Here is a 57,671-nt window from a genome sequence, read left to right on the forward strand (position 1 = left end):
GCGTAACTTCGGAAGAAGCGTGACCCCATTTTACGCAAGTGAGATGGGGTGGCACAGACCAGGGGTAGCGACTGTTTATCAAAAACACAGGGCTCTGCGAAGTCGCAAGACGACGTATAGGGTCTGACGCCTGCCCGGTGCTGGAAGGTTAAGAGGAGAGGTGCAAGCTTTGAATCGAAGCCCCAGTAAACGGCGGCCGTAACTATAACGGTCCTAAGGTAGCGAAATTCCTTGTCGGGTAAGTTCCGACCTGCACGAATGGCGTAACGACTTCCCCGCTGTCTCCAACATAGACTCAGTGAAATTGAATTCCCCGTGAAGATGCGGGGTTCCTGCGGTCAGACGGAAAGACCCCGTGCACCTTTACTATAGCTTTACACTGGCATTCGTGTCGGCATGTGTAGGATAGGTGGTAGGCTTTGAAGCGGGGACGCCAGTTTCCGTGGAGCCATCCTTGAAATACCACCCTTATCGTCATGGATGTCTAACCGCGGTCCGTTATCCGGATCCGGGACAGTGTATGGTGGGTAGTTTGACTGGGGCGGTCGCCTCCGAAAGAGTAACGGAGGCGCGCGATGGTGGGCTCAGACCGGTCGGAAATCGGTCGTCGAGTGCAATGGCATAAGCCCGCCTGACTGCGAGACTGACAAGTCGAGCAGAGACGAAAGTCGGTCATAGTGATCCGGTGGTCCCGCGTGGAAGGGCCATCGCTCAACGGATAAAAGGTACGCCGGGGATAACAGGCTGATGACCCCCAAGAGTCCATATCGACGGGGTTGTTTGGCACCTCGATGTCGGCTCATCGCATCCTGGGGCTGGAGCAGGTCCCAAGGGTTTGGCTGTTCGCCAATTAAAGCGGTACGTGAGCTGGGTTCAGAACGTCGTGAGACAGTTCGGTCCCTATCTGCCGTGGGTGTAGGAATATTGACAGGATCTGTCCCTAGTACGAGAGGACCGGGATGGACATATCTCTGGTGGACCTGTTGTCCTGCCAAGGGCATAGCAGGGTAGCTATATATGGACGGGATAACCGCTGAAGGCATCTAAGCGGGAAACCCACCTGAAAACGAGTGTTCCCTATCAGAGCCGTGGAAGACGACCACGTTGATAGGCCGGGTGTGGAAGTGCGGCAACGCATGAAGCTTACCGGTACTAATAGCTCGATTGGCTTGATCGTTCTCATTGATCAATGCTCATCAGGCGCCAAAGGCGCCTCATGATGCAAGACGTGTTCAAAACCAGCGAATAAAATGGCGAAGCGAAACTATTCGCTACTCACTAATCCCTATTCGCTCAAAATCCAGCTTCTCAATTGTTGCGCTTCGCTGACCTGGTGGTCATGGCGGGGTGGCTGCACCCGTTCCCATTCCGAACACGGCCGTGAAACGCCCCAGCGCCTATGGTACTTCGTCTTAAGACGCGGGAGAGTCGGTCGCTGCCAGGTCTGCTAAACGCAACATAAATCTTCTCATCACATTCTACGGCCCAAAGCCGATCAAAGGGCCGCTCGCAAAGCGGCCTTTTTGCTTTCGAGCCCTATATGTAGACTGAAATAGCGATGCACCGGATCTATAATGGTGCGTCCCTTACAGGAGACAACTCCTTCGGAGTTGCTCCGGCAGTAAGCGTAAATCGCCAAAGGCGTTTTACGCTATCGCGACAAAACCCAAAGGGTTTTGCGCTGGACGCGGGGTGGAGCAGCCCGGTAGCTCGTCAGGCTCATAACCTGAAGGCCGCAGGTTCAAATCCTGCCCCCGCAACCAAACTTCCCGGAATCCTATCGACCTATCGATGGCGCAAAAGCTTCGCTTTCCCCGGCGATCGTAGATCATCGTCCTACGGACCATAACCTCAACGCAGAAGGTTCAAAGCCTCACCCCGAAACCAACGATCCAGACACACATCACAGCCCGCCATCACGCGGGTTTTGCGTTTATGGGCTGGAGATAAACCGCAGCCTCACTCCTCCCGAAACGCACGGCTCAACTGATCCGTCAGCGGCTTTGTGAAAAACGACATCGCCGTCCGCTCCTGTGTCGAGATGAAGACTTCGACCGGCATGCCGGGCAGGAGTTTGTGGTTACCGAGCCTGGCGAGTTCGGTGGGGGAGACGGCGATGTCGGCTAAGTAGAAGATCTGGCCGGTTGACGGGTCGGTGCTGGTGGCGGCGGAGACGTAGGCGATGCTTCCGGAGAGCTCCGGCGTCGAGCGCTGGTTGAAGGCCGAGAAGCGCATGCGGGTGTCCTGGCCGATCGAGACCTGGTCGATATCGGTCGGCGCCAGACGGGCCTCGATCTTCAGCGCGGCATCGGCGGGGACGAGGGTGAGCAGCTTTTCGGCCGGCGTGATGACGCCGCCGATCGTGTGGACGAAGAGTTCGTTGACGGTGCCCGAAAGAGGGGCACGGATGTCGGTGCGGGCGAGGCGGTCCTCAACGGCGATGCGGCGTTCCCTCAGTTCCGAAATCTTCGGCTCGACGATGCCGAGTTCGCGCTGGGCCTCGGTGCGGGCGGCCTCGTCGATGGCGATGATCTGGACCTGGATTTCGCTCATGCGGGCGCGGGAGCGGGCGATATTGGCCTGGATCTCGCCGCTCTCGCCGGTCAGCTTGGCGATCTCGCGGTCGATGAAATATTTGCGCGACGTGTCGATCAGCTTCCTGTCGGCCAGTCCCTTGATCTTGTCGTGCTCGGTCTGGACCAGTTCGAGCTCGCCAGCCTTGGCGTCGCGCTGGGCGATCAGGCCCTTCAATTCCTCCTCGAGCTGCGAGATACCATATTGCAGCTGCTGCTTCTGGTTCTGCCGGTTGCGGCGGTTGCCGTCGAACATCTTCTGTTCGCCGGTGGCGACCAGCGGGAATTCGCCGAGGATGGCCTCGAGTTCCGCCGGGTAGGCGATCGCCTCCACATTGTCGCGCTCGGCGATCAGCCGCGCCTGACGGGCGGTGAGTTCGACGAGCTGGGTGCGGACGATCGAGAGCTCGGCGCGGGTCTGCGCGTCGTCGAGGCGCAGCATGATCTGCCCCTTGCCGACCTGATCGCCTTCCTTGACGGCGATTTCGCTGACGATGCCGCCGTCGCGATGCTGGATCGATTTCAGGTTCCGGTCGACCTTCATCACCCCCGAGGCGATGATCGCGCCCCTGAGCTGCGTGGTCGCCGCCCAGCCGCCGGCGCCGGCAAAGAGCAGCAGGCCGAGGGCAATACCGGCGGTGATGCGGGTCGCCACCGGGAACATGTTGTTGGTTTCGGCCGACGGCCGCTGCTGGTCCTGGTTCATCGCCTGTCCCCCCGTCTCTACACATTCTCGACAATGACAAGCAGATGGTGACCCGTGAGATTGATGGTCATCTCGTAATGCTCGTCTTTGTCCATATCGACTTCGATCAGCGTCTGGCTGAGCTCGTCCGTTCCCTCGTGCCGGACGCGGATCGGCAGCGGCGTGGCATCAGCCTTGTCGCCGTAGATGTCCTCGAAGCGCTCCTCGATGCCGTCGAGCACCTCCTCGAAGATCTTGTATTTGGAGATGTCGATGCGATCGCCGACCATGAAATCGAGGATCTGGTGGACGACATCGGCGCTGCTTTCGCCGGCGGGGACGGTGAACTCGAACGTATCGTTTCCATCGCCGCCCGAGATGATGGCGGCGGTCAGTCCTGCCCGGATGACATCGTCGCCGGAGCCGGCAACGGCCTTTTCGAAACCCTCGATAATGTCCTGGCCGACTTCGAAACCGGTCGCCTTGCCGCTTTCGAGATCGATCAGCACGCCATGGGCGGTCTGCGAATAATCGATCGTGTCGTCGCCATCGCCGCCGTCGAAGACGTCGTCGGCTTCATCGGCCCGCGCTTCGACCGTGTCATCGCCATCGCCTGCGAAGAGAAATTCCTCGCCGTCACCATCGCGCAGGATGTCGTCGCCGTCGCCGGTCTTGATCACCTCGAAGTTGCTGATGCTGTCCGTGCCGATTTCGGCGCCGCTGGCATTGGCGGCGACGAGGTCGACGACGACGGAGAGGACGGCTGCGGAATAGTCGAGCGTGTCGACGCCTTCGCCGCCGTCATAGCTGTCGGCAGCCCAGTCGAAATCGCCGGTGACGGTGTCGTTTCCTTCGCCGCCCTTGACGAGATCGGTACCGGCGCCGCCGCTGATTTCGTCATCGCCGGCATTGCCATGCAGCTCGTCGGCGCCATCGCCGCCGGTGAGCGTATCGTCTCCTGATCCGGCGCGGACGATCTCGAAATCGGTGACGGTGTCGCAGCCGATCTCGCTGCTCTCGGCCTCGCCGGAGACGAGGTCGATCTCGACGGCCTCGGCAAGGGCGGAATAGTCGAGCGTATCGGTGCCGGCGCCGCCATCATAGATATCGTCGGCCTGGTCGGCATCGCCGGTGACGGTATCATCGCCATCCTCGGCCTTGACCGTATCCGCGCCGCGGCCGCCGCTCAGCACATCGCGGCCGGTCCCGCCTGCGAGGTGATCGTCGCCGGCGCTGCCGAGGACAACGTCGTCGCCGTCGCCGCCATCGAGGCGGTCGTTGCCGTCTTCGCCGTCGATGATGTCGTTTCCGGCATCGCCATAGAGCTGATCGGCGCCATCGCCGCCGCGCAGCAGATCGGCATCGGCACCGCCGCTGAGGAGGTCGTCGCCGGCCTCGCCGAACAGGCTGTCCCGGCCGTCCTCGCCATAGAGCCGGTCGTTTCCGGCGCCGCCCCAGATATGGTCGTCGCCGAGGCCGCCGAGCACGATGTCGTCGCCATTGCCGGCAAAGATCGTGTCATTGCCGCTGCCGCCGAGGATATGGTCGTTGCCGTCTCCGGCGCTGATCACGTCATTGCCGCTGCGGGCATCGATATTGTCATTGCCGGCGAGGCCTTCGATATCGTCGGCGCAGGCGGTTCCGGCGATCAGGTCGTCGCCCGATGTGCCGGTGATCGGCGGCGCCTTGACGACGGAGAAATGCGCCGTCTGCGAGACCAGGGCCTGGCCGTCGCTGATCATGTAGGTGATGGTGACCGGGCCGAGACCGGCGGCGTCGAAGCTCCAGCCGCTGGCGGTCTGGACGAGTTTTCCCGAGGACACGGCGATATCCTTGGTCGACAGCAGGTCGCCATCGGGATCAATGCTGCCGCGCAGCAGATCGGCAAGGCCGATCAGCGCCAGGCCGCAGCCGGAGATATCGGCGAGTGTCACCGGGCCGTTGGTCCGCGGAGCGCGGTTGACCGGTTTTGCCGCGGACTCTGTGTTCGAAGAGCGCGCCGCGCCGCCTGCGCGCGGGCCGGAATCCGGCTGGACCTGGCGCGGCCCGGTCCAGGCATTGTCGTTGGAGGCGTGGAAGGAGGCGGAGACGCCGCCGAAACTCTTCAGCAGGGACAGGCTCGGCAGGTTCAGCCGGTTGAACTCGATGGCGTCGGAATCGGTGAGCGCATAGCTGACCCGGTTCTTGTGGCCGGAGAGCACGACGCCACCCGGTTTGCCGCCGGAGTAGGAGCCGCCGATCTCTTCGTCGGGCATGCGGACCACGGCGCCGGCGGTCTCGACGTCGATCGGCGGCAGATCGTCTTCATCGCTGGTGGGGCGGCGGGGATCGGGCTCGCCGCCGCGTGGGGCTTCCTGCGGGTTCCCGAGTGCGCTTTTCAGATAGAGCGCAAAGCCCGTCAGCAGCAGGGAAAGGAAGACCGGCACCCGGGACAGCTTGTCGTCGCTTTTCAGCACATAGCGGTCGTGCGGGTCTTCTTCGGTCTTTGCGGTTTTGGTGCCTTTGACCTCGATCATTCTGACATCCTCGCGGTGATGCGTGATCCAAGCTGCGTCATGGCGGCCGGGCGACTGCCGGTTTCGGCGGCTGCGGGCTTGAGGATCTCGTCCTTGGGTCCGAAGGCCACCATCTTTCCGCTCTGGATGACGGCGACCATATCGACGGCGGCCAATGCGCTTGGCCGGTGAGCGATGACGATGGCAATACCGCCGCGGGCGCGCACGGCCTTGATCGTCTGGGTCAGTGCCGCTTCGCCCTCGCCATCGAGATTGGAATTCGGCTCGTCCATGACGACGATGAAGGGGTTGCGGTAGAGCGCCCGGGCAAGGCCGATGCGCTGCCGTTGCCCGGCCGAGAGCGAGACCCCCTGCGGCCCGAGCGCGGTGCGATAGCCATCCGGCATCCGCACGATCATCTCGTGGATGCCGGTGGTCTGTGCCGCATCGACGATCCCCCGGGATCGACCTGGGGCTCCAGACGACAGATGTTTTCCTCGATCGAGGCATCCAGCAGCGCCACATCCTGCGGCAGGTAGCCGACATGCTGGCCGAGGTCGTCATCCGACCATTGAGTGAGCTCGGCGTCATCGAGACGGACGCTGCCGCGAAGGGTCGGCCAGACGCCGGTCAGTGCCCTGGCCAGCGTGGTCTTGCCGCCGCCGCTCGGGCCGATGATGCCGAGTGCCTGCCCGGCGGCGATCTCGAAGCTGACTTCGCTGAGCAGCACGCGGCCGGAGCCGGGGGCGGCAACGGTGATCTTCTCGACCTTCAGCGAGCGGCTAGGTGCGGGAAGCGGCATCGGCGGCACGGCGCCGGCAAGCGCGATCACGGTTTCCTTCAGTCGCAGGAAGGCAGTGCGGGCGGCGACGAAGCCTTTCCAGTTGCCGATCGCCAGATCGACAGGGGCGAGCGCCCGGGCGGAGGCAACGGAGGCGGCGATGATGGCGCCTGCCGAAAGCTCGCCCTTGATCGTCAGCCAGGCGCCGAGACCGAGCACGGCCGATTGAAGGATCATGCGCAGCACGCGGGAGATCGCCCCGAAGGTGCCGCTGATGTCGTTGGTGCGGGTCTGCAGTTCGAGATGATCCTGGTTGGCGCGGTTGAAGCGTTCGACGGCCCGCCCGGCAAAGCCCATTGCCTTGAGGATATCGGCATTGCGGGCGTTGGAATCGGCAATGGCGTTGCGCTCGATGCCGGATTTGTGGGTGGCGCTCGCCAGCCGCCGGGTCATCAGCTCGGTGATGATCGTCAGCATCGACAGCACGAAGGCGCCGGCGAAGGTCAGCGCACCCAGATAGGGATGCAGCATATAGACGAAGATGAGATAGAGCGGCATCCAGGGCAGATCGAAGAGGGCCACGGGCCCCTGACTGCCGAGGAAGGAGCGGACCGTATCGACATCCCGGCCGCGCTCCAGCGCTTCTGCTGTCGAGAAGCCGAAACGCGGCATGTCGATTGCCACCTGATGGGCGAGCGGGGCAAGACGGCTGTCGAGCCGCGCGCCCATGCGCACCAGGATCTGCGAGCGGATGATGTCGAAGAGGCCCTGGAAGAGGTAGAGGCCGATGGCGAGTGCCGAGAGGCCGAGCAGCGTTGGGACGCTGCCGCTCGTCAATGCGCGGTCATAGATTTGCAGCATGTAGAAAGAGCCGGTCAGCGCGAGAATATTGATGGCGCCGGAGGTGAAGAAGAGGAACACGAAAATCCCTCTCAATCCGGATGTCAGCTTCTCGACCTGTTTGCGCTTGGCTCCGGTCAGCGGGTTCTTGGGGCGCATGTCGTTCACCACTTCTTTGATGACGGGAATTCAGGTGCGCCGGGTTTTCCGGCGCACCTGACGTTTCGGATCAGAGATTGAAATCCGAAGTGGTGAGGTTGTGGTTCCCCTTGATGCTGAGGCGCAGCTCGGCGCTGCTGTCGCCATCGACGCTGCCCTGGACGACCGTGTAGTCGCCGTCGGCCCGGACTTCATGCGTGACGATCAGCTGCGCGGCGCCCGTCAGCGTCGAACCGTTGACCAGCGTGAAGGCCTGGTTGCCGGCAAGGCCGCCATTGGCGTCGGTGCCACTGAGGTCGATCTTGTCGCCGGGCTGGAAGCCGAGGATGGTATCGCCATCGGCATCCTTTTCGGAGAGGAAGACGAACTTGTCGTTTCCGGCGCCGCCATCGAGGATGTTGGCGGAGGCATTGGCGGTGATCGTGTCATTGCCTGAACCGGTCACGACATTTTCCATGCCCCAGAGCGTATCGGTGCCCGACTGTGTGCTCGAGGCGCTGCCCCGGCCCATGAAGCCGCTGCCGAGATCGACATTCAGATTGGCGGTGATCGCCGCCAGATCCAGCGTGTCGCTGCCGGCGTCACCGTAATAGGTGTCGTCGCCGTCACCCGCTTCGGCCACGAAGAGATCGTTGCCGTCCCCGCCATGGGCGGTATCGTTGCCCGTACCGGTCTGGATCATGTCGTCGCCGGCATCGCCGAAGACGCGGTCGGATCCGGCATCGCCATAGAGCATGTCGTTACCATCGCCGCCGATGAGATCGTCGTTTCCGGCGCCGCCGAAGACCATGTCGTTGCCGCCTTCGGCATTGAGGAAGTCGTCGCCGTCATCGCCGCGGATGATATCGGCACCGGCGCCGCCGGTTGCCACATCATTGCCCGCGAAGCCGACGATCGTCTCGCCACTCGCCGCACCGAGGAGAACGTCGCCTGCTGCCGTGCCGGCGATCATCGCTCCTGTCGTTGCTGCCGGCGGCGTTGGGGTGGTCGGCGGTGTCGGCACCGGCGGCGTGCCGGCATCGTCTTCTTCCTCTTCGGCCGTCGTGCCTTCACCATTGAACTGCGGCAGCCCGCCTTCGCTGGTGAACTGGATGCTGTGCTCGCCATTGGTCATCGTCGTCACGCCGTTTGCCCCGGTCGTGATCTCGTAATCGGCCGCGGTGGTGCCGGCGGCGAGCTCGATGACATCTTGAGGACGCAGCGTGCCGATGATCGTGTCGTTGCCGCCGTTGGAGCGGAAGACGATGCGGTGGGCGGAACCAAGCGCCGAGATATCGATCGTGTCATCCCCTGCGTCGCCATCGATGGTGATGGTGTTGAGACGCAGGCTGGTCGTCGAGAAGTCGCCGACGATGTTGAAGCTGTCGGCTCCTGCGCTGCCGGATGTGCCGGAGGGATCGACACCATTGATGCGGATTTCCTCGATCTCGCTGAGTTCGGCGATGACGGAGGCATTGTTGCTGCCGTTGCGGGTGACGACGATTTCCGTCGTGGCGTTGAGGTTTGCCGCGACATTGCCGGCGATCGCCAGCCAGGCTGCCCTGGTGTAGATCGTGTAGGCCTCGGCCGTGGCATTGCCGTTGATAACGAAGGTGTCGCCCGCGGCTCCTTCCGTTCCGCCATTGACGATATCGCGGCCATCGGTGGCGCCGGAAGCATTGGCATTCCAGATAACGGTGTCGTCGCCGGCGTCGCCGTTGATGGTGTCGACGCCAAGGCTTCCGGTGGCGGTGACGATGAAGTTGTCGACGAAGAAATCGTCGCCATTGTCCCAGTCGCCATTTGCCAGGAAGCGGATGGCAGACTGCGGTCCGATCTGTGCGGCCGACAGGGTGGTGTTGAACGTGCCGCTTGCCGTGCTCAGCACGCCGCCGGTCAAAGTCTCCCAGCTGCTGGTCGTGTGGTTCCAGGCCTGGACGGTGACATTCTCGCCGCCCGTCAGCGTGGCGTCGCCGACATAGGCGAACTGGATGGTCGCCCCGGTGGCTCCGGTCAGGTCGAACGAGCGCTGGATGAATTCACCACCGTCGATCGCTTGCGTGAACTGCAGGCGGCTGCCGGTGGCGGTATTGATCAGGATGTCGCCGCCGTTGGCGGCCGTCGTCTCACCGCCGCCTTCGGTCCACTCTCCGGCGAAGGCGAGCGTGCCGTTGTTGTCGGCATAGGAAACCGCGCCGTCGAAGTTGTCCGCGAAGGTGCCGCCATTGGCTCCGATGCCGCCAGAGAGCGTATCGTTGCCGTCGCCGCCATTCAGCGTATCGACGCCTTCATCGCCGTTGATGACGTCGTCTCCGCCTGCGCCGCTGAGGACGTCGTTGCCGCCCAGACCGTTGATGGTATTGGCTGCGGCATTGCCGGTGATGGTATTGGCCCCAGCAGTCGGGGCGCCGAAGTTCGGCGGCGGCGCTGCGGCAAGCGTGAAGTCGGAAATGTCGATAGCAGCGTTGTTGGCTCCGTTAATCTGGATCGTGCCCTGAATGGCCGATGCCGCGCCGTTCTCACGGATGGTAATGATCGTGCTGCCGCCGGGGCCGGCGGATTCAAACACACGGTTGTTGAAGTTCGCTGCCGTCACGCCGAGGCCGGTGAGATCGATACGGTCCTGAGTGGCCGGGGTGCCGCCAGCAGCGTCGAAGCTGTTGATGACGTCGTTACCGAAGTTGGTGGCGTTGTAGATGATCGTGTTGAAACCACCGCCGACGTCGATCGTGTCGTTCCCGGCACCGCCGATGATGGTGTCGTTGTCGTCACCGCCATTCAGCGCGTCATTGCCGTTGCCGCCATCGAGGACGTCGTTGCCGTCATTGCCCGTCAGTGTGTCGTTGTCGCCGCCGCCGAAGAGCTGGTTGGCAGCGTCATTGCCGATGATCGTGTTGATCCCGGCATTGCCGGTTCCGTTGATGGCGTCGGCGCCCGTCAGCGTCAGGTTTTCGAGCCCGGTCGCCAGCGTGAAGCTGACCGAAGCCTGTACGGTATCGACATCGGTCGCGAGGCCGGTGCTTTCGTTGATGACGTCGCCGACATCATCGACGACATAGGTATCGTTGCCTTCGCCACCGATCATGGTGTCGGCGCCGAGGCCACCGTTGAGGGTGTCGTTACCGGCGAGGCCGCTCAGCGTGTCGGCGAGGTCGCCGCCGGTGATGGCGTTGTTGCCCGCGTTGCCGGTGCCGACGAACTGGCTGGCATCGGCGCCGAGGAAGGCGAGGTTCTCGACATTGGCCATGGCCGCAATCGACAGTTCGGCGAGGAAGGTCTCGACCGTATCCGTGCCTTCACCTGTGGCTTCGACAACGACGTCGAGCAAGTCGTCGACGCCGTAGGTATCGTCGCCCGCGCCGCCGACCATCGTGTCGGCGCCGATCGCGCCTTCGAAATCGTCGAGGGCGGCATTCAGACGGTTGTCGAGATCATCGTTGCCGGTGCCGCCGACCAGAAGATCGTCGCCGAGACCGCCGACAAGATCGTCATTGTCGCCGCCGCCGAAGATCAGGTCGTTACCGCTGCCGCCGGTGATGGCGTCATTATCGGCGTTTTCACCGGCAATGAGGTTGTTGATCGTCGAGGCAGACAGATTGACGGTGCGCGTGCCGCCCGTCGGGTCTGCCCGGCTGATGGCATAGTCTCCCACCAGCTGGTAGCCATTGAAGAAGGCACCGTTGAAGTTGATGAGTTCGACGCCGGTTTCAGCATTGGCGCCATCGAAGTGGTTGGCGACGGTGACTCTCTGGGCTACCGAGCTAGCGCCATTCGGCAGACTGTAGTCGATGACGAGATCGCCATCGTTGTTGGTGCCGTTATTGTCCACCACATTTAGTGCGGAGATCGTGTAGATCGGCAAACCATCGACATCGGTTCCGGTGACCGGCGCCAGGATCGAGATCTTGTCCGCCACGCCGCCGCTTGTGGCCGAGAGGCCTTCATTGATGACGTCGGTGCCGTCGCCGAGCGAGAAGGAATAGGTGTCGTTGCCGAGGCCGCCGTTGAGGGTGTCGCCGGCAGCCGTGGAGGTGACGGTGGTGAAGTTGACGACGAGATTGTCGATGGTGACGGTGTCGCCGCCTTCGAGGCTCGACGCAACGAAGCGTATCGCGGCGTTGCTGGTAAACGCTCCCGTGCCGAAGGTGCTGAGGTCGATGTTGCGGGGAGCGCCGGGGGTGTTGGTCGTGCTGGTGATCTGATCGACCTGAACAAAGGTGATGCCATCCCGCGAGAAGAACACCGTTACGTTGTCATTGTCGCCGCCTGCATCCAGTCCGGTTTCGATAATCGAGTAGCTGAGGTTGGCGGTTGCCGCGCCGGCAAGATTGAGTGTGCGCTGAATCTGCGCACCGTCGCCGGTGCCGAAGTAAAGAACGTTATTGACCTCGTCATCGATCTGGATTTGCCCATTGCTGGGACTGTTATTGTCGCCGCTCTCTACCCAATCCGGCCCCCAATTGGCGGTTCCGGTGCTATTGCCGAAGGCGTTGTCGTTGAAGTTATCGGCATACGACGAGGCCGTCGAGGTCGTCGTCACCCCATCGGCTCCACCCACGAGGATATCATCTCCGGCAAGCCCATTGAGTGTATCTGCCCCGGCAAGGCCGAGGATCAGATCGTCGGTCGCGGTTCCGTTCAGCGGCACGTCGCTATTCGCTGTCCCGACAATGATGTTGAGCGCATTGCCCGTGGCAAACTCCACCTTTTCGATGTTGCGCAGGCGGTCGCTGCCGTCGATCGCGTCTTCGACCGCATGGGTGACGATGACCTGCCCGTCGGTGGTGGCGGAGAAGGCATACTCGCCGCGGTCGCCGCGGAAGATGGCGGTGTCGCTGTCGGCGACATTGTCCGCGCCGGCCGTGGTGATTTCGCGGATGATCTGCAGCTGGCCGGGGTTGATTCTGCCTTCGAACATCCAGGCAGCGAGCGTCTTGGTAACAGACGCACCGTTGACGACAAGCGTGACGAGGCTCGTCATGCTCTTGATGTTCGGATTACCAGCAATTTCCGTTCCGGTCGGGCCGTTGTCATTGAAGCCACTCATGATGCCGATGCGGACGTTCAGCCACTTGTCGCCATCGATGATGTCGTCGCCGCCATTGCCCTGGATCCTGTCGCTACCGTCACCGCCGAGGATGATGTCTCCACCGGCAAAGGAGGTGACGCCCGCCCCGAGGACGGCCTGCAGGCCTGAGATCAGGGCGATGCCCTGGGCATCGAGCACGCTGCCGAGATAGCCGCTGGCGCCGCCGTTGTTGAGGCTCGCGCGGTCGGCCGCCACGTCTTCGGTGCCGCCGAGCTCGTCGGCGAACCTGGTGCCTGACAGGCCTTCCATCGACTCGTATTCGTCGAGGGCGGCGTTCTGCGGCAGGGTCGGAGCCTCGTCGAAGACGATCGGGCGCGACAGGTCGGCATTCACGCCGAGCGTATTGTCCTTGTAGGTCGCCCAGTCGAAGCCGGACATACCGGCCATCTTGCCGCGGCCGGCGCTGCCGACCATGATGTCGTCGCCGCCTTCGCCGATGAACTCGTCGAAGCCGCCGTCGCCGAGGAATACATCGTTTCCGTCGATGCCGTCATGGGCAAAGATTTCGTCGAAGTTGTCGCCGGGGGCGCCGTCGAAGGTCCCGGTTTCGATCCAGTCGTCGCCCTCGTTGCCGAGGATGCGTTCGGCATTCTTGTTGCCGTAGATGAAGTCGTTGCCGGTGCCGGCGAAGACTTCCGAGCCCATGTCGGTGCCGAGGAAGATGAAGTCCTGGCCGTCATTGCCCATCACAAGGTCGAGGCCCGGGCCGGCATGCACGACGTCATGGCCCTTGCCGGCCTTGATATTGTCGTCGCCGCCGCTGTCGACGATGATGTCGTGGCCATCGCCACCGTTGATGATGTCGTTGCCGAAACCGCCTTCCAGCCGGTCGTTGCCGGCGTCGCCGAAGAGCGTGTCGTCGCCGATGCCGGCGATAAGCGTGTCGTCACCGTTGGTGCCGCCGAGGACGACGTGGTCGCCGCCGGTGTAGCGGAGGTAGTTGGCGTCGGCGCCGGCGGTGGCCGGATTGTCGCGAATGACGAGGGGCGTCAGCAGGCTGGTGCCGAGAGGATCGATGCCGCGGTTGTCGGCGCTTTCATTGACCACCGTATTCGGATCGTCCTCCAGGATGCCGTCAGCGCCGGCATCTTCGCCAAGGCCGGGATTGTATTGCTTGGTACGGTCGACTTCGAGAATGAGGCCGGGCGTCGAGAAGACATCCGACGGCAGATGCGTCGCGTCGGTGTTGCGCATGATCATCGCAGCGAAGGAGTTGTTCTCCATCTCGCCGAACAGATGCAGCCCGTCGAGGCGCTGCAGATAGTAGAAGCGGTCGCCGTTCTGCAGCTTTTCCATCTGCACTTCGAAGACGAAGTTGAAGGTCGAGCCGAGCATGCCGCCGAAGGGCATGATCTGTTCGGCAAGGCCGCCGATCCAGAGATCGACGTTTTCAAGGCCGCCGAGCGAGCCGCCGGCATAGGCGCCGGTGGCATTCAGGAATTCCAAGCGGTCGTCTGGTACTGCGAAGCCGCCTGTCGAGACGCCGGTGATGATGGTCAGCGCGGCATCGCGCTTCTCCTGAAGCGTCGTAGCTCCGGTGATCAGCGTATGCGTGCCGTAGGATGCGATAAAGTTGATGATCGATGCTTCATGCTTGAGGTGACCAGCGAAGTCGACCCAGCTCTCATAGGGCTTGAGCAGCGAGTCCTCGTTTGTGGCCTCATAGAAGGTGCGCCGCGCCTCGTTCAATGAGGGCACCCCAGTGTCGCGTCCGCGGGCGAGGTTGATCGTTGCAAGATCGAGCGGCAGGCCGAGCAGGTTGTTGCGCAGCGCCGTCGTGACGAACTCGTCGATCTCGTTGCCGACCTGCCGGGTCATGCCGCGGACAATGGCACCAGCGGCAATGTCGTCAGTGATCGAGTGAGCAACGCCGGTGTCGCCGCCGTCGAAGGCGAGCGGATTGAGGAAGCCTTCGATCAGGCCGATATGATCTTCGTTGAACGACGGATCGAAGCGGTCGATCGACTCGGTCAGCATCGAGTGGCCGAAGCGATAGACGACATGAGCGAACTCGGCGACGATCGACGGGTCGATGGTGGTGTCGAAGCCATCCGGCACCAGGAACACGTTGATATTCGGCTGGATCTTGCGCGCGAACTCTTCGAAGACGAGATGCTGGTACTGCATCTCGGTGCCGAATTTTGCTGCCTGGAACAGGCGCTCGCCATCCCAGACCAGAGTTGCGATCTGTGCGGGCGTCGGCAGGGCGGCCAGATCGACCTCGAGCCATTCGTTGATGAAAGCGAGGTCGTTGCTCGCCAGCACCGTGTCCTTGGTATGCTGGACGAGTCGGTTGTGCTCGGCATGGAAGACATGGTGGACGGCGGTCAGGCCGATATTTTCGTTGACGCGACCGTCGCCGGCGATGAAGTGCGCGTCCAGCAACTCGTTATCATATTCGGTATCGCCATTGCCCGGGTTGCCGAGGCCGATGGTGATGTCGCCATCGGCGATCTTGCCGATCGGTACGGCCTCGTGGGCGATGTCGGCGAGGAACGCGCTGGCGGTGCGGATGGCGCCCGTAGTCGAGACGCCTAGTCCGCCGTTGGCGGCCGGATTGCCTTCGAGTACGACGTCATCGGCCGTGTTGGGGATGCCGTCTGCGCCGATCCCGAGGATGATCTGCGGGAAGCCGTTGGCACCGGGAATGAAGTTGCCATAGGGATCGGTGCGCAGCAGCGGCACGGCGCCGACATCGGCATCCGTCAGGTTGATGCCGAGCAGCGTCTTTGCCTGAGCTTTCACTTCGCCCCAGGTGGCCATGCCGCCATTTGCGCCCTCGATCAGCTTGCCGGTTGCGACGGGATCGCCTGCGGCATTGAACTGATACTGGCGCAGGAAGACCTGGTGCGATGCATGCGAGGCATAAGTCTGGTTCTGGTCGACATAAGAGGTCGTGGTGTTGACCGGGCGCACGTCGTCGGTGGTGCCCATGATGCCGTCTGCGCCGGGCGAAACCGTGGCGCGGGTCAGCACCATGAAGTTTGTATGGCTGCCTTCGACATAGAGCGGATCATCGGGCGCCAGCGGGATGAACACCGTGCCGCTGCCGCCCTTGTTGATCAGGTCGAGGCCGTGATCGAAGAACTGCCCGAACAGGGTGAACCAGGAATTGAACGGTGCCGACAGGCCTTCATCCGGTGCTACGGCAGGAAGATAGACATTGTCGCCCTGCATGGTGATGCCGAAGGGCTCAAGCGCCGTGTCGCGCACCGTGCGGGCCTCTTCGAGAGCGCTTACTGTCAAGGCATGGGCTGCCGTGGCCTCCGCCAATTCATCCAGCGCTATCTGCTCTTCCGGGGTCGGCGCGTTGTTGGGATCGCCATCGCCGAGCGCATCGGCCGCAGCCTTCGCATTCTGCATCGCGACGCGCGCCTGATATTCGGCATCCGAGGCTGGTTTGAATGCCTGGTAGATCGCCGTAACCGCAGGAAGATCGGTCATCGGGCTTGCTGCGCCGGCCCGCTCAAGTGCGGTCAGGATCGCGGCCGGGTTGCCGAGCGTCTGATCGACGAGCAGGTTGGAGATGGTGCGCAGGCTTGAATCGAAAACGAGGGAACCGGGATTGTTCGACGGGTTGTAGTTCGCTGCCGTCGGCATAGCCGGAGCCGGGCCAGCCGGGCCGTCGGGATCGAAGGACGTGCCGTCGGCGGGCCGGTAGATCGGTGACATCAGTTCAGGGAACTCGGCACCTGCGGCGCCCCACATTTCCTGGCCAGGCAGGAGGTGGTTGTAACTGCCATCGACCGTGCGCAGGCCCCAGGCGACGTTGTATGCCGGGATCAAGCCGTCTTCGCCGTAGAGCGTGGCTCCCGCGGAATGCGCCTCCGCAATCTTGATCTGTGCCAAGATGAAATCGAGATCCGAGCGAATATAGGTGACCATGTTACTCTCCCCTCCGATTGCATTGGAAACGTTATCGTTTCGCCAATGCTTGATCCCCAGTGTGAAATCGCAGGGCTATTCAGGTCGCCTTCCGGTTTTTACTGTGCGGTCATGCCGCGAGCGCAAAAATCCGGTGGAAAGTGAACGGCATTATCTGCGATGATCAGATGATGTCTTCGGGGGAGGCCATGGCATAGTTCCAAAGGTCCGGAGACGTCTAAAGACTTTGGTCTTCAGGGGGCCGGGACTTTCGACCCGGGAGGAAATGTGACTTACGTCCCGTACAAAAAGGAGCCGGGCGGCGGTGTGTCCGGCATTTCCAGGGTGTGGCAACGCCTTGATCTGACACAGCAATTTCTGATCGTTGCCGGACTCGTCATCTGTTGCTCGATGGCGCTTCTCGGCGAGTGGCTGAGCGGGCGGATCGCTGCAAACCAGCTCAGAAGCCGGGCCGAGTCCGGGGCGCTCTACATGGAGGGGTTCCTTGCCCGGCATGTCGACGGACCGGCGAGCGACCCCAAGGTTTCTGCGGCCCGGCAGCTCGAACTGGACGATCTCCTGATCGGCACCGATCTCGCAAGACGGGTCGAGGGCTTCAGGATCTGGCGGCATGATGGATTGGTCATTTACAGCACCAACAAGCAGCTGATCGGCCAGAAATTCCCCTCCGAGGACATCGACCGCGCTTTTGCCGGGCAGGTCGTGGCGCAGCTGGAGGACAGCCATGACGACGGCGAGGAGGACGGGCCGCCGACACGGCGGCCGCTGATCGAGATCTACGCGCCGATCTACGAGCCTGATACCCATGAGGTGATCGCGGTCGGCGAACTCTATGAGGAGGCTGCGGATTTCATCGTCCAGCGCAACCGGGTGCAGCAGCAGACCTGGGCGATCGTCGGGGCGACGACGCTGGCAATCATGGCGCTCTTGTTCCTGATCGTGCGGCGCGCCAGCCATACGATCGCCTATCAGCGGATGATCCTGAAGACGCAGCTGACCCAGGCGCAGGCCCTGGCGCGGCAGAATACCGAGTTGCGCAAGGCGGCCGACCGGGCGCGCATGGATGCCAGCAAGTCGAACGAGCAGCTGTTGAACCGGATCGGCGCCGATCTGCATGATGGCCCGGTGCAGCTGCTCAGCCTGCTGATCCTGAAGCTCAGCGGCGGGGCGTCAGGGCTGCCGAAGGCGGCGCTCGAGCACCTGCCGGATATCAGGGGCGCCGAGCTTGCGCCGGCGCATCTTGCCCGGCTGGTGCTGAACGAGCTGCGCGAGCTCTCGACCGGGCTGGTCATGCCGGAGATCGAGCATATGCCGCTGGAGGCGGCGCTGCGCAATGCGGTGGAGCAGCATGAATATGCGACGGGCTCGAAGGTGTCGGCCGACTACGAGGCGTTGCCGGAGCGCGTCGCCCATCCTCTGAAGATCTGTCTTTACAGGGTGGTGCAGGAGGGGCTGAACAATGCGTTTCGCCACGGCGGCGGGCAGGGGCAGCATGTCTCGGCTTCGGCCGATCTTTCGGCGATCACCGTCGTCATCACCGATGAAGGTCCCGGTCTTTCGGCGCCGAGCGCCACGTCGAGCCACCGCCCGCTCGGGCTGCAGGGCATCCGCAACCGTGTGGAAGCCTTCGGCGGCAGCGTCGAAATCCGGGCGCGGCAGGGGTCGGGAACGGAGTTGAAGGTGATCGTGCCGATGGAGGGAAACGGCATCTAGGCAGTCTAATGGCGCGGCAGCGCCTCTCCGCCGCCTTCGAGCTTCTGCGCGGCAATCAGCACTTCCAGGCGATTGCGGGCATTCAGCTTCTGCATCAGGATCGTCATGTAGTTCTTGACGGTCTTTTCGCCGATGTTGAGGCCGGTTGCGATCTGCTTGTTGGTGAAGCCGCGCAGCAGCATGCCGATGATCTGCCCTTCGCGGATGCTGAGCTTCACATCGCCGCCCGCCTTCTTGCGCAGCGAGGCGATTTTCAGCTCCTCGATCACCTTGCAGGCGAAGGCCGGAGTGATGAACATGTCGCCGCGGTGGACGGCGGCGATCGCCTGGATCAGCTCCTGGATGCTGCTGCCTTTCAGCACATAGCCGCTGGCGCCGGCATTGAGCGCACGCACGGCATAGTCGCTGCCGGTATTGGCGGTGAAGACCAGGATTCTCGTGCGGATTTTCTCAACCAGCTTGGCGATCGCGTCGAAGATATTGCCGGGCATCATCAGGTCGACGATGAAAACATCGGGCGCGCATTTCAGCCCGATCTCCAGCGCATCATCGGCACTCGATCCTGTGGCGGCGACCGTAAACTTCGGATGGCTTTTCAGGATTTCACTCAATCCCGCCAGCATTACCGGGTGGTCGTCTATGAGTGCCAATGAAATCTTGCTCATTTTACGCACCATCTACAACTTACATAGAATAATTTATAGGATCAAACCAATATAGTGTCCATCTAGTCCATTAGGACTACATTGGAAGTCGTAATATCGCTTGCGATGGATGTTTTATTCTATGCTATCTATTTGCCGTAACTTGCAATTGGTTCGCAATTGCATCTGTGACCTTGTCTGCTCGACATGCCCGGCAAAGCCGCCCTTTTGGGGTGGGTGAGGTGGTTCGATGCGGTGCTTCGCTCGAAATAATTCACTATCAATGCGTGTATCGATAGATTTCGTGCACGCCGATTTCCCGGCTGCAAATGCGTCGCGAGCCAGGCCGCCCCGGCTCGCGACTTATGCGGTCAGGCCTCGCTCTTGACCGGCATATTCTCCGCCATCGTCCGCTTGAAGCCGCCACCGCCGCCCATGCCGGGGGTGATGATCACGGGGTAGAGGTAGAGGAAATCGTGGAAGTGGACGACGGTCGTCGGGCCGTCGGCGAGGGTCACGGCATATTCTGCCGGGCCCGAGCGGTCGGGATGCTTCATGCCGCTGAGATTGAGGCCGGCCTGGTGGTTCAGGCCGTAGCTCATCGACATCGGGATGCCGTGCCAGGAGCCGGCGATCGGGCGGTGGACATGGCCGAAATACATGTGACGGATGGCCGGATGCGTCTTGAGCACCGCGAGCAGCGGCTCGTCGTCCACCATGCGGATCCGGTCGACGCCCATGCCGATGTCGAAGGGCGGGTGGTGGAAGAAGAGGTAGACGGGCTTGTCCAGCACCTCGGCAAGGCGGTCCTTCAGCCAGCTGAGGCGGGCCTCGTCCATATGGCCGGTATGTTTGCCATGCTCCACGGTGTCGAGCATGATCAGGCGGCAGCTGTCATAGTCGATCACCGATTGGACGAAGCCGTTGTCGTCGACGGGCTGATCGGGGAAGATCGAGCGGAAGTTATCGCGATTGTCGTGGTTGCCGATCATAAGCCGGTAGGGGATGACGGTTTCCTGGTCGAGGATATCGCGCAGCAGCGCATAGGCTTCCGGCTCGCCGCGATGGGTCAGGTCGCCGCTGAAGATCAGCCATTCGGCATCTGCCTGGTTGGCGCGGATATCGCGCAGCGCCTGGCGCAGGCGCACTTCCGGATCGGTATCGAACAGCGCGCCGCCCGGCGGCATCAGGTGCACGTCGGTCAGCTGGATGAATTTGGGCATGTCAGTCTCCTTATGATTTGGTGATTTTATCGTTTCAGGCTGCCGCGCTTTTCGGCTGCAATTCCATCAGGCGGCCGTCGCTGCCGAAGAAATGAAGGTGTTCGGAGGGCAGGCTGACCGGGAGTGTGGTGCCGACGGCCTGCTTGTCGCTGGCGGGCAGCAGGGCGGCCATGCCCGTCTGGCCGATCCGCAGATGCACCTGGCGGCCGTTTCCGAGTTCCTCGACGAACTCCACTGGCAGATTGGCGCCCCGGCCGATCTGCACATGCTCGGGCCGGATGCCGGCGACGATCTCGCTGCCGGGTGCTGCGGGCACGGCGCCGCCGAGCGGGATGCGCATCTCGCCGCCGAGCACTACGCCACAGCCGCTGTCATCGACAACAGCCGGGATCAGGTTCATCGGCGGGGAGCCGAGGAAGCTCGCGACGAAGGCGGTTGCCGGGCGCTCGTAGATATCGGCAGGCTTGCCGATCTGCTCGATGCGGCCCTTGTTCATGACGATCAGGATGTCGGCAAGCGTCATCGCCTCGATCTGGTCATGGGTGACGAACAGGCTGGTGACGCCCTGCTTGCGGTGCAGGCGCTTGATCTCGAGCCGCATCTGGGTGCGCAGCTTGGCGTCGAGGTTGGAGAGCGGCTCGTCGAAGAGGAAAACCTTGGGCTCGCGGATGATGGCGCGGCCCATGGCGACGCGCTGGCGCTGGCCGCCGGAGAGCTGGCCGGGCTTGCGCTGCAGGTAATCTTCGAGCTGCAGGGTGCGGGCGACCTCGGCGACGCGGCGGTCGATCTCGGCGCGCTTGACGCCTGCGACCACCAGCGAATAGCCGAGGTTCTGGGCAACCGACATATGCGGGTAGAGCGCGTAGTTCTGGAACACCATCGCGACATCGCGCTGGCGCGGTTCCAGCGTCTCGACGCGGCGGCCGGCGATCTCGATCTCGCCGCCGGAGGCACGCTCCAGCCCGGCAAGCAGCCTGAGCAGCGTGGACTTGCCGCAACCGGACGGACCGAGGATGACGGCGAAGGCGCCGCGCTCGATCTGCAGGTTGAGGCTGTGGAGCACCTGCGTCGCGCCGAAGGACTTGGTGATGTTGGAAAATTGGATTTCGGCCATGTGAAATATCCTTGCTTTTAGTCAGCCGCAGGCGGCTACTTTTCCGAGTTGACCAGGCCCTTGACGAACCAGCGCTGGGCGAAAACCACCACGGCGACCGGCGGCAGCATGACGAGCAGGGCGCCGGCCAGGATGACGTTCCAGTCCGAAGCGCCATCGGGTCCGGGCTGCATGAAGGTCAGTCCGATGGTCAGCGTGCGGTATTCGGAACCTGATGTGACGAGGAGCGGCCAGAGATACTGGTTCCAGCCGAAGACGAACATGATGACGGCAAGGGCCGCGATGTTGGTGCGCGATAGCGGCAGAAGCACATCCCGGAGGAAGCGCAGTGCCCCGGAACCATCCATCTTCGCCGCTTCCGTCAGCTCATCGGGAATGGTCAGGAAGAACTGACGGAACAGGAAGGTGCCGGTTGCCGTGGCGATCAGCGGCAGGGTCAGGCCGGCATAGGAATTGATCAGGCTCCAGTTGAGATCGACGCGGATGCCGGATGCGGTCTGGATCAGCCAGGCGAGGCCGGTCCATTCCAGGATGCGCTGCAGCGGCAGCAACACGTTCGAGGCGACTTCATAGGTCGGCACGATGCGCACTTCGAGCGGCAGCATCAGGGTGATGAAGATCATCCAGAAGGCGATGCCGCGGAAGCGGAAACGGAAGTAGACGAGGCTGAAGGCGGTGATCATGGCGATGACGATCTTGCCGACCATGATGATCGTCGCCGAGATCAGCGAGTTCATATAGAGCGTCGAGAAGCCGCCTTTTTCCCAAGCGGCGGCCATGTTGACCAGCAACTGATCGTCAGGCAGCAGCGGCTTCGGGAATTCCGCCATGCGCTCCAGCGGCAGCGTCGCGGTGATGAACGACACATAGATCGGGAAGCACATCAACAGCGTTGCGGTGATCAGCACTGCATGGGTGACGAAATTGAGGATCGGGGTTTTCTCGATCATTCGCTTGCCTCCCCCTTGTCGGAACCGGCGTAGTGGACCTTGCGCTCGACGAAGCGGAACTGCAGCAGCGTCACCGAGATGACGAGCGCCATCAGGATCAGCGACTGTGCCGAGGACGAGGAGAGGTCGAGGCCGACGAAGCCGTCCTTGTAGATCTTGTAGACCATCGTCTGCGTGGCGTTGCCGGGGCCGCCCTGGGTCATGACGTTGATGATACCGAAGCCTTCGGTGAAGGAGGTCGTGACGTTCAGGACCAGCAGCAGGAAGAAGGTCGGCGAGATCAGCGGGAAGACCAGGTCGAAGAAGCGGCGCACCGGTCCGGCGCCATCCATGGCGGCGGCTTCCACGAGGCTGTTGGGGATTGCCTGCAGACCGGCGAGAAAGAACACGAAATTGAAGGTGATCGAGGTCCAGCTGGAGGCGACGATGACCATGATCAGCGCGTCGCCGCCATTCAGCGACGGGTTCCAGAAACCCGGATACCACTGGTTGACGATGCCCATGAAGCCGATCTGCGGCTGGAAGATATATTGCCAGGCGACAGCGGCGACGGGGGCCGCGACCGCGTAGGGCCACATGATCGCGGTCTTGTAGATGATCGTGCCGCGCAGGCCCCGGTCGGCGAAGACGGCAAAGATCAGCCCGAGGCCGAGCGCAATCACCGTCGTCGAAACCGACATGATCAGCGTGTTGCGGATGGCGCTGTGATAGACCGGGCTGACGGCGATCTCGGCGATGTTGCGAAGACCGACCCAGACGGCATCGCCGCCGAAAGGCGGTTCGAGCGTGAAGGACCAGAACAGGGCCTGGCCGGTCGGCCAGTAGAAAAACAGGAAGATGATCAGCAGCTGCGGACCTATCAGCAGGTAAGGCAGCCACCGCTCTTCGAAGACGACGCGTTTAATCATGTGATGCTCGGCCAGAAACTATGGGGAGCTTGCCCGGATCGCATGGGACCCGGGCAAGCGTGCTCGTGATCGTGCAATGCCGGATCAGGGCAGGGTGGCGCCCGGATAGGTGTCGGCGAAGCGCTTCAGCAGCTGGTTGCTGCGGTCGGTCGCGGTATCGAGCGCCTGCTGCATCGTCACCTGGTTGTTGAGAGCCTTTTGGATCTCTTCGGTGATGATGTTGCGGATTTCGACATAGTTGCCGAGGCGGACGCCCTTGGAGAGCGGCGTCGGGGTGGCGCGGGTCAGGCTCTTGACGGCGAGATCGCGGTTGACCTTGCCCTTCTGCTGGTAATAGCCCTCGGCGACGAGGTCGTTATAGGCCGACTTGGTGACCGGGATATAGCCGGTGCCGTCGGACCAGAGCTTCTGCTGCTCGGGCTGGGCGATGAACTGGTAGAAGGCGCCAACGGCCTTGTACTCTTCCTTCGAGAAGCCCTTCATCGTCCACAGCGCGGCGCCGCCGACGAGGCTGTTGATCGGCGTCACGTCCTTGTTGTGCGGCAGCTGGGCGACGGTCCAGTTGGTGCCCTTGGCAGTTGCCAGTTCGTCGGTCGTCGTGAAGCCGGCGATCGAGTCGAAGAAGATCGCGCACTGACCGTTGACGAACATGTCGCGGCGGGTGTCGATATTCGGCTCGTACTTGGCGAGGCCTTCGTCGAACCAGCGCTTCTGGCGCTCCATGTGCTTGACGAACAGCGTCTTGTTGATCTCGAGCTGGGCGTCGAGGCCGTCATAGCCGTTATTCTGCGTCGCGACCGGAATGTTGTGGATCGCCGAGAACTGCTCCATGTCGGACCAGAGGTCGATCGACCAGCCGATCGGGCACTTCGAGCCGGCCTTGTCGCGCAGGGCAACCAGCAGCTTGTCGAAATCTTCCCAGGTCTCGGGGAAGCTCGTGTAACCGGCGGCCTTCAGCTGGTCGGTGTTGTAATAGACCATCGCCGTCGAGGAATTGAACGGGAAGGCCCAGAGCTTGCCGTCGCGGCCGGCATAATAGTTGCCGATGACGGGGAAATAGTCGTCCCAGTTGATCTTCAGACCGACGTCCTCAGCCAGCTGATAGGCGGGAACGACGGCGCCTGAGAGCATCATCGTGCCGGTGGCGCGGTCGACGACCTGCAGGATGTGCGGCGGCTTGCCGGCGCGAACCGCGGCCATCGCCTTCTGGAAGATCTCGTCGTAGGTGCCCTCGCGGGTGCAGTTGATGTGGTACTGGTCCTGGCTCTGGTTGAAGCGATCGCACTGGGCCATCACTTCCTTCTGCAGGCGGCCCGAAAGGCCGAACCACATGTTGATCTCAGTCTTGGCGCTGGCCGGTGCGGCACCGGTGAGCACCGCAAGCGTGGCGGCGGCGGCAAATGCAGCTTTGAACATCCCTATCTCCAAAATCGTTTGTGCGGCGGCCGGTTGGTCGGGCCGTCCGGGAACGGTGCGACCGAGTACCGTGAAAACGTTTCATCGGGATGACGGATATATGTCCGATTGGTGACTGCTGCAGATTTTTGCGGTCAGGAATTGGGCTGGCTGGAGAGACTTGCAAGGCCGGTTGCGATGAGATCGGCGGTCACCGTGACGGTGTTTACGCCAATCGCGGCAATGGAATAGGAGGCGCCGACGGCCGCCCAGCGCGTTGCCGTCAGGGCATCCGCGGTGTTGAGGAATACCGCCAGGAAGATGCCGACGAAAACATCGCCGGCGCCGGTGACATCCACGGGATCGACAGCCAATGCTGGAACGCAGACCGGCGCCTTGCCCGGCTGGATGAGAACGGAGCCGCTGGCGCCCATGGTCAGGACGATGCTGGCACCGCCGTCCGCCGCGTGGCGGGACAGCGTATCGGCAAGCTCGCCGTCATCGACATCGGTGCCCACGAGCTGGCGGGCGGCCGAGCGGCTCATGAAGATGAAGTCGCAGCTTCTGCGTAGCGTGCCGAAGGCGGCCGGTGTCTGCCAGTGCGCCGGAAGGCCGGTCGTGTCGATGGTGACGAGATCCGGGCGCGAGGCGCCGGTCAGGTGGAGTTCATCAAGCAGGCCAACGCGGAAGCCTTCGAGATGCAGGCAGTGCTGGCCCTGCCGCGCCGCCGCCGCATTGAAATAGTCGCGAATGCGCGGGATCGGCAGCGATAGCGGCTCATTGAGGATCGTTCGGCGGCCGCCCGCCTCGACGATGACGACGCTGCGCGAGAGCCTGCCGCCGGTGACGCGTTCGATGGCGTCGACGTTGAGGCCGCATTCCAGCAGTTCGGCCAGCGCCCAGTCGCTTTCGGGGTCGTCGCCGAGCGAGGAGATCAGATCGACGGCGACCGGGAAGTCTCCGCCGAGCCGGCTTGCGGCGATCGCCACATTCGCTGCGGGTCCGCCGACAGACCTGTGGATCAGCTTGGCGGAGACGCGGCTGCCGGCCGGCGGCATTTCCTCGGTGAGGATGGAATGATCGATGCTGACATAGCCGATGGCGGTCAGCCGTGGGGCGCCTTGCGGCAATGGCGCTCCCTTGCGGGCGCGTTCCGTCTGGCCGACGAGCGAGCGGGCGACCGAGCTCGGGCGATAGCCGAGCCTCTGGATCGCGTCGAAAACGGCAAGGCGGTTTTCCTCGGTGACCGCCTTGTTGCCGTTGACGACACGGCTGACGGTGCCGATCGAAACGCGCGCCAGGCGCGCGACGTCCTTGATGGTTGCGCGATTTTTCATGGCTGGGATGGGCTCATCTGAGCAGAGGAAAGAAGCTTCATTGAATCGTCATCGAATGGTGTCGGAAGTTTCACATTCTTGGCCTAGTTCGTCGCGCGCAATGAAACGTTTTCACGACGTCCGGCGCAACTCAAATTTAAGCGAGGATCCATGCTAATCACAACTTATAACATCCAGTATACCCGCGGCCAGGACGACCGCTACGACCTGGAACGTATTGTCGATACCGTCAAGGACAGCGACATCATCGCATTGCAGGAAGTCGAGAATTATTGGGACCGTTCCGGCAATATCAGTCAGTCGGAGGCGATTGCCCGTCTGCTGCCGGATCACTATTTCGTCTGGGGCCCGACCGTCGACGTGCTGAAGGTCTCCGATGCCGAGGGCAAGCGCCCGACGGATCACAAGCGCCGCCAGTTCGGCAACATGATCCTGTCGCGCTACCCGATCCTGTCCACCCGCAATCACATGTATCCGAAGTTCACCGCGCCCGGCCCGCATACGATCCAGCGCGGCGCGATCGAGGCACTGATCCAGACGCCGTCGGGTCCGGTACGCTTCTACTCGACCCATCTCGACCATCTCGCCAGCCGCCACCGCATGGTGCAGCTGCAGGAGCTGGTGAAGGTGTCCAACCGTGCCTTCGAAGACGGCCCGGCGATCGGTGGCCGCGAAATCGTGCCGTCCTGGCGCGAAGAGCCGGCGCTGCCCGACATGCCGCGCGAGGCGATCCTTCTCGGCGACTTCAATTTCGAGCCAACCTCGCCGGAATATGAATGGATCTGCGGCGCCGTGAACCAGTGGCATGGCCGCCTGCCGGATGCATCCGGCTTCGTCGATGCCTACGTTGCCGCCGGTGGCGCGGAAGACGAGGGCCACACGCTCTACCGTGACATCGCCGCCAAGGCCGGCATCCGCATCGACTACTGCTTCGTGCCCGCCTGGCTCTCCAGCCGGATCAGCAAGTGCTGGGTCGACGAGCAGGCGACCGGTTCGGATCACCAGCCGCTGCGGGTCGAGATCGATCTCTAAGGCGAACGGGCGGCCGGGCAGCTTTCATGCCCGGCCGCCCCGATCTCAGCGATGGTCCAGCCGCTCCACCAGACGATCGCCGAACCACTGGATGCCGCAGACCAGCACGATGAGGACGATGACGACGGCGATCATCACCGAGGTCTCGAAGCGCTGGTAGCCGTAGCGGATGGCGAGGTCGCCGAGGCCGCCGGCGCCGATGGCGCCTGCCATGGCGGAGGCGCCGATGAGGGTCACCAGCGTCACGGTGAAGCCGGCGACGATGCTGGGCAGGGCTTCGGGCACCAGCACTTCGCGGATGATCGTCCAGCGATTGCCGCCCATGGCGCGGACGGCGTCGATCAGGCCGCGGTCGACTTCGCGGAGCGACACTTCGGCGATGCGGGCATAATAGGGTGTCGCGGCGATCGCCAGCGGCACGATCGCCGCCCAGGTGCCGAGCGCGGTGCCGACGATCAGCCGCGTCAGCGGGATCAGTGCCACCAGCAGGATGATGAAGGGCACCGAGCGGAAGCCGTTGATGACGGCGCCGAGCGCGCGGTTGACCCAGAGATTTTCGGCAATGCCGCCGCGCGCCGTCAGCACCAGGGCGAGCCCGAGCGGCAGGCCGGCCACCAGCGAGATGATGCCGGATGCGCCGGTCATCAGCACGGTTTCCCAAAGCGACCGTACGAGCAGGTCAAGCATGATCGGTGTCATAGCCGAGTACCTCCACCCGCGCCGAGCGGGCCGTCAGAAATTGTGCCACCTGATCCTGCAAGCCGGGATCGCGGGCCGGGACGGCGATGAAGAAGCGCGCCACCGGCTGGTTCTGGATATGGTCGATGCCGCCGTGGACGAGGCGGAAGGAATGCGGCAACGCCGCCGAGAGATCGGCAAACAGCGCGCCCTGCGCTTCCGGTCCGGCGAGATCGACGCTGAGGATCGCCTCGCGGCCTGAGACGGGCGAGAGCCTGGCGGCGATATGCTCGGGGAGCTGCGGGCGGATGCTGCCGAGCAGGCTTCGGGTGATCGCCGTCTGCGGGTTGCCGAACACCGACCAGACCTGCCCTTCCTCGACGATCTTTCCGGCATCGATGACGGCGACGCGGTCGGCAATGCTGCGGATCACTTCCATCTCGTGGGTGATCAGCACGACGGTCAGGCCGAGCTTGCGGTTGATGTCCTTCAAGAGCGACAGGATCGAGCGCGTCGTTTCCGGGTCGAGCGCAGACGTCGCTTCATCCGAGAGCAGCAGGGCGGGGCGGGCGGCAAGGGCGCGGGCGATGCCGACGCGCTGCTTCTGGCCGCCGGAAAGCGAAGCGGGATAGGCCTTCGCCTTGTCGGCGAGGCCGACGAGATCGAGCAGTTCGCGGGCGCGCCTCAGCCGTTCGGGTTTTGCCACGCCTTCAATCTTCAAGGGCAGCGCGATGTTTTCCTCGACCGTCTTGGCCGAGAGCAGATTGAAATGCTGGAAGATCATGCCGATGCGGCGGCGCAGCGGCTGCAGTTCCTTCTCGGCCAGCCCGGCAATATCGCGGCCGTCGATATGGATCTCGCCGCTATCGGCGCGCTCCAGCCCGTTGAGGCAGCGGATCAGCGTCGACTTGCCGGCGCCGCTGCGGCCGATGATGCCGAAGATCTCGCCCTTGCGGACGGTCAGCGAAATGCCGTCGAGCGCCGGTGTCTCGCCGAAGCGGCGCCGGACATCGGAAAGGCGGATGATATCCGCGGCAGCTTCGGCTTTCGCCCCGATCGCGGCGGCGGAAACGAATGAATTCATGAGATTATCCTCTGCAAACGCTCAAGGCGGCCCGGACAAGGAACGTCCGGACCGCCCTGGCTTCGCGCCCTTTCCCCCAGGCGCGGATATCGGTTTAGTAGGCGCTCAGCCCCGTGCCCTTGTAGACCTTGTCGAACTCGGCCTTCACGGCGTCGTTCTGGTAGGAGGAGACCAGCGTCTTCACCCAGTCCGCATCCTTGTTGTCTTCCTTGACGGCGATGAAGTTGCGGTAGGGATTGTCGGAGATCGGCTCCTGGGCGATGCGCTCCTTCGGCGACAGGCCGCTCTTCAGCGCCCAGTCGGTGTTGACGACGGCGGCGTCGAGATCGTCGATCGAGCGGCCGACGATGCCGGCATCGAGTTCCTTGATCTCAAGCTTCTTCGGGTTCTCGGTGATATCGGCGATGGTGGCGAGAATGCCGGTGCCGTCCTTCAGCTTGATCAGGCCCTCGTTCTGCAGGACGCGCAGCGCCCGGCCTTCGTTGGACGGATCGTTCGGCAGGCCGACGATGGCGCCTTCGGGGATTTCGGAGACGGCCTTGTACTTCTTCGTATAGAGGCCGATCGGCCAGACGCCGGTATAGCCGACGCGGACGATGTGATAGCCGTGGGTCTTGATCTGGTTGTCGAGATAGGGCTGGTGCTGGAAGGCGTTGGCGTCGATTTCGCCGCGCTCGAGCGCCTCGTTCGGCTGGGTGTAGTCGTTGAAGGTGATGGTCTCGATCTTGAGACCCTTCTTCTCCGCTTCGGCGGTCACGACGCGCCAGACGTCTTCGTCCTCGCCACTCATGATGCCGACCTTGATGGATTTTTCGGCGGCGACCGAGGGAAGGGGTGCGGCAAAGGTTGCGAGCGCGAGGGCCGAAACGGCGAGCGCTGCGAGGCTTGCCCGGCGCGTCAGCGTCACGGCTGAGAAGGTCTTGTTGTTCATTTTGTTTGTCCCGTCTTGGTGATGAGATTGATCTCGAAACACAAAAAGCATGTCAGATCGGAAGGCCGCCTTCGAAGTACGCCCGTCTCTTCTCGAAAGCGGCGCGGGAAAAGTCTTGCCGGTCTGCCCGATCTCTTCCGAATAAAATTCTATAATGTTTATAGACTATATTGGTTGTGCCGCGACGCGAACCGTCCTATTTCGATGTGGAGAGTATGAATCTGGATGCGAGTGCGAGATGACAGCCGGTGGCGGTAAATCGAAGGTCGTGGCGATCATCGGCGGCGGCGTTTCCGGCGCCTGCGTGGCGCTGCATCTGGCCAACGAGCTGCCTGCCGGTATCGCCGAGATCGTCGTCTTCGAACCCCGCGGGGAGCTCGGCCGCGGCGTGGCCTACGATACGGAAGATCCGGCGCACCGCATCAACGTGCCTGCGGCGCGGATGAGTCTCTTCCCTGACAGGCCGGAGGATTTCCTAGAATGGATCGCTTCGACCGGTGCCGTCAGCCGCGATCCCGAAGCAGCGCGGCCGGATGGCAATCTCTTTCCGCAGCGGCGGCTGTTTGGCGCCTATGCCGCCTCGCGCCTGCGACCGGCTATCGAGGCCGGCCGCATCCTTCACCAGCGCGCGACGGTGACCGGGGTCGAGAAGACTGATGATGGCTGGCTGGTCTCCGACAGTACCGGCATCGAGACGCGGGCCGACTTGCTGGTGATCGCCACGACGCATCCGTCACCGTCTCCGCCGCTCGGGCTGCAGGCGGTGCTGGCCGGTCACCCGCGCTATGTCGCCGATTCCACAGTACCGGGTGCTCTCGACAATATAGAGCCGGATGACCGGGTGCTGATCGTCGGCAACGGGCTGACGGCGGCTGATATCGTCGCGTCGCTCACTCTCTCCGGCCATCGCGGGCCGATCACCTCTGTCTCCCGTCGCGGTTTGCGCTCGCGCGGACATGCGGCGACGGCGCAGGATCCGTTCGGCGATTTTACCGCGCGGCCGGCGAAGACGGCTTCGGAATTGCTGCACAGCATTCGCCAGGCGATCGCGCAGGCCGCCGGAGAAGGGGTCAGCTGGCATGCGGTGATCGATGAAGTGCGTGGTCATGGACGGCTGATCTGGCAGGGGCTTCCGCTGGCTGAACGCCAGCGCATCGTCCGCCATTTGAGGCCGTTCTGGGACGTGCACCGTTTCCGTGTCGCGCCGCAGGTCGAGGATGTGCTGGAGCGGGCGATCGGCGAGGGGCGGCTGACGATTGCCGCCGGTTCGGTCGCCGATGCCGAGCGGGACGGCGAAGAGATCCGCGTGACGCTGCGACTGCGCGACGGCAGCCGCCCGGTGAAAAGCTTCGATGCCGTCGTGGTGACGACCGGTCCCGCGCATGGCGGCATCCTGCAGAGCCAGTTCTGGCTCTCCGAGCTTGACGATGCCGGTATCCTGGAGCTCGATCCGACAGGGCTCGGCATTGCCTGCAACGAGCGCTCCGAAGCGATCGGCCGGAGCGGCGACGCCGATCCCTCGCTGCTGATCGCCGGTCCGCTGGCGCGCGGCACTTTCGGCGAGCTGATGGGCCTGCCGCAGGTCACCGAGCATTCGGTCTTCGTGGCCGGCGAGCTGCATCGCAAGCTGACCGGCGGCTGACGCCGTAGACTTTCCCTCGAATATTGCAGACTGATCGCGCCGTTCCCCACTGGCGCCACCGATCCCTCCGTGCTTGCCAGCAAGGCCGCAACCTGAGGGACCGAATTTCCCCACCGCTCTCCAGAATGGAATTCCATTCCTTTAGTGCACTAAATTTATAGAGAATATTTAATGCAAGATCAAAGGAGAGAGACATGCCCCTTCGCCTCGTCGGTATCGCCGGTAGCTTCAACCGCCCGTCCAAGACGCACGCGCTTGTCAGCCACGTCGCGGATCTCGCCTCCAGGCGTTACGGTTTCTCCTCGAAGGTTTACGACCTCCACGATGTCGGGCCGTCGCTCGGATCGTCGCTCTGGCGCAAGGAGCTGGATGCCCAGGCCGCCGGCGTCATCGACGATATCGTCAATGCCGATGTGCTGGTTGTCGGGTCGCCGACCTACAAGGGCTCCTATCCCGGCCATTTCAAGCATCTGATCGACCTGATCGAGCCGCATGAACTGCGCGCCAAGCCGATCATCATCACCGCCACCGGCGGCGGCGACCGCCATGCGCTGATGGTCGAGCATCAGCTCAGGCCGCTGTTCGGTTTCTTCATGGCCCATACGCTGCCGACGGCAATCTATGCCGCCGACCGCGATTTCGCCGATTACAAGGTGACCTCGGAGCAGCTCTCCGGCCGCATCGGTTTCGCCATCGACGAGCTCGCCGCCTTCTTCCCTCGCAGCACAGCAGCCTGCAGGCTGCGGAGTGAATGCGATGAGCGGCGCTCCCGGCACGATGGCGCAGGAACTCTGGAACGTCGTCGATTTCGCCCGCCGCTACCGGCTTCCGGTTCGCGAACAGAACCGGCTGCTTATGCTTTTCGGCCCGGTGGCGCGCGCCGAAGAGCTGCTTGCCAATGCAAGACGCAACCAATCGATCTGACCCTGACAAGGAGAACCGGATTATGAGGCTTGTATTCGAATTCCTGTCATTGCTGCGCCAGGGGCTCAGCCATCCGCAGCCGCTCACTGAAGCTCTGCCTCTCGATGACGATCGCGAGCCAAGCGCTCGCGACTATGAATTCTACTATTGGAGCCCGGCGCCCGGGCCCTGGTATTGAGGAGCCTCGTCATGGCTGTATTCGATGACCGCCGCCCGGCGCCGCTTACACCATCCGGCCGGATCCTGCGCACCGGCGCCGATCTTGCCGCACCCGCAGCCGCGGCATTTTCCTTCGCGCTGCTCTTCGCCATCACACTCGGCATTCTCTAGATCGGAGACGACATGACGCCGGTTCTCATCGTGCCCGGACTTTTCGGATCGGAAGAGGCGCATTGGCAGAGCGCCTGGCTGAAGGATCATCCCGAAAGCCGTCTCGTACGGCAGGAAAACTGGGACCGCCCGCGCGTCACCGAATGGCTCGATGCCCTGGAAGCCGAGCTGGAGCGGGCAGGCGAGGCCTATATCGTCGCCCACAGCCTCGGATCCGTGCTCGCCGCCCGTCTTGCCGGGCGTCCGGCGGCGCGGCGGGTGAAAGGCGCGCTGCTGGTGGCGCCCTGCGATCTGGACGTGACCGACAAGCTGCATCCCGGCAGTATCGGCTTCGGCACCATGCCGACGGACCGCTTGCCATTTCCAAGCATCCTCGTCGGCAGCCTCAACGATCATTACATGTCGCTGGAGCGGCTCACCTATTTCGCGCGGCTCTGGGGCAGCGACCTGCGCAATGCGGGGCTTGCCGGGCATATCAATGTCGCCAGCGGATATGGCCGCTGGCCGGGTGGCTATCGGCTGTTCGATATCCTCAAACACAAGACGCGGCATCTCGAGAAGATACCCCAAAGAAAGCATTCACCTGGCCGGGAAGTTCCACTAGCTTAGCCGCGCAAATTCCACCTCCCGGCCAGGTATCGCGGCCTTCCCAGCCGCCCGATCCCGCCGGTCCTGTTGTCACAAAGGTCATATGTCATGAGTCTCCGTATCAACGATGTCGCCCCTGATTTCAGCGCCGACACCAGCCAGGGTCCCATCCAGTTCCACGACTGGATCGGCAACGGCTGGGCTGTGCTCTTTTCGCATCCGAAGAATTTCACGCCTGTCTGCACGACCGAACTCGGCACGATGGCGGGTCTCGAAGGCGAGTTCAGCAAGCGCGGTGTGAAGATCATCGGCATCTCCGTCGATCCGGTCGAAAGCCACGCCAAGTGGAAGGGCGACATCAAGACGGCGACCGGCTTCGACGTCGAATATCCGCTGATCGGCGACAAGGACCTGAAGGTCGCCAAGCTCTACGACATGCTGCCCGCCGGCGCCGGCGACAGCTCGGAAGGCCGCACGCCCGCCGATAACGCCACGGTGCGCTCGGTCTTCGTCATCGGCCCGGACAAGAAGATCAAGCTGATCCTCACCTATCCGATGACGACAGGCCGCAACTTCAACGAAATCCTGCGCGCCATCGATTCCATCCAGCTGACGGCCAAGCACCAGGTCGCAACCCCCGCCAACTGGCAACAGGGCGACGACGTGATCATCACGGCCGCCGTTTCCAACGAGGATGCGATCGCCCGGTTCGGGTCGTTCGATACGGTGCTGCCGTACCTGCGTAAGACGAAGCAGCCGGCGGCTTGAGGGGTGCCGCGGATGAGGCGGGTGCCGTGCTAGCGGCCCCCTCATCCGCCCTTCGGGCACCTTCTCCCCGCTGGGGAGAAGGGAATGTCGAGGATGCTGCTCGCGCCAACTTCCCCTTGTAACTTCCCAAACGCCGGCTTTGAGGCTTTGATGGCTTCAGCGGTGGCGAGCGAGAGACCGAGGCCCCTCTGGGACACCAAGCCCGCGGGAGAGCACGGGTCCTCGCCCGCCGTTCCATTGAACCCGAACAGTCGCCAGGGCCGCTTGCGAAAGCAAAGCCCGATTAGGCAAGGATGGGATCAGATGGATAGGATCATCGGTATCGACGTTTCGAAGGAGCGGCTCGACGTTGCCGTCTGGCCGCAGGGCGAGGCTTTTGCTGTCGGCAACGACGACGATGGCATCCGCGAACTGACCAGCCGCCTGAAGGCGATCGGCGCCGATGCAATCGCGCTCGAAGCGACTGGCGGTTTCGAGACCCTGGCAACAGCAGGCTTGTCTGCGGCGGGATTGACGGTGCTTGTCGTCAACCCTACTCAAGTGCGTGCCTACGCGCAGGCGATCGGCCGCCGGGCCAAGACCGATCCGATCGATGCGGCCGTCATTGCCGCCTTCGTTGCGGCGACCAAGCCCGCTATCCGGCCGCTACGTGATGCTGAGACGCAAGCTCTGTCGGCTCTCGTCAGCCGCAGGCAGCAGATCGTGCAGATGATCGTGGCGGAAGAGAACCGGGCGCGCATGGTGCGCGACAGGCAGGCGCAGAAGAGTATCCAGCGCCTGCTCGCCGCACTCAGGCGCGAGCTTGCCAGCATCGACGCCGATATGGACGGCCATATCCGCAAGTCGCCTGTCTGGCGGGTGCGCGAAGCGCTGCTGACATCGGTGCCGGGCGTCGGGCCGGCAACCGCGCGCACGCTGCTGGCCGAGATGCCAGAGCTCGGCAGTCTCGACCGTCGCCAGATCGCGTCGCTGGCAGGCCTTGCGCCCTGGACGCGGCAATCGGGCAAGTGGAAGGGCAAGAGCTTCATCGGCGGCGGCAGGGGCAAGGTGCGTGCGGTGCTGTTCATGGCGGCTCTGGTCGCCAGCCGCTACAATCCCGCCCTCAGAACCTTCCGCGATCGCCTCGTCGCACAAGGCAAGCCGAAGATCGTCGCTATCGTCGCAACCATGCGAAAGCTCCTCACCATCCTCAACGCCATCATCAGGGACAACAAACCATGGCAAGACGCTTGACGCAGAAGACAGTCGCTCTCCCCTCGGGGAGAGGGTAGGGTGAGGGGGCTCCGGGCGAGAGGGTCGCTTCCAAACAAGCGCCGCCCTCACACCTCCGCATGAAAATGATGCTTCTGCACACTGCCGGCCGAGCGGCGGATGACTTCGGCGATTTCCATCAGCTGCCTGACGAGCGGCGTCGAGTTGCGCCAGATCATGCCGATCGTGCGTGACGGGCGCGGCGACTGGAAGCGGGCGATCGAGACTTGCGCCGAGCGCGTCTCCACCGGTACCGCCATCTCCGGAATCAATGTGATGCCGATGCCGGCGCTGACCATCTGGACGAGGGTGGAGAGCGAGCTGCCTTCCATGATTTCGCGCGGACGGGCCGAGCCGATGCGGCAAAAGGACAGCGCCTGGTCGCGGAAGCAGTGACCTTCCTCGAGCAGCAGCAGGCGCATTTCCCGTAGCATGTCGCGATCCGGCACCGGGCGGCCTTCGTCTTCGAGGCGGCGCACCAGCACGAATTCCTCGTCGAACAGCTTCAGCTCGGTCAACGAAGGCTCCGAGACCGGAAGAGCGACGATCGCCAGGTCGAGATCGCCGCGGGAGAGTTCCTGCACCAGCTTGGCGGTCTGGGTTTCGCGGACCTCGATCTGGATGCCGTCGAAGGTGGCGTTGAGATCGTTGATAATGGCGGGCAGCAGGTAGGGTGCGACCGTGGGGATGACGCCGATCCTCAAGCGCGCCAGGAACGGATCGCGCGAGGCGCGGGCGAGATCGCCGAGTTCGTCGACGGCGCGGAGAATATCGTGGGCGCGCGACGCGAACATCTGGCCGAAGGCAGTGAGCTTCACCTCGCGGGCGCTGCGCTCGAAGAGCTCGTTGCCGAGCTCTTCCTCGAGCTCCTTGATCTGCATCGACAGCGCCGGTTGCGAGATGGCGCAGGCATCCGCGGCATGGCGGAAGCGGCCGTGGCGGGCCAGCGCCTCGAAATAACGCAGCTGTTTCAACGTCAGGTTCTTCATAATTTTATCTTATCGCTGATATCAGTAAATCCAACTTAAATTTATCACACGCTTCCGATAAGAAGAAGACAGGGGAGGGCGCGTGCAACGCCGCGCCAGCCGGTCCGCCACTGGCACTCCCTCTCAATAACCGATGAATTGCATCATCCAAGGAGAACGCTATGGACGACCAAAAACCCGACAGCGCAGGCAAATGTCCCGTGCCGCACGGCAATGCCGCGCATCGCCCCGGCAACCGCGACTGGTGGCCGAACCAGCTCGACGTGCAGGTCCTGCACGGTCACAACGTCCGCTCCGATCCGATGGGCGAAGCGTTCGATTACGCCGAAGAGTTCAAGAAGCTCGATTTCGAAGCGCTGAAGAAGGACCTTCATGCGCTGATGACCGATTCGCAGGAATGGTGGCCGGCCGACTTCGGTCATTACGGCGGTCTCTTCGTGCGTATGGCCTGGCACAGCGCCGGCACCTATCGCATCACCGACGGCCGCGGCGGCGCCGGTCAGGGTCAGCAGCGTTTCGCGCCGCTGAACAGCTGGCCTGACAACGTCAACCTCGACAAGGCCCGCCGCCTTCTCTGGCCGATCAAGCAGAAATACGGCAACAGCATTTCCTGGGCCGACCTGCTGATCCTCACCGGCAACGTCGCGCTCGAATCCATGGGCTTCAAGACCTTTGGCTTCGCCGGCGGCCGCGCCGACGTCTGGGAGCCGGAAGAGCTTTATTGGGGCCCTGAGGGCACCTGGCTCGGCGACGAGCGCTACAGCGGCGAGCGCGAGCTCGCAGAGCCGCTCGGCGCCGTGCAGATGGGCCTCATCTACGTCAACCCGGAAGGCCCGAACGGCAATCCGGACGCGCTTGCCTCGGCCCGCGACATCCGTGACACCTTTGCCCGCATGGCGATGGACGACGAAGAAACCGTCGCGCTGATCGCCGGCGGCCACACCTTCGGCAAGACCCACGGTGCAGGCGATGCATCGTTCGTTGGCGTCGAGCCGGAAGGCAGCGCGATCGAAGACCAGGGTCTCGGCTGGAAGAGCACCCACGGCTCGGGCAAGGCTGGCGATACGATCGGCAGCGGTCTCGAAGTCACCTGGACGCAGACGCCGACGCAGTGGAGCAACTACTTCTTCGAAAACCTCTTCGGTTTCGAGTGGGAACTGACCACCAGCCCGGCCGGCGCCAAGCAGTGGGTCGCCAAGGATGCAGAAGCTTCCGTTCCCGATGCCTTCGACGCCTCGAAGAAGCATCGCCCGACCATGCTGACCAGCGACCTCGCGCTGCGCGTCGATCCGATCTACGAAAAGATCTCGCGCCGCTTCCTGGAAAACCCGGCTGAGTTCGCCGATGCTTTCGCCCGCGCCTGGTTCAAGCTGACCCACCGCGACATGGGACCGAAGGCCCGCTATCTCGGACCGGAAGTTCCGGCTGAAGACCTGATCTGGCAGGACGTCGTGCCCGCCGTCGATCACAAGCTGATCGACGATGCCGACATTGCAGCGCTCAAGGAAAAGGTTCTGGCGACGGGTCTTTCCGTGCAGGAACTGGTCTCGACCGCCTGGGCATCCGCGTCCAGCTTCCGCGGTTCCGACAAGCGCGGCGGTGCGAATGGCGCACGCGTCCGTCTTGCTCCGCAGAAGGATTGGGAAGCCAACCAGCCGGCGCAGCTCGCCAAGGTTCTCGGCGTTCTCGAAGGCATCCAGAAGGACTTCAACGCTGCCCAGACCGGCGGCAAGAAGATCTCTCTTGCCGACCTGATCGTTCTAGCCGGTGCTGCCGGTGTCGAGAAGGCTGCAAAGGCTGCCGGTCAGCCGGTCAACGTTCCCGTTACGCCGGGCCGTACCGATGCGTCCGAAGCACAGACCGATGCGGCATCCTTCGCCGCACTCGAGCCGCGCGCCGATGCGTTCCGCAACTATGTCAACGGCAAGCGCAAGCAGTTCATGAAGGCTGAAGAGGCCCTCGTCGACCGGGCGCAGCTTCTGACGCTGTCGGCACCCGAAATGACGGTGCTGATCGGCGGTCTGCGCGTGCTGAAGGCCGGTGCTCCCGAGCACGGCGTCTTCACCTCGCGTCCTGAGACACTGACCAACGACTTCTTCGTGAACCTGCTCGACATGGGCACGAAGTGGGCACCGCTGGCAGGCAAGGACGGCGTCTACGAAGGCCGCGACCGCAAGACCGACGCCGTCAAGTGGACCGGTACCCGCGTCGACCTGATCTTCGGCTCGCACTCGCAGCTGCGCGCCATCGCCGAAGTCTACGGCCAGTCCGACGCCAAGGCGAAGTTCGTCAAGGACTTCGTTTCGGCCTGGAACAAGGTCATGAACGCCGACCGTTTCGATCTCGTCTGATCGATCGAAAATTGCACTGGACGCGGCCCCTGCCGCGTCCAGTTCACGGCAGCTCCGTCGGCTAAGCCGTTTTATTCCTGACTAATTTACGACGGGATTAATCACATTTTTGGGACACTGTGTTCCGCTCCCGGGGGTAGAAAATATCCGTTGCGAGGCGTAACAGTGGATTCGTGATATATCGCTGTTGGCATCTTTTGCCGCGCGAGTGACAAGACGGCCGTACGGTAAACGCACGGCGGTCGATCCCGAAAACAACGCGAAGAGTTCTTTTCACGTCCACTGTTCCGCGGCGCCACCTCCCAGGCGCTCACGCGGGCGTCCGCATTGATAATTCCTCCCGAAAAATTGCTATTCGACACTGATCATGACCACACCTTGCCCCGAGTTGTTTAAAACCCTCTTCGGCATCGCCTCCTATCCCGCTGCGCGGGAAATGGATGAAAGCGACCTGATGCCGAGCCAGACCTTCAGGAAGGCGCTGCGCATCGTCCTGACGATCGCCTATAACCAGACGCTGTCGCGCACGACGCCGCATCGCAAGATCCGCCGGATCGGCGGTATGGGCGCGCACGACGCCGATGCCATCCTCGATCTCCTCAAGTTCGCCGATATCGTCTCCGGCGATGACAACGGCTACCGGATCACCCGGTCGCTGCGCATGGTTTCGCTTGCTGAGATCTATGCCGCCATCACGCCGGCGCGGATGCTTCCGAAGACCAGCTTCGATCATCTCTATGACGCGATCATCGACAAGGCCCGGACGGCGGCTATCGCCGATCTCGACGGGATCGACCTGTCGTCGACGCTTGCCGATCTGCTCGGCACCGAACATGGCGCGAGCCTTGAGATGGCCGAGCGCGGCCACTAAGACCTGCAATCGCCGATTTTGTATCAATCGGCGATAGTGGTTCTGGATTTTCTGCTGTTTCAGCGGTATGTCACAATTGATGAGTGACACACGGTTTCCAACAGCGCTGCAAATCGTCGTGACGGTCGCGGTCAATGAGGCCGCGGGCGTTCGCACGACCAGTCCGCAATTGGCAGCCAGTCTCGATACAAATCCCAGTTTTGTCCGGAAAATCGTTTCGACCCTGTCGAAATCGGGGATACTCATTTCCTCAGACGGCGTCAGTGGCGGTATCCGCCTGGCGCGTCCGGCGCCCGATATCAAGCTTCTGGAGATTCATGGCAGCGTTCTGCCGGAACAGAAGGCGTGGTCGGCACGCGAAAACATTCCCACCATCTGCTCGGTCACGCGCAATATCAGCGCAGTATCCGACCAGCTCAGCGCCCGGGCCGACAAGGCTGTCGCCGGCGTGCTCGAAGGCGTTACGGTCCAGGATTGCATCGACAGGATCAATCAGCTCGACCGCGCCGCGCTCACAGCCGCCTCGCATTCCTGAAAAGCACTCATAAAAAAGAAGCCCGGAGGGAAATCCGGGCTTCTTCACTGTGATCGGAGGTCAACCAGATCACATGACGTGCGTCTCTAACCGCACGTCAATTCATTAGAAGTCGCGCTGCAGGCGGAAGAAGCCTTCAACCCAGTCAGCGTCCTTGCGGCCGTCGACGGTCTGATTGCCGTAGTCTTCCTTGACGTAGGTAGCAGCCAGCTTGGCGTTCAGGTTTTCAACAACCTGGTAGTCAAGCGTAACGCCAGCGCGCCACATGTTGCCGTCATCCCACGAGCCATCAGCGTCGGTCACGATGTTGTTCGTGTACTGAGCAGCCGGGGTGATGGTGAACTTGTCGGTTGCCTTCAGAGCGTACTGAGCGACAACGGTCCATTCGCCGTTAGCGTAGTAAGCGTTGCCGCCGTTGCCTGCATCGCCGAGACCGCTCGACCAGATGGCTGCGATTTCAGCCTTGCCCGGGCCAACGTCTGCGCCGATGCGAGCCGTTACAGCACCTTCCTGGTTGCCGGCGTCATAACCACCGTAAACAGCCCAGGTGAAGTTCGAGAACTTGCCACCGACAGAAGCGTCGACGCCGAGCGTGTTGCCGTGCTGGTCAGTGTTGCCCATGAAGAGCGAGCTGCGCGGCGAGGTGGTGTTCGTACCAGAGTTGCCGTTGAGCTCTTCGAGAGCGGCACCAGCGTAGAAGTCGCCGGCGTCGTACTGGTAACGGATAGCGTTCGTGTTGGTCACGTTCGCCATCGCATCGGTTTCGCCCGAGAAGTCGTCGTCCCACCAGCTGGTGAACTTACCAACGCGCAGGCCAGCGATGTCGATGTATGCCTGGTCGATAACGGTGGCGTTCTGGTTGCTGCCGAGAACGGTCGAGCTGCCGCCCGTGAGGCCACCGATGTCAGCATCGGCGCCGCCGCGGAAGTTGGATTCGAGAACGATGCGGCTCGTCAGCGTGCCGTACTCGGTGTCGCTCTTGGCGTCGAAAGCGACGTGAGCGCGGGTACGAGCCTGCCAGTCTTCCTGGGTGTTGTCCTTGTAAGCGTCGCCAGCGCCGAAGCCGACGTCGAAGCGGAGGTAGCCACCGATCTTGAGGCAGGTTTCGGTGCCCGGGATGTAGAAGTAACCAGTGCCGTAGGCGTCGCAAACGCGAACGTATTCAACAGCTTCCGGCTCAGCTGCAACAATGGCGTCGGCCGCGTATGCGCCGGACACCGAGCTCAGCGCAGCCGCCGAACCAATGAGAATAGAACGAATGTTCATAGCAGTTCCTTTTTCAATCGGGCGCAGGAAATCGCGCCGAGAAATCAGCGTCAAAAACCCATCCCAGTTTTGTCGAATCCCCTCGGGGGAAAGCGGCAACCCGCGAGTATTTGGATCGCACATCGCTCAAACCGTATCAAGCTAAGATACGGTTGAGTCACGCTGTTGCCGACCCCTGTTGCCAAAACGACACAAAATTGCCTTGTGAAAGCGCAGATATGGGAGGAACTGAGGGCGGAAACAAGACGTTGATGATTGAAAAACAACGAAAATCCGGGCCGCGGCGGATTTTTGTGCTGCCGAAAAGACGCTTTCAGCAAAGATTTGGACATAACCTATATAAAAGCTGGCTATTTCGTTGCGTGCCCACGCTTTCGGCGTTATTTGGCAGTAGCGAAAGCATATGGCGCGGATTGTGCAGGGCTATCGAAGATGTTGACGAAAAAGGGAAAGTACGGGCTCAAGGCGCTTGTCGATCTGGCGAAGCTGGCGCCCGGCGAGACGGCCTTCATCAATGATGTTGCGGCGCGCAACAATATCCCGAAGAAGTTCCTCGATACGATCCTGCTCGAATTGCGCAATGTCGGCATCCTGCGCTCGAAGAAGGGGCCGGGCGGCGGCTACTCGCTGTCGAAGCCGGCTTCCGAGATCAGGATCGGTCATGTGATCCGCACGCTCGACGGCCCGCTGGCGCCGATTCGCTGCGCCAGCCGCACGGCTTATGAAGCCTGCGACGACTGTTCGGATCCCGAAACCTGTCATGTGCGCAGGTCGATGACCGAAGTGCGCGATGCGATTGCCGATATTCTCGACAACATGACGCTGGAACAGTTCGTTGCCAAAGGCGGCAATCTTGCTGATGGCGGCGAGGACGAGGTGCTGCCGGTTTCGGCTGCCAGCTGATCAGATTTCCCAGCTATGGCTGTAATGGGCTGCCGCCTTGGCATGCAGGCGTTCGAGCTTGCCGCCGAGCGCCCGGATGCGGGCATTGCGCCAGTGGCGGTCGAGATTGAGGCCGATGCCTCCCGTATCTCCCTTGGCGATTTCGAAGATTGCCGTCGCGGTGCGTAGCGCGAGCTCACTCGCGTGCGCTTGGGCGGCTGTGGCGGAGAATTCGGCGTCGGCGATTGCCGGGCCTGAATTGATCTGGGCGATATCGAGCCGGTGCCCGGCGCGCTCCAGAAGGGCTGCTGCCGCCTCGATGCCGACGATCAGGGTGCCTGCCGCGGCCGGGACGGCGCTGGTCTCCTGCAATTCCGACAGAACAGCACGGGCGATGCCGAGATCGACGCCGGCATTGAGCAGGGCGGTCATCGCAGCTGCCGGTGCGCCCTGCCGGACGGCCGCATCGGCGCGCGCCTGAACGTTTTCGGCAACGAGCAGCGCGGTTCCGTTGGTGCGCTGGCCGAAACCATCCCAGCTGTCGACGGATTGCAGTCCCTCGCTTCGGCGGTTGACGTAGAGGAGCTGGTTGTCCGCCGCGCCTGATATGACCAGCCAGTCGGCGAAGAGCACGCCCGGCGCCTGCGCGCTACGGCCGTCGATTCGATGGCCTAGCGGTAAGGTGGTGATGGAATCGGTGGGAAATGATGCCGTAGCGAAGCGGTCGCCCGATAGCGCGCGGGAGAATAACAGCCGCTGCAGATCCTCGCCGCCGTGCAGCCGCAGGCCTTCGAGAGCCGCGAAGTGGATCGCCAGGCATTCGCCGATCGAGGCGTCGCCCTCAGCGATGATCGCGACGATCTCGGCCAGCAGCGCGTTGCTGACGTCAAGGCCCTCATATTCCGGGGGAACGGTGATTCCGGTCAGACCCGAGAGCGAGAGGGCATCGAGTTCGGGGAAGGGGAGAATGCGGTTGATATCGCGCTCGCTCGATTGGCGGCGGAAACCGGCGGCGAGCCTGCGGGCGGCGGCGACGGCTGCCTCCTCGCTCTCGATCCGGTCGGCCGGCGGTCTCAGCCGGTCGTGCAGTTGCGATATCGTTCCCATCGGTCATTCTCTTCCTGATGCCCGTATGAGTGATCGATCCTACCTCGATTGATAAGGCCGGTTTTTCTACAAAATCGGTATGGTTTGAATTTTTCTACCGGCTTGTCAGCTGCGGCACTTTGCCTAACTATCTCGTAAAGCTCACAATTCGAACGTCACCGCTTCCAGCATCGCCCGGGATCGATTATGGCTCACTCTTTCGCAGACGACGACCGTGAGGTTCAGACCATGTCACCGCCAGCCCGGCAGCGCCTCCAATTCGATCCAGGCGACATGCCGATCTATGCAATCGGGGATATCCACGGCCGCCATGACCTTCTGGAGATGGCGGAGCATACGATCGTCAGGGATGCGGCGCGCCTTCCGGGCCGCAAGCTGATCATCACGCTCGGCGACTATATCGACCGCGGCCCGTCCTCGGCGCAGGTGATCTCGCATCTGATGATGCCGCCGCCGGAGAATTTCGATCGCATCTGCCTGACCGGCAATCATGAAATCATGATGCTCGATTACATCGACGGCAAGATTTCCTACACCGAATGGATGCGGATGGGGGCCGATGCGCTGCTGCGGTCCTATGGGCTCGATCCCGATCATCTGCCGCTGATCTTCCCGACGACCTCGAAGCTCGACACCTTTATCCGCCAGTCGCTGCCGAAGTCGCATATCGATTTCATGCGCGACATGCCGATCTATGCGGATACGCCGGATATCCTCTTCGTTCATGCCGGGATCGATCCCGGTGTGCCGCTCAGCATGCAGAGCGACGAGGATCTGGTCTTCATCCGCGACCGCTTCTTCTATGCCGACCGGTCGCTGCCGAAGCTCGTCGTACATGGTCATACGCCGGTGCCCGAGCCCGATATCCAGCCGATGCGGCTCAATCTCGACACCCGGGCCTTCAAGAGCGGCAGCCTGACCGTCGCCAGGTTCTGGCGCGGTCAGGTCCACATCTTCTCCACCTAATCAGGCGCTGGTTTCCGCCGGCTCCGGTTTGCGCGGCATTTCCTCGGTATAGTAGCTCACATATTTCTGGCGGTAGCGTTCGGTGCCGCCGAAATTGCTGAACTTGCTGAGCTCAGACATATCCGTCTTGTTGAGGATGACGCCGAGCACCTTCTGCTTGATCTGCGGTTCGGCGTTCAGGATGTCGCGCACCACCGTCGTCGGCGTCTGGCCCCATTCGGTAACGAACAGGAAGCCGTCCACCTGCGGAGCGAAGGCCTTGGCGTCGATGACCGGGCCGAGCGGTGCCAGGTCGACGACGACGTAGTCGAACATCTTGCGGGCGTTTTCCATCAGGTTGAACATGCCCTGCGATGCCAACAGTTCGCTCGTATGCATCAGGTTGTCGTTGGAAACGACCGGCAGGATGGCAAGCTTGGTGCGGTTGTCGACCTTGACGGCGCTGGCCCACGGGATTTCGCCGAGCACGGCTTCCACAAGGCCCTTTTCCGGCGGCTGCTTCAGCATGCGGGTCAGGCCGGGATTGCGAAGGTCGGCGTCGATCAGCAGCGTGCGCTTGCCGCTGGAGGCGAGCAGCGCGGCGAAGTTCGCCGCCGTCGTCGACTTGCCTTCGCCGGGGAGCGCCGAGACGACGCCGATGACGCGGTCCGACTTGCCCTGGAACATGACATCGCTGGCGAGCTTGGCGTTGCGCAGCGTTTCGGCAAAGACCGAGCGCGGTGCTTCGAGAACGATGCGCATGATGCGCTCGAAGCTGGCGCCGTCATCGGCCGGCATTTCCACCGGCTTGGGCAGCGGCTCCTTGCGCGGCTTGAAGACCTTGCGCTCCTTCGGCGGCTTGCCGACCAGCGGCAGGTAACCGAGGAACTTCAGGCCGAGAATCGTGCGCACATCGCCCTCGACGCGGAAGAAGCGTTCGCGGAACTCCTGGAATGCCGTCAGAGCGCCGCCGGCCATCAGACCGAGCACGATGGCGAGACCCAGCGTCATGGTCTTCTTCGGGCTGGACGGCGATGCCGGAACGCCGGCTTCCGAGATGACACGGGCCTTGGCGATCGGGAAGGACTGCTGCTGCGACGCCTGCTCGTAGCGGGCGAGGTAGGATTCGTAGAGCGTCTTCAGCGCCGTTGCGCGCTGTTCCAGATCGTTAAGCTTTACGATCGATTCGTTGGATTCGGAATTCTTGCCGGTCAGGTGCTCGATATTCTGGCGCAGCGACGCTTCGCGCGAGCGGGCCACTTCGAATTCGTTGCGGTAGCTCGAGGTCAGCTGCTGCAGTTCCTGGAAGATCTGGCGGGTCAGGTCTTCCTTTTCGCCGCGCAGCTGCACGGCCTGCGGATGGTCGGCGCCGAAATTGGTGGTGATCTCGGCTTCGCGGCGGCTGACCGAGATATAGCGCGTGCGCAGGTCCTGGATGACCGAATTGTCGGTCTGGCCGGACGAGATCGCCGCATTGTTGACGGCGCCTTCAGGTCCCTGATCGACAATCGACTTGAACTGGTTGTAGCGGGCCGAGGCGCTGGCGGTATCTGCCTGGGCGACGATCAGTTGCTTGTTGAGGTCGGCAAGCTGCTGCTCGGACATCAGTTCGCCGTTGGCCGAAGTGAGACCGTTCTGGCTCTTGAACTTGGCGACGTCGAGTGCTGCTTCCTGCGAACGGTTGCGCAGGTCGGCGAGGCGCTCCTGGAGCCAGACGGAGGCGCGTTCGGTGGCGTCGAAATTGGCGTTCAGCGTGTCGTTCAGATAGGCGTCGGCATAGGCCTTGGTGATGCGCGCGGCGAGCAGCTTGTCGGTCGAGCGGAAGGAGACCGCGATGACCGAGCTGCGGGTAACGCGCGAAACGTTGAGTGCCTGCTGCAGCAAGGCGGCAGCCTTCTGGCGGCGGCCTTCCTTGGCGTCGTCGTCGGAGACCGGCGGGCCGCCTGGCGTCAATGCGCTGACGACGACCTTGAGGCCGGACTTGACGAGATCGACGGGACCCTGGCCGGGATCGAGGATCGTCTGGTTTTCCGAAAGGTTCTGGGCGTCGACGACGCGCAGCGCCAGTTCGGTTGATTTCAGGATCTCGACGGCGCTGGCGATCTGCATGTCGACCTGCTGGGAGCTGGCGGCGGGTGCCTGATCCTCGGCATATTTGGTCATGCTGTCATCCAGCAGGATTTGCGTCATCGAGGTATATTGCGGGGTCGCAAACAGCAGGTAGACGGCGGCGACTGCCACAAGCGCGGCAACGCAGAGCGCAATCGAACCGGCCCGGCGGATCACAATGGCGATCAGGCGATCGATGTCGATAAAGCTATCGGAATCGTCAGGGGCCTTCGGAACTGTGCTGTGCAGGGTCAGGTTTCGTTGATTCATGGGCTCTTATCCTTTGCGCGAGCGCGAAGCGCCGCCTGTGACTGTGATTTCCGTATTCTGAGCGGCAGCGCCGCGAAGGGCCGCCGTCATGCGGTTGAAACGGACTGCGATGGGCATTCTGAGATGGGCAACGGCCAGCGGATCGCGCCAGGCCGCCCGGATCGCTCCGGAGAGGGAGCGGCGCTTGATGCTTTCGACCAGTTCGAGGAAGGCATGCGCCTGGCGGAGGCTGCGGGCGCGGAATTTCTGGGCGTCTGTCGCTGAGGCATCGAGGCTGTGACGGGCAAGAAACCGGCGGTCGCCTTCCATCATCGCCTCGATATGGTCGAGACGGAGGACGCGGGAGATCGATCCCTCGCGGATGTGATAGTTGTAGCCCGGCTCCGGTTTGAAGACGCAGGTCGCGCCGAGCGCCATCGCCGAGGCGAGGAAGAGATAGTCTTCGCCGATGCGCAGGTTCTCGTCGAAGCGCAGGCCATGCCGCTCGATGAAGGCACGCTCGAAGACCGGCTTCAGGTAGCCGAAATTGTGCTCGTTGCGGAACAGCGCGTTGGAGCGGATGAAATTCGCAAGCGTCAGCTCCGGCGTCGTGGCGAGAGCGGCGGGCGAGAACATGGTTTCGGGCGCGGTGCCGTCGGCGCGGATCACCCGCATGTTGTCGACGGCGATCTGGGCACCAGCCGCTTCGGCGCGCGCGATCATGCGCTTCAGGCGATCGGGTTCGATCGTGTCGTCCGCGTCCAGTGTTGCCAGCCAGCGGCCGCGGGCGGCATCGATCGCCGCATTGCGCGCGGCTGAGGGGCCGCCGTTCTTTTCGAGTGCGATGAGGCGGACATTGCCGCCATAGGCAGCAGCGACCGCACGCGTCGCATCGCTCGAGCAGTCGTCGGCGACGATGACTTCCACCGTCACATCCGTCTGCGCCAAAGCGCCGCCGATCGCCTTGTCCAGCGTTTCGGCAGCATTGTAGGCCGCAATGATAAAGCTGATGTCGGGCAGCTTTTCGCTCATGCAGCCCCCTCGACAGCGCCATATTGGCGGATTTCGCGAACGCCGAGCAACCCGCTGACGACGCCGATATGCATCGTGCCGCGCAGCACGTAGCGATAGCGCGGAACCGGAACGAGAATGCAGACGGCCGCGACGCCGAGGCAGTAACCGGCCTTGGCGGTGGCGAGGCCGATATGCTTCAGGCGGGCGAAACCGCTGTTCTTTTCCTGCAGCAGGCGGCCATGCGTCTGGCCGAAGCGGAAGCGGCGCTTGGCAAGCCAGGAGAGGCCGGCGCGGTTTTCCGAAACCGGTTCATAGACATGGGCTTCCGGCGCGAAGGCGATCTTGCCGCCGTCGTGATGCATGTAGCTGAAGAATTCGGTGTCCTCACCGCCGGTCTTGCCGAGCGCCAGATTGAAGCGGCGGCCGGCGACGCGCGGCGAATTCAGGTTGAGAAGGACGTTGCAGGTATAGCCGGTGCGGATTTCGCCATCGACCCAGACGGGGAGGGTGGAGTGGAAATCGCCCTCACGCATCCAGGCGGGTGCCGTCTGCGAATAGACGCTGCGGACAGGGCCGAGCACGGCATCGGCGCCGCTCTTTTCAGCCGTGTGCAGCAGCTCTACCAGCCAGTTCTCGGATGCGTCCTCATCGTCGTCGATGAAGGCGAGGTAGTCGCCCGTCGCATTTTCGAGGCAGGCGTTGCGGGCGATCGAGATGTTCGATGCCGGGCAATGCACATAGGCGATCTCATGGGGAATGGTCGAGCGCAGCGCCTCGACGCGGCCCTCGGCGCTCCGGGTCTGGTCATTATCGGCAACGATGATGCGCAGCCTGGCATTCTCGGGGACGGCGAGGACGGCGAGCGAAAGCAGGGCTTCGTCCAGCGACGCGCGCCGGTATGTGCAAACACCAATGTCGATCTGCATGATCTGGTCCTTCATCAGGAGACCTTCCGGTTGCGGAAGCTCAGGAGCTCCATCCAGAAACCGGCCGACCAGGCGAAGTGCATCACCATGGCCGAGAAGGCCGCGAGCGGCCCGTAAGGATTGCGCTGGCCGACGGCCATCCAGAAGCCGTAGCCGACGCAGGCGATTGCCCACAGGCTGAAGGGGATCACGGCGATCCAGTTCAGCACGGCAAGAAACGCACCGATGAAGACCGGCACGACAGCAAGCGGCAGCATCTGACGAAGCTTCGGCAAGTTGCCATGCTTCAGGATGTTCTTGGCGCGTCCCCGGCCGTAGCCGAGATATTGCCGGAAGAGCGTTTTGACGCTCGAACGCGGATAATAAATCATCCGCGTCTTGTCGGTCATCCAGATGCCGAACCCCGCCTTTTTCAGACGGTAGTCCAATTCCGCGTCCTCATTATGGCTGAATGTCTCGTCGTAGCCGCCGACGGTGTCGAAGGCGTTGACGCGCATCAGCGCGTGGTGGCCGTGATCGGTCCAATGGCCCTCGGCGCCCTCGCGATGCTTGGAGCCGCCATTGCCGAGCTTGGAGTTCTGGGCGAAGGCCGTCGCCTTCTGGAAAATGCCGAAGCCGACCGTCTCCATGGCGACGACGACGGAATCGGCTTCCGTCAGTTCGGCTTCCTCAACGAGGCGCTGGCAATAATCGTCCGGATAGTCGCCATGCGCGTCGATGCGGATGAAATATTCGTAGTCGCGGCCGAAGGTGTTGACGGCGAGATTGATCGCGGCGCTCTGCAGCCGGCGCGGATTGTCGAGCAGGATGACGCGGGGATCGCTCTCGCTAATGCGGGCAACGATCTCGCGGGTGCCGTCGGTGCTGCCGCCATCGGCAACGACGATGCGGGCATTGAGCTCTTCGAGCGCCGGATCGAGCTTTTCGATCAGCGGCTCGATATGCTTGGCTTCGTTCAGGCAGGGAATGATGATGAGGCTGGAGACGCTGGAACAAACATCAGTCTTCATTGCAGTCAACCCTTCTTGAGCTGCGGGAGCAGGGACAACGGAACCGGCGGCGCGCCCCTCGGCAGCGGCCGGAACAAGATTGGAGAGTGTGTCGACGAGCGCGCGGCAATCGGCGCGGTCGGTCATCCAGGTGCGGCGGTCGGTGGACGAAACCGCCGAGGAGAGCGAGCCGTAATGCTCGGCCGTCAGCCCCTCGAACATCGCCTGAAGCTCGACTGCGGATGGTTCGCGAAGCGTCAGGCCAAGACCGCGTGATGCGACGAAACGATTGGTCTCGGTGTCCTCGACGGTGATCGGCACGCTGCCATAGAGGCAGCCTTCATAGAGCCGGTTCGGCAACAGCCAGGAGGAGTTCTGGCCCTCCTCGAAGAAGTCGATCGCCCAGGAGAAATGCACCTCGCCATAGATATCGGCGAGATCCTCCGGGTTCTTGTAGGCACCGCGGAAGCTCAGATAGGGCTCGCTCGCGACGAAGGCGTCGAAATCCTCGAACTCGGAATAGGCCGGGCGTCCCCGCAGGATGACCTCGACGCGGCCTTCCATGCGGCGGGTGAAATCGGCAAGCAGTTTCAGCGACTTGCGGCAGCGGAGCGCGCCGAACCAGCCGATCTTCCAGGGCTCGCCCTGTTGCGGCGGCAGGCGCAGCGAGGCGGCCTGCGGCATTCCCGCCAGCGAAAGCACCTTGTTTTCCAGAAGCGCGATCGGCGCCTTCAGGGCCGATTTCGGGGCAAAGTAGTTTTCGATAAAAGCCGGCGAGCTCGTCAGGACAAGGCGGGCGTTGCGGCCGAAATGGGCCTCGGCCCGGCGCAGCGCCTTGCCCGGCGCCTTGTCGCTCAGGAGAAGGCGGTGGATATCGAGGCATTCATAGACCACGGGCACGCCGCCGAAGATTGCGCTCGCGCGGTCGGCGACGGCCAGCGCTTCCAGATTGCGGCCGATGATGACATCCGGGCGTTCGACGCCCTTCAACAGTCCGCGCAGACGGATTGCCGCTTTTGCGACCGCGCCCATGCGCTGGGCGAACCTTCCGTCGGCCGTGCGGCCGAGCTCGATCGGCTTTACTCCGCTCACCTCCGCAAGTGCATTGTCGCCGCGGCGGAAGCCGGCGAGGGTGACGGCAGCGCCGCCCTCGGTCAGCATCAGCACGCGGCGGCGCACGGCCGGATCGGCCAGATCATGCACCAGATAAAGGACTTTCAGCATCAATGCTCCTGTGCGTAGACCGGCTCTGCCGGAGTCCGTTTCGGGGTGTGCTAGGCAAGTCTCAGAGACCAGATGCACGCTCAGTTGAGCGTGCAGGCAATCGATTCCGGGAACTGGCATTTGTCGCCGGGCGCCGTATAGGCGATCCGGTCGATCTGCATCGTCGTCGGCTGGGTGTAGGCGAACTTGCCCATCCATCCGGCCAGCGTGTCCGTGCCCCAGAGGCTGAAGAAGATCTTCTGCGGGCTCTGCGGGATCTTGCTGGGATCCGTGACGTCCTGAACCAGCTTGCCATTCAGGTAGTAGCGCAGGCGGTTCTGTTCCCAGACGAAGGCATAGTCGTTGAAGTCCTGATCGGCGGGCTTTCCGACCGGCACCAGCTTCTCGTTGCCGCCCTTGGCCTTGATATACTGGTTCACCTGAACGGTGCCGCTATCCTTGCCGAGCACCTCGAAATCGATCTCGTCGTGCTGCTGCTTGTCGGCCGGTCCGATATAGGTGAAGAAGGCCGAGTTCAGGCCGGGGCCGGTCGCGGTCTTGATGCGGGCCTCGTAGGTGCCGTAGCTGAAGCGCTTCTTGGTCTGGATCTCGCCGCAGAGATAGTTGCGGTCCTTCGACTTGCCTTCGGCAAAGCCCAGTTCCAGCTTTCCGTCTTCGGTCTTCACCTGATTCTTCGACCAGGTGCAGTTCTGATGTGCGCCGTTGTTCCAGCCGTCGGAAATATACCAGACGCTGCGGTCGATCTTGTCGAAGTCATCGACGAAGGATGTGCCTGTTGCCTGCTGGGCAGATGCGGGGAGGGCGCCGGCGAGGGCGGCACCCGCAGTCAAAGTCAGCCAAAGCAGTCGCGCATGGGCGATTGTGGTCGTCATGTCTCACCTTTGCTGTGGAACGAAATCGGCCGGGATATCCCGGCGGGATGGGGAGTGGGGACCCTTCTTCGTCCGGCCGCCGGTCAGAACGGCGTAGAGCTTCGGCGCATTGCTGCGCACCAGGCCGTTCGAGAGCGCCAGCAGCGGGAAAAGCACCAGCAGGCAGCCGCAGAAGAAGAGCGGGTAGAAATCGACGCCCGTCTTGCCCCAGACCATGAAGAGCAGGATGAGCAGGGGGTAGTGGGCGCAGAAGATCCAGAAGCTCAGGCTCCCGGTCTTCGACAGGCGCTGGCCGACCGAGGTCTTGATCAGCAGTGCCGACAGCATCCAGAAGCCGGCGGCGCCGCCGATCGCCAGCGCATTACGCGACAGTTCCACCCAGTCGGGCATCGACGGGCCGGTTGCATAGATGGCGGTCGCCAGCAGCGCCGAGAATGCGAAGAGCAGGAAGACGCCGAGCGGGGCGAAGCGGTCCAGCGCCTTGATGTCCAGCTTGTAGAGGCTGGCATAGATGCCGAAGGTGAAGCTGAACAGGATCGAGCGCTTGATGACGATGTAGAGCGACAGCTGCGGCACGAGCGCCAGCAGCAGCAGCGTCGAGAGCGTCAGAAGCGGCGCGCGGCGCACCAGCCACGCGAGGATCGGCGAAATCAGGATGCAGACGAAGAGATCGCGCAGGAAGTAGAGCGGGATATTCGCCGGAAAGGCTTCGGCGGCAAACAGCTGGCTCAGCAGTTCGCGGAAGCTCGATTGATAGGGACTGATGACATAGCCGTCGCCGATGCCGACCGCGAGGATCGCCAGGACCGCGATGAAAAACAGCGTGTTCCAGATCAGGAACGGCAGAAAGACGGTCTGCGCCTTGGTGCGCACCGTTTTCGTATAGTTGAAGCCTTCCATCCCGCCGCGAAACAGCAGGTAGCCGGAAATGGCGCTGAGGCACGGGACCCCGACACGGAAGAGCGCTTCGCTCAGGAACACCCGCAGCCAATCGAAGAAACCGTAGTTTCCATTGAACGGCGTATTCGCAGGGTCGAATGGTATGTGGACGAACACAATGCCCGAAATGAGCACGATGCGCATCAGGTTGATCCGCGAGGATACGTTAGCGTCAACGTTCACGTTATCTGTCACCCCTGTTGGAGCTGCACCTCCCCTGCAGCCGTTTCAAAGAGCAGACTCTGGCCCGCAGACGAAAAGCTAGAGCGTTTTGCCGGAAGAAAATATGGCACTGCAGCAAAAAGTGATCGCGAGTCTCGTTTTGTAACGGAGCGAAATCGCAGCTACCATGGCGTGTCGGGTGCCGTTACGGCAGTTGCAAATATGCTGCAGGGCCTTTGCGCCAATGTATTTCCGAAAGTGATCATAAAACGTTTCCGCCTGTTGAGAAGCGTGACCCGCGTGGAAAAGTTTTTCCGCTTTAGTGAAGGATGTCCTGTGTTTTGTTACAATGCGCAGGCCCGGATTGCGGCTGAAATGTGTTCGGATCACCCCCATTTGGGTCTAATCGGCACAGCCGCCGCTGGTATCGCTGATGTCTGCCTTTGACAAATTTCGGCCGGAATGCCCTTCATCATGCTGCGGCGCAGCAACTTGCCCCCGGATGATCCGGCGCTAGATGCGCACTCACCGCTCTGGCCTGTCAGGAGAAAGAATGGCGACCTTTACGATCATCATCCCGTTTTACCAGCGCGAGGACGGTATCCTGCGGCGGGCGCTGGCTTCGGTCTTTGCGCAGACCTACAGGGATTTCGATGTTCTCGTGGTCGACGACCAGTCGCCCTATCCGGCCGAGGACGAGCTGAAGCCGCTTGGGGCCGAGGAGCGGTCGAGAATCACCGTCATCCGCCAAGCGAATGCCGGGCCGGGCGGCGCCCGCAATACCGGCCTCGACAATGTCCCGGCTGCCAGCCGCTACGCCGCCTTTCTCGATTCGGACGATATCTGGACGCCTGACCATCTGCAGAACGCCTATTCGGCGATGCAGAGCTTTGATGGCGATTGCTATTGGGCGTCGATCCATGGCGGCGAGGAATTCGACTATCATTTCGGCATCGCCGATCTCGAAAAGAGCGAGGGCGCGCACCGGCTTTCGGATGCGCCGCTGATCATCGAGCTGCCGGATATCGCCGGCGTCATGCTGAAGAACTGGGCGTTCCTGCACATGTCCTGCATGGTGATCGGCCGGCCGCTGATCGAGACGGTTCGCTTCGATGCGGCGCTGCGGCTCGCGGCCGAGGACGTGCTGTTCTTCTGCGATTGCATGCTGGCGGCCCGCCAGGTGCTGCTCTGCGGCGAGGCTGGGGCACTGCGCGGCGAGGGGATCAACATCTTCCACGGCGTCGATAACGAATCGCCGCAGTTCCTGAAGCAGCAGTTCATCACCTGGATGGCGCTCGACCGGCTGGAAACGCGCTTCGCGGCGCGGCCGAAGGAGATCTCGACGATCAAGGATTACAAGACGCGGGCGCGCAAGATGGCGCTGTGGAGCCAGGCGAAGCGGATGCGCAAGGCGCGCCTGCCGGATTTCCGCCTGCTGTTCCATTGGGCATGCCGCGATCCGGCGCTGTTTGCCAGCGCCTTCAAGCTCGCGGGTGGCAAGTTCTCGAAATAGCCGTCAGTCGGCCGGCGAGGGGAGCAGGTAGCGCAGGCCGCCGGCACCCCGCGTCGCGATCTCGACGCCGCCGGGACTGCGGAAGCGCTCGGTCTTGTCCATGAAGATGCCGCCGGCGATCGCCGGGACGGCACCCGGATTGGCGAGCGCATAGCTCAGCGCCGCTGCCGGGCCGGACTGCTTCTTCACGTCTAGGAAATGGCGCAGCTCGTATTTGCCGCGCACATGGCTTTCGTGACGGCGCACGGCCGCCGCGTCTCCCGCGTTCAGCTTGCAGGAGGCGAGGATCGCGCGATCGGCCTCATAGAGCTTGCGGATGTCGTCGGTGCGGTGGCTGCCGCTCAGCGAGTTGCCGCGCACGACCGCGCCATAGCCGCAGGAATGGATGACCTTGTAGCGGGCGCCGTTGGCGAGCGCGCGGACATAGAGCTCGTAATCCTCGCCGAGACGCATCTCCTCGCGGTAGCGCAGCTTGTGCGCATCGAGGAAGCTGCGGCGCATGACCGGCTTCAGGAAGCCGATCTCGCCGCGGCGCACGCCGCGCTTGGAAATGTTGCCGTCGACGAAGGCGACGAGATCGAGGAAGAGGGACGGTCGGGAAAACGGTCGAGCTGCTCCGGGGCGCGCGTCACCGTTTCCGAATCGACGAAGGCGATGTTGTCGGCGACGAAATCCCAGTCGTCTTCGGCCAGCATGCGGCTGAAGCGGCCGGCGAAGAAGAAATCGTCGGCATCGAGGATGGCGATCAGCGGTGCGGTGGAGATCTCGATCGCATGATTGCGGGCTGCCGAGGGGCCGCGATTCTTTTCGAAGGAGACGACGTTCAGCCGTCCGCTCGCATCATCCGCGGCGCGCGCCGCATCGGCCGTGCCGTCACTGGAGCCGTCGTCGATGACGACGACTTCGGCCACTTCCTTCTCGCGCAAAGCCGAATTGACGGCCAGTCCGATCGTATCTGCCGCGTTCTTGGCGGCGATGATCACGCATACGCTTGCAACCACGTCGTGCCCTCCGTTGTTGCCGCAACAGTTAGGACGCCAGCGCCGCGGGGGCAATGCGAGAGGTCTTCAAAAGATGTTACGCCGCCCGGGACGGCCAGGCGAGGGCCGCTTACTGATTGAACGGCTCGGAATTGTTGAAGGGGCTGACCGGGATCTTGTCCTTGTCGTCACGCGCCGGCGCCAGGGCGGATGACATGCCCTTGGCGGCATTGCGCGCACGCGCTTCCTTCCACACGAGGAAAAGTACGCCACCGAAGTAGCCTATCTGCAGGAGAACCGCGCAGATCGCCGTTTGTATGAGAGTCGTCGTCAGGGAACCGTTCAACACATAGGTTGCCACGGCAAAAACGGCGAGCGCGCCGATCATGCTAACGAAAACGCGAGGTGCATACATGACGTTTGCCTCCCTTTAGGAGGTTGGTTCAATGAACAGTCACTGAACTCGGGCTTCCTCCTAAGGACCCTTTACTCGATATATTTTAGCAGGCCCTGAGTTTCAACAGAACGAAAGCATTAGTACCTTCAATCTTTCGTAGGCCGTTGCAGGTTTTCTACAGTGCTCCGCTTAAGATTTCCTCCCAGCTTTGCCTAAAATCGCCGGACGGCCGGTAACCATGCGATTTGCGGGCCGTACGTCAGAAAAGGGCAAGGCCTTACCCAAGGTTGTCTGCAATGGGGCATTGCACGCCTCGGCTCGCGCCACATTTGCATTGTCAGGACAACGCCTGAGAGCTCTATGCGTTCAACTTTTATTACAAAGATTTCATCTAAAACGATTTGAGTGTGCAGTGCAAAATGGATGGTGCGACGCAATATATGCGGCTACGCGCAAATAACATTTCGGTACTCGCGATAGTGGCCGCGGGCTTTTTGCAAATGCTTTTCGAATTTCCCGAAAGGATTTGTTCTTCAGTCTTTTTGCAGCGCAAAGCAAACTCCGACGGCATTAGTGCAGTGCAGCCGACTTAGACGGAAACATTGCATGCGTTGCATATTAATTTGAGCTAATCCTAAAGAAAGAAAAAGGTGAACACGGTTTCCAAAAGCCCCCTGTTACACACCCGTCTTCAAATTGTGGCTTAAAAAAACAAAATCCGCCCATACACTCCGAACCTGTCAGCGCTACCTCAGCGATCTGGGCTTACCGACCAAACGGCAAACATAAGTGGAGTTAACTCTATGAAGTCTGCGACGAGATCGGACAGTACGCCATTCTTTGGCGTGGTTCATGCAAACGTGTTTCCGCCGACAGGCGGGATCATGAAGCGCGCATTCGATATTACCGCTGCATCACTCGGCCTCGTTTTCCTGAGCCCGATTTTCCTGATGGTGATGCTGCTCGTCAAACTCTCCGATAAGGGGCCGGCCTTCTATGGTCATCGCCGTATCGGACATAACGGACAGGAATTCCGTTGCCTGAAATTCCGCACCATGGTCACCGACGGCGACAGGGTGCTGCAGGAGCACCTGCGTAACAATCCGAAGGCAATGGACGAGTGGCGTGCGACGCGCAAGCTGCAGGACGATCCGCGGGTGACCGTGATCGGCAGCGTGCTTCGCAAGCTCAGCCTTGATGAGCTTCCGCAGCTCATCAATATCATTCGTGGCGAAATGAGCGTCGTCGGGCCGCGTCCCGTCGTACGTGACGAACTGGAGCTCTATGAGTCTTCGGCCGTCTTCTATCTTCAGGCACGTCCCGGCCTCACCGGCCTGTGGCAGATCAGTGGACGCAACGACGTCTCCTATGCCACGCGTGTCGCCTTCGACACCCACTATGTCGAAAACTGGTCTCTGACGCGTGACGTCATGATCATCGCCCGGACGATCCCTGCCGTCTGCATGCAGCGCGGTAGCTACTAACGCCGCTTCCACAGCTCGATACGTTCGCACGGTGCCGCCGATTGGCTTGCCGTGCAAATTCACGAGGAAGACTGAATGAAAGATTTCCTTTTTCGCCGCTTCACGGCACGCCGGTCCATTACCTCCAGTCTCGCCATCGTGGCGGGCTTTGGTGTTCTGATCGGCTCAGCCGGACTTGCCGGCGCTGCCGACTATCAGCTCGGCACGATGGACAAGCTGCGCATCCGCGTTGCCGAATGGCAGACGGCGGAGGGCGCGATCCGCGACTGGTCCGTGGTCAGCGGCGATTACTCGATCGGCCCGTCGGGCAGCCTCTCGCTGCCGTTCATTGGCGACCTCCCAGCCTCTGGAAAGACGACGGACGCGATCGCGCAGGAAATCGGTACCGCGCTGCAAAAGCAGTTCGGTCTCAAGGACCGGCCCTCGGCATCTGTTGAACTTGCCGAGTTCCGTCCCGTGTTTCTGACAGGCGATGTCGAAAAGCCCGGCGAATATCCGTTCGCGCCCAATCTCACGGTGGTCAAAGCCGTGAGCCTTGCGGGCGGACTTCGCCGCGCCGACGCCGGCCAGCGCTTTGCGCGCGACTTCATCAATGCCAAGGGTGACGCCGTCGTCTACACCTCGGAAAAGAACCGGCTGATCGCGCGCCGTGCCCGTCTGCAGGCCGAGACGCAGAACAGCGATGCCATCGACATGCCGGCGGAACTCAAGGATTTGCCGGAAGGCAAAGCCTTGATGGCCAGCGAAGCGGCGTTGAAGGATACGCGCAAGAAGCGGCTGACGCTGCAGCTTCAGGCGCTCGACGACCTGAAATCGTTGCTGCAGGCCGAAATCGAATCTCTGGCGAAGAAGACCGAAACGCAGACGCG

At 62.5% G+C, this 57,671-nt stretch carries 40 protein-coding genes, 1 tRNA gene, 2 rRNA genes and 4 pseudogenes (2 of these 47 running past the window's edge); 21 read left to right on the forward strand and 26 right to left on the reverse strand.

The features are described 5' to 3' along the window. The 3 genes from F2982_RS13680 to F2982_RS13690 all read left to right on the forward strand — a co-directional run. Positions 1-1,177: ribosomal RNA gene (locus F2982_RS13680) — 23S ribosomal RNA — on the forward strand (it extends 1,623 nt beyond the left edge of the window). Between the two features lie 152 nt (positions 1,178-1,329). Next, positions 1,330-1,444: ribosomal RNA gene (rrf, locus tag F2982_RS13685) — 5S ribosomal RNA — on the forward strand. 242 nt (positions 1,445-1,686) lie between these two features. Then, positions 1,687-1,763 (forward strand) — tRNA-Met (locus F2982_RS13690). A gap of 196 nt (positions 1,764-1,959) precedes the next feature. Here the strand turns inward: F2982_RS13690 and F2982_RS13695 are convergent. The 4 genes and pseudogenes from F2982_RS13695 to F2982_RS13710 form a co-directional block, all read right to left on the reverse strand. Continuing rightward, positions 1,960-3,279 (reverse strand): HlyD family type I secretion periplasmic adaptor subunit, encoded by a 1,320-nt coding sequence (locus F2982_RS13695; protein ID WP_203428132.1) that lies wholly within the window; start codon positions 3,277-3,279, stop codon positions 1,960-1,962. A 17-nt stretch (positions 3,280-3,296) separates the two neighbouring features. Beyond that, the gene (locus F2982_RS13700) at positions 3,297-5,774 is read right to left on the reverse strand and encodes a cadherin-like domain-containing protein (RefSeq protein WP_203428133.1); all 2,478 of its coding nucleotides are present in this window, start codon (positions 5,772-5,774) and stop codon (positions 3,297-3,299) included. Beyond that, positions 5,771-7,533 (reverse strand): annotated as a pseudogene (locus F2982_RS13705) (type I secretion system permease/ATPase). Before F2982_RS13705 ends, F2982_RS13700 begins: the two are co-directional and overlap by 4 nt. Before the next feature lie 70 nt (positions 7,534-7,603). Beyond that, the gene (locus tag F2982_RS13710; protein WP_203428134.1) at positions 7,604-16,486 is read right to left on the reverse strand and encodes a peroxidase family protein; all 8,883 of its coding nucleotides are present in this window, start codon (positions 16,484-16,486) and stop codon (positions 7,604-7,606) included. Positions 16,487-16,753: 267 nt separating this feature from the next. On the opposite strand from F2982_RS13710, the gene F2982_RS13715 reads away from it, so the two are divergent. Then, complete coding sequence (locus tag F2982_RS13715; RefSeq protein WP_203428135.1) at positions 16,754-18,199, forward strand: ATP-binding protein; 1,446 nt, start codon at positions 16,754-16,756, stop codon at positions 18,197-18,199. Positions 18,200-18,204: 5 nt separating this feature from the next. Here the strand turns inward: F2982_RS13715 and F2982_RS13720 are convergent, their stop codons facing one another. The 7 genes from F2982_RS13720 to F2982_RS13750 form a co-directional block, all read right to left on the reverse strand. Then, a complete protein-coding gene (locus tag F2982_RS13720; protein WP_112719993.1) occupies positions 18,205-18,864 on the reverse strand; it encodes a response regulator transcription factor in 660 nt (219 codons plus the stop codon). Positions 18,865-19,214: 350 nt separating this feature from the next. Continuing rightward, positions 19,215-20,066 carry a phosphodiesterase gene (locus F2982_RS13725; protein ID WP_130284102.1) on the reverse strand — a complete coding sequence of 284 codons (852 nt, stop codon included), beginning with the start codon at positions 20,064-20,066 and terminating at the stop codon, positions 19,215-19,217. Between the two features lie 34 nt (positions 20,067-20,100). Beyond that, positions 20,101-21,180, reverse strand: a complete 1,080-nt coding sequence (ugpC, locus tag F2982_RS13730) for a sn-glycerol-3-phosphate ABC transporter ATP-binding protein UgpC (RefSeq protein WP_112719995.1) — start codon at positions 21,178-21,180, stop codon at positions 20,101-20,103. A 35-nt stretch (positions 21,181-21,215) separates the two neighbouring features. Beyond that, a complete protein-coding gene (locus F2982_RS13735) occupies positions 21,216-22,130 on the reverse strand; it encodes an ABC transporter permease subunit (RefSeq protein ID WP_203428136.1) in 915 nt (304 codons plus the stop codon). Beyond that, the gene (locus tag F2982_RS13740) at positions 22,127-23,038 is read right to left on the reverse strand and encodes an ABC transporter permease subunit (RefSeq protein WP_199627740.1); all 912 of its coding nucleotides are present in this window, start codon (positions 23,036-23,038) and stop codon (positions 22,127-22,129) included. The genes F2982_RS13735 and F2982_RS13740 overlap by 4 nt, the downstream gene beginning before the upstream one ends. An 84-nt stretch (positions 23,039-23,122) precedes the next feature. Beyond that, a complete protein-coding gene (locus F2982_RS13745) occupies positions 23,123-24,454 on the reverse strand; it encodes an extracellular solute-binding protein (protein ID WP_199627739.1) in 1,332 nt (443 codons plus the stop codon). A gap of 134 nt (positions 24,455-24,588) precedes the next feature. Continuing rightward, positions 24,589-25,770, reverse strand: coding sequence for a PfkB family carbohydrate kinase (locus tag F2982_RS13750; protein ID WP_203428137.1), 1,182 nt, complete (start codon positions 25,768-25,770; stop codon positions 24,589-24,591). A gap of 150 nt (positions 25,771-25,920) precedes the next feature. Between F2982_RS13750 and F2982_RS13755 the strand changes: the two genes are divergently transcribed. Continuing rightward, a complete protein-coding gene (locus F2982_RS13755; RefSeq protein WP_203428138.1) occupies positions 25,921-26,802 on the forward strand; it encodes an endonuclease/exonuclease/phosphatase family protein in 882 nt (293 codons plus the stop codon). A 45-nt stretch (positions 26,803-26,847) separates the two neighbouring features. Here the strand turns inward: F2982_RS13755 and F2982_RS13760 are convergent, their stop codons facing one another. From F2982_RS13760 to F2982_RS13770, 3 genes are all read right to left on the reverse strand, one after another. Next, on the reverse strand, positions 26,848-27,501 hold the full coding sequence (locus F2982_RS13760; protein ID WP_203428139.1) for a methionine ABC transporter permease: 654 nt from the start codon (positions 27,499-27,501) through the stop codon (positions 26,848-26,850). Beyond that, entirely contained in the window at positions 27,482-28,564 is a 1,083-nt protein-coding gene (locus F2982_RS13765) for a methionine ABC transporter ATP-binding protein (protein ID WP_203428140.1), read from the reverse strand. Before F2982_RS13765 ends, F2982_RS13760 begins: the two co-directional genes overlap by 20 nt. A 94-nt stretch (positions 28,565-28,658) precedes the next feature. After that, positions 28,659-29,495, reverse strand: coding sequence for a MetQ/NlpA family lipoprotein (locus F2982_RS13770; protein WP_203428141.1), 837 nt, complete (start codon positions 29,493-29,495; stop codon positions 28,659-28,661). A gap of 238 nt (positions 29,496-29,733) precedes the next feature. Between F2982_RS13770 and F2982_RS13775 the strand changes: the two genes are divergently transcribed. The 7 genes and pseudogenes from F2982_RS13775 to F2982_RS13805 all read left to right on the forward strand — a co-directional run bounded on the left by F2982_RS13775 (position 29,734) and on the right by F2982_RS13805 (position 34,980). Beyond that, positions 29,734-31,137, forward strand: coding sequence for an FAD/NAD(P)-binding protein (locus F2982_RS13775; protein WP_203428142.1), 1,404 nt, complete (start codon positions 29,734-29,736; stop codon positions 31,135-31,137). A 194-nt stretch (positions 31,138-31,331) separates the two neighbouring features. Beyond that, positions 31,332-31,856, forward strand: a pseudogene (msuE, locus tag F2982_RS13780) (FMN reductase); the annotation flags it as partial. Between the two features lie 227 nt (positions 31,857-32,083). Then, the gene (locus tag F2982_RS13785; protein ID WP_162708776.1) at positions 32,084-32,239 is read left to right on the forward strand and encodes a hypothetical protein; all 156 of its coding nucleotides are present in this window, start codon (positions 32,084-32,086) and stop codon (positions 32,237-32,239) included. An 11-nt stretch (positions 32,240-32,250) separates the two neighbouring features. Further along, a complete protein-coding gene (locus tag F2982_RS13790) occupies positions 32,251-32,391 on the forward strand; it encodes a hypothetical protein (protein WP_246777444.1) in 141 nt (46 codons plus the stop codon). A 12-nt stretch (positions 32,392-32,403) separates the two neighbouring features. Beyond that, positions 32,404-33,000, forward strand: a complete 597-nt coding sequence (locus F2982_RS13795) for an alpha/beta hydrolase (protein WP_203428143.1) — start codon at positions 32,404-32,406, stop codon at positions 32,998-33,000. Between the two features lie 87 nt (positions 33,001-33,087). Continuing rightward, positions 33,088-33,747, forward strand: coding sequence for a peroxiredoxin (locus tag F2982_RS13800; protein WP_130284078.1), 660 nt, complete (start codon positions 33,088-33,090; stop codon positions 33,745-33,747). Positions 33,748-34,050: 303 nt separating this feature from the next. Continuing rightward, on the forward strand, positions 34,051-34,980 hold the full coding sequence (locus F2982_RS13805) for an IS110 family transposase (RefSeq protein WP_203428144.1): 930 nt from the start codon (positions 34,051-34,053) through the stop codon (positions 34,978-34,980). An 86-nt stretch (positions 34,981-35,066) separates the two neighbouring features. Here the strand turns inward: F2982_RS13805 and F2982_RS13810 are convergent, their stop codons facing one another. Then, on the reverse strand, positions 35,067-35,987 hold the full coding sequence (locus F2982_RS13810) for a hydrogen peroxide-inducible genes activator (protein ID WP_203428145.1): 921 nt from the start codon (positions 35,985-35,987) through the stop codon (positions 35,067-35,069). Positions 35,988-36,148: 161 nt separating this feature from the next. On the opposite strand from F2982_RS13810, the gene katG reads away from it, so the two are divergent. From katG to F2982_RS13825, 3 genes are all read left to right on the forward strand, one after another. Continuing rightward, positions 36,149-38,338, forward strand: coding sequence for a catalase/peroxidase HPI (katG, locus tag F2982_RS13815; protein WP_203428146.1), 2,190 nt, complete (start codon positions 36,149-36,151; stop codon positions 38,336-38,338). 367 nt (positions 38,339-38,705) lie between these two features. Next, complete coding sequence (locus tag F2982_RS13820) at positions 38,706-39,209, forward strand: hypothetical protein (RefSeq protein WP_130284070.1); 504 nt, start codon at positions 38,706-38,708, stop codon at positions 39,207-39,209. A 79-nt stretch (positions 39,210-39,288) separates the two neighbouring features. Next, positions 39,289-39,744 (forward strand): Rrf2 family transcriptional regulator, encoded by a 456-nt coding sequence (locus tag F2982_RS13825; RefSeq protein WP_162708777.1) that lies wholly within the window; start codon positions 39,289-39,291, stop codon positions 39,742-39,744. Between the two features lie 105 nt (positions 39,745-39,849). On the opposite strand, the gene F2982_RS13830 is transcribed toward F2982_RS13825, so the two are convergent. Next, complete coding sequence (locus tag F2982_RS13830; protein ID WP_203428147.1) at positions 39,850-41,010, reverse strand: porin; 1,161 nt, start codon at positions 41,008-41,010, stop codon at positions 39,850-39,852. Positions 41,011-41,442: 432 nt separating this feature from the next. On the opposite strand from F2982_RS13830, the gene F2982_RS13835 reads away from it, so the two are divergent. After that, the gene (locus F2982_RS13835; RefSeq protein WP_112720013.1) at positions 41,443-41,913 is read left to right on the forward strand and encodes an Rrf2 family transcriptional regulator; all 471 of its coding nucleotides are present in this window, start codon (positions 41,443-41,445) and stop codon (positions 41,911-41,913) included. Here the strand turns inward: F2982_RS13835 and F2982_RS13840 are convergent, their stop codons facing one another. Then, positions 41,914-42,999, reverse strand: a complete 1,086-nt coding sequence (locus tag F2982_RS13840; protein WP_203428148.1) for an acyl-CoA dehydrogenase family protein — start codon at positions 42,997-42,999, stop codon at positions 41,914-41,916. A gap of 186 nt (positions 43,000-43,185) precedes the next feature. Between F2982_RS13840 and F2982_RS13845 the strand changes: the two genes are divergently transcribed. After that, on the forward strand, positions 43,186-43,965 hold the full coding sequence (locus F2982_RS13845) for a metallophosphoesterase (RefSeq protein WP_130284062.1): 780 nt from the start codon (positions 43,186-43,188) through the stop codon (positions 43,963-43,965). On the opposite strand, the gene F2982_RS13850 is transcribed toward F2982_RS13845, so the two are convergent. From F2982_RS13850 to F2982_RS13880, 7 genes and pseudogenes are all read right to left on the reverse strand, one after another. Further along, entirely contained in the window at positions 43,966-46,323 is a 2,358-nt protein-coding gene (locus tag F2982_RS13850) for a polysaccharide biosynthesis tyrosine autokinase (RefSeq protein ID WP_203428149.1), read from the reverse strand. A gap of 6 nt (positions 46,324-46,329) precedes the next feature. Next, positions 46,330-47,334 (reverse strand): glycosyltransferase family 2 protein, encoded by a 1,005-nt coding sequence (locus tag F2982_RS13855; RefSeq protein WP_203428150.1) that lies wholly within the window; start codon positions 47,332-47,334, stop codon positions 46,330-46,332. Beyond that, positions 47,331-48,257: a glycosyltransferase gene (locus tag F2982_RS13860; RefSeq protein ID WP_203428151.1), complete on the reverse strand. Its 927-nt coding sequence runs from the start codon at positions 48,255-48,257 to the stop codon at positions 47,331-47,333. Before F2982_RS13860 ends, F2982_RS13855 begins: the two co-directional genes overlap by 4 nt. Then, positions 48,257-49,252: a glycosyltransferase family 2 protein gene (locus F2982_RS13865; protein WP_203430074.1), complete on the reverse strand. Its 996-nt coding sequence runs from the start codon at positions 49,250-49,252 to the stop codon at positions 48,257-48,259. The genes F2982_RS13860 and F2982_RS13865 overlap by 1 nt, the downstream gene beginning before the upstream one ends. Before the next feature lie 60 nt (positions 49,253-49,312). After that, positions 49,313-50,455 (reverse strand): annotated as a pseudogene (locus tag F2982_RS32165) (glycosyltransferase); the annotation flags it as partial. 80 nt (positions 50,456-50,535) lie between these two features. After that, entirely contained in the window at positions 50,536-51,327 is a 792-nt protein-coding gene (locus F2982_RS13875) for a glycoside hydrolase family 16 protein (protein ID WP_203428152.1), read from the reverse strand. Between the two features lie 3 nt (positions 51,328-51,330). Beyond that, positions 51,331-52,449, reverse strand: coding sequence for an acyltransferase (locus tag F2982_RS13880; RefSeq protein WP_112720021.1), 1,119 nt, complete (start codon positions 52,447-52,449; stop codon positions 51,331-51,333). 201 nt (positions 52,450-52,650) lie between these two features. On the opposite strand from F2982_RS13880, the gene F2982_RS13885 reads away from it, so the two are divergent. Together F2982_RS13885 and F2982_RS13890 are read left to right on the forward strand one after the other, a co-directional pair. After that, on the forward strand, positions 52,651-52,875 hold the full coding sequence (locus F2982_RS13885) for a hypothetical protein (RefSeq protein WP_203428153.1): 225 nt from the start codon (positions 52,651-52,653) through the stop codon (positions 52,873-52,875). 106 nt (positions 52,876-52,981) lie between these two features. Then, entirely contained in the window at positions 52,982-53,941 is a 960-nt protein-coding gene (locus F2982_RS13890; protein ID WP_203428154.1) for a glycosyltransferase family 2 protein, read from the forward strand. Between the two features lie 3 nt (positions 53,942-53,944). Here F2982_RS13890 and F2982_RS13895 read toward each other — a convergent pair. Together F2982_RS13895 and F2982_RS13900 are read right to left on the reverse strand one after the other, a co-directional pair. Next, a pseudogene (locus tag F2982_RS13895) lies at positions 53,945-54,942 on the reverse strand (glycosyltransferase family 2 protein). 109 nt (positions 54,943-55,051) lie between these two features. Beyond that, positions 55,052-55,336, reverse strand: a complete 285-nt coding sequence (locus F2982_RS13900; protein WP_112720024.1) for an exopolysaccharide production repressor protein — start codon at positions 55,334-55,336, stop codon at positions 55,052-55,054. Between the two features lie 785 nt (positions 55,337-56,121). On the opposite strand from F2982_RS13900, the gene F2982_RS13905 reads away from it, so the two are divergent. Together F2982_RS13905 and F2982_RS13910 are read left to right on the forward strand one after the other, a co-directional pair. Beyond that, entirely contained in the window at positions 56,122-56,802 is a 681-nt protein-coding gene (locus tag F2982_RS13905; RefSeq protein WP_130284044.1) for a sugar transferase, read from the forward strand. 75 nt (positions 56,803-56,877) lie between these two features. Continuing rightward, positions 56,878-57,671 carry the 5' portion of a polysaccharide biosynthesis/export family protein gene (locus tag F2982_RS13910; RefSeq protein WP_203428155.1) on the forward strand. 472 nt of this gene lie beyond the right edge of the window, so the window shows 794 of its 1,266 coding nt (coding positions 1-794); it begins with the start codon at positions 56,878-56,880; the stop codon falls past the right edge of the window.

It is taken from the genome of Rhizobium sp. BG4 (genome assembly GCF_016864575.1).
In the GTDB taxonomy this organism is placed as follows: Bacteria; Pseudomonadota; Alphaproteobacteria; order Rhizobiales; family Rhizobiaceae; genus Rhizobium.

Coding starts and splice junctions, on each gene's coding strand:
- F2982_RS13695 (WP_203428132.1), bottom strand. CDS start 3,279: ATGAACCAGGACCAGCAGCGGCCGTCGGCCGAAACCAACAACATGTTC.
- F2982_RS13700 (WP_203428133.1), bottom strand. CDS start 5,774: ATGATCGAGGTCAAAGGCACCAAAACCGCAAAGACCGAAGAAGACCCG.
- F2982_RS13710 (WP_203428134.1), bottom strand. CDS start 16,486: ATGGTCACCTATATTCGCTCGGATCTCGATTTCATCTTGGCACAGATC.
- F2982_RS13720 (WP_112719993.1), bottom strand. CDS start 18,864: ATGAGCAAGATTTCATTGGCACTCATAGACGACCACCCGGTAATGCTG.
- F2982_RS13725 (WP_130284102.1), bottom strand. CDS start 20,066: ATGCCCAAATTCATCCAGCTGACCGACGTGCACCTGATGCCGCCGGGC.
- ugpC (WP_112719995.1), bottom strand. CDS start 21,180: ATGGCCGAAATCCAATTTTCCAACATCACCAAGTCCTTCGGCGCGACG.
- F2982_RS13735 (WP_203428136.1), bottom strand. CDS start 22,130: ATGATCGAGAAAACCCCGATCCTCAATTTCGTCACCCATGCAGTGCTG.
- F2982_RS13740 (WP_199627740.1), bottom strand. CDS start 23,038: ATGATTAAACGCGTCGTCTTCGAAGAGCGGTGGCTGCCTTACCTGCTG.
- F2982_RS13745 (WP_199627739.1), bottom strand. CDS start 24,454: ATGTTCAAAGCTGCATTTGCCGCCGCCGCCACGCTTGCGGTGCTCACC.
- F2982_RS13750 (WP_203428137.1), bottom strand. CDS start 25,770: ATGAAAAATCGCGCAACCATCAAGGACGTCGCGCGCCTGGCGCGCGTT.
- F2982_RS13755 (WP_203428138.1), top strand. CDS start 25,921: ATGCTAATCACAACTTATAACATCCAGTATACCCGCGGCCAGGACGAC.
- F2982_RS13760 (WP_203428139.1), bottom strand. CDS start 27,501: ATGACACCGATCATGCTTGACCTGCTCGTACGGTCGCTTTGGGAAACC.
- F2982_RS13765 (WP_203428140.1), bottom strand. CDS start 28,564: ATGAATTCATTCGTTTCCGCCGCCGCGATCGGGGCGAAAGCCGAAGCT.
- F2982_RS13770 (WP_203428141.1), bottom strand. CDS start 29,495: ATGAACAACAAGACCTTCTCAGCCGTGACGCTGACGCGCCGGGCAAGC.
- F2982_RS13775 (WP_203428142.1), top strand. CDS start 29,734: ATGACAGCCGGTGGCGGTAAATCGAAGGTCGTGGCGATCATCGGCGGC.
- F2982_RS13785 (WP_162708776.1), top strand. CDS start 32,084: ATGAGGCTTGTATTCGAATTCCTGTCATTGCTGCGCCAGGGGCTCAGC.
- F2982_RS13790 (WP_246777444.1), top strand. CDS start 32,251: ATGGCTGTATTCGATGACCGCCGCCCGGCGCCGCTTACACCATCCGGC.
- F2982_RS13795 (WP_203428143.1), top strand. CDS start 32,404: ATGACGCCGGTTCTCATCGTGCCCGGACTTTTCGGATCGGAAGAGGCG.
- F2982_RS13800 (WP_130284078.1), top strand. CDS start 33,088: ATGAGTCTCCGTATCAACGATGTCGCCCCTGATTTCAGCGCCGACACC.
- F2982_RS13805 (WP_203428144.1), top strand. CDS start 34,051: ATGGATAGGATCATCGGTATCGACGTTTCGAAGGAGCGGCTCGACGTT.
- F2982_RS13810 (WP_203428145.1), bottom strand. CDS start 35,987: ATGAAGAACCTGACGTTGAAACAGCTGCGTTATTTCGAGGCGCTGGCC.
- katG (WP_203428146.1), top strand. CDS start 36,149: ATGGACGACCAAAAACCCGACAGCGCAGGCAAATGTCCCGTGCCGCAC.
- F2982_RS13820 (WP_130284070.1), top strand. CDS start 38,706: ATGACCACACCTTGCCCCGAGTTGTTTAAAACCCTCTTCGGCATCGCC.
- F2982_RS13825 (WP_162708777.1), top strand. CDS start 39,289: ATGAGTGACACACGGTTTCCAACAGCGCTGCAAATCGTCGTGACGGTC.
- F2982_RS13830 (WP_203428147.1), bottom strand. CDS start 41,010: ATGAACATTCGTTCTATTCTCATTGGTTCGGCGGCTGCGCTGAGCTCG.
- F2982_RS13835 (WP_112720013.1), top strand. CDS start 41,443: ATGTTGACGAAAAAGGGAAAGTACGGGCTCAAGGCGCTTGTCGATCTG.
- F2982_RS13840 (WP_203428148.1), bottom strand. CDS start 42,999: ATGGGAACGATATCGCAACTGCACGACCGGCTGAGACCGCCGGCCGAC.
- F2982_RS13845 (WP_130284062.1), top strand. CDS start 43,186: ATGGCTCACTCTTTCGCAGACGACGACCGTGAGGTTCAGACCATGTCA.
- F2982_RS13850 (WP_203428149.1), bottom strand. CDS start 46,323: ATGAATCAACGAAACCTGACCCTGCACAGCACAGTTCCGAAGGCCCCT.
- F2982_RS13855 (WP_203428150.1), bottom strand. CDS start 47,334: ATGAGCGAAAAGCTGCCCGACATCAGCTTTATCATTGCGGCCTACAAT.
- F2982_RS13860 (WP_203428151.1), bottom strand. CDS start 48,257: ATGAAGGACCAGATCATGCAGATCGACATTGGTGTTTGCACATACCGG.
- F2982_RS13865 (WP_203430074.1), bottom strand. CDS start 49,252: ATGAAGACTGATGTTTGTTCCAGCGTCTCCAGCCTCATCATCATTCCC.
- F2982_RS13875 (WP_203428152.1), bottom strand. CDS start 51,327: ATGACGACCACAATCGCCCATGCGCGACTGCTTTGGCTGACTTTGACT.
- F2982_RS13885 (WP_203428153.1), top strand. CDS start 52,651: ATGCTGCAGGGCCTTTGCGCCAATGTATTTCCGAAAGTGATCATAAAA.
- F2982_RS13890 (WP_203428154.1), top strand. CDS start 52,982: ATGGCGACCTTTACGATCATCATCCCGTTTTACCAGCGCGAGGACGGT.
- F2982_RS13900 (WP_112720024.1), bottom strand. CDS start 55,336: ATGTATGCACCTCGCGTTTTCGTTAGCATGATCGGCGCGCTCGCCGTT.
- F2982_RS13905 (WP_130284044.1), top strand. CDS start 56,122: ATGAAGTCTGCGACGAGATCGGACAGTACGCCATTCTTTGGCGTGGTT.